The organism is Micromonospora sp. ZG13 (assembly GCF_059359355.1).
The window spans coordinates 1-55,787 of the sequence record NZ_JCADBQ010000016.1; the positions used below are offsets into that span (position 1 = coordinate 1).

56 protein-coding genes (1 of these 56 running past the window's edge) are annotated in these 55,787 nt (G+C 75.1%); 27 read left to right on the forward strand and 29 right to left on the reverse strand.

Annotation, left to right across the window (positions count from 1 at the left end; translation table 11 throughout):
- Positions 1–597 precede the first annotated feature (597 nt).
- The gene (locus AC5L34_RS24790) at positions 598–1,305 is read right to left on the reverse strand and encodes a hypothetical protein (RefSeq protein WP_494827158.1); all 708 of its coding nucleotides are present in this window, start codon (positions 1,303–1,305) and stop codon (positions 598–600) included.
- A 247-nt stretch (positions 1,306–1,552) separates the two neighbouring features.
- Positions 1,553–2,680, reverse strand: a complete 1,128-nt coding sequence (locus AC5L34_RS24795; RefSeq protein WP_494827160.1) for a DUF3626 domain-containing protein — start codon at positions 2,678–2,680, stop codon at positions 1,553–1,555.
- Between the two features lie 188 nt (positions 2,681–2,868).
- On the opposite strand from AC5L34_RS24795, the gene AC5L34_RS24800 reads away from it, so the two are divergent.
- Positions 2,869–3,810, forward strand: a complete 942-nt coding sequence (locus AC5L34_RS24800; protein WP_441177123.1) for an anti-sigma factor RsbA family regulatory protein — start codon at positions 2,869–2,871, stop codon at positions 3,808–3,810.
- A 75-nt stretch (positions 3,811–3,885) separates the two neighbouring features.
- Here AC5L34_RS24800 and AC5L34_RS24805 read toward each other — a convergent pair whose 3' ends face one another.
- Both AC5L34_RS24805 and AC5L34_RS24810 read right to left on the reverse strand, forming a co-directional pair.
- On the reverse strand, positions 3,886–4,515 hold the full coding sequence (locus AC5L34_RS24805) for an MBL fold metallo-hydrolase (RefSeq protein ID WP_441177124.1): 630 nt from the start codon (positions 4,513–4,515) through the stop codon (positions 3,886–3,888).
- Positions 4,515–5,600: an S-(hydroxymethyl)mycothiol dehydrogenase gene (locus AC5L34_RS24810; RefSeq protein ID WP_441177125.1), complete on the reverse strand. Its 1,086-nt coding sequence runs from the start codon at positions 5,598–5,600 to the stop codon at positions 4,515–4,517. Before AC5L34_RS24810 ends, AC5L34_RS24805 begins: the two co-directional genes overlap by 1 nt.
- Positions 5,601–5,786: 186 nt before the next feature.
- Between AC5L34_RS24810 and AC5L34_RS24815 the strand changes: the two genes are divergently transcribed.
- Positions 5,787–6,206 (forward strand): hypothetical protein, encoded by a 420-nt coding sequence (locus AC5L34_RS24815; protein WP_441177126.1) that lies wholly within the window; start codon positions 5,787–5,789, stop codon positions 6,204–6,206.
- A 94-nt stretch (positions 6,207–6,300) separates the two neighbouring features.
- On the opposite strand, the gene AC5L34_RS24820 is transcribed toward AC5L34_RS24815, so the two are convergent.
- The 6 genes from AC5L34_RS24820 to AC5L34_RS24845 form a co-directional block, all read right to left on the reverse strand.
- On the reverse strand, positions 6,301–7,596 hold the full coding sequence (locus AC5L34_RS24820) for an MFS transporter (RefSeq protein ID WP_494827162.1): 1,296 nt from the start codon (positions 7,594–7,596) through the stop codon (positions 6,301–6,303).
- On the reverse strand, positions 7,593–8,255 hold the full coding sequence (locus AC5L34_RS24825; protein WP_101409955.1) for a GntR family transcriptional regulator: 663 nt from the start codon (positions 8,253–8,255) through the stop codon (positions 7,593–7,595). Before AC5L34_RS24825 ends, AC5L34_RS24820 begins: the two co-directional genes overlap by 4 nt.
- A 69-nt stretch (positions 8,256–8,324) precedes the next feature.
- Entirely contained in the window at positions 8,325–9,431 is a 1,107-nt protein-coding gene (locus AC5L34_RS24830; protein ID WP_441177128.1) for a CapA family protein, read from the reverse strand.
- 30 nt (positions 9,432–9,461) lie between these two features.
- The gene (locus AC5L34_RS24835) at positions 9,462–10,325 is read right to left on the reverse strand and encodes an alpha/beta fold hydrolase (protein WP_441177129.1); all 864 of its coding nucleotides are present in this window, start codon (positions 10,323–10,325) and stop codon (positions 9,462–9,464) included.
- A complete protein-coding gene (locus AC5L34_RS24840) occupies positions 10,322–11,248 on the reverse strand; it encodes an SDR family NAD(P)-dependent oxidoreductase (protein ID WP_494827165.1) in 927 nt (308 codons plus the stop codon). Before AC5L34_RS24840 ends, AC5L34_RS24835 begins: the two co-directional genes overlap by 4 nt.
- A complete protein-coding gene (locus AC5L34_RS24845) occupies positions 11,241–12,725 on the reverse strand; it encodes a flavin-containing monooxygenase (protein WP_494827167.1) in 1,485 nt (494 codons plus the stop codon). The genes AC5L34_RS24840 and AC5L34_RS24845 overlap by 8 nt, the downstream gene beginning before the upstream one ends.
- A gap of 112 nt (positions 12,726–12,837) precedes the next feature.
- Between AC5L34_RS24845 and AC5L34_RS24850 the strand changes: the two genes are divergently transcribed.
- From AC5L34_RS24850 to AC5L34_RS24860, 3 genes are all read left to right on the forward strand, one after another.
- A complete protein-coding gene (locus tag AC5L34_RS24850) occupies positions 12,838–13,500 on the forward strand; it encodes a TetR/AcrR family transcriptional regulator (protein ID WP_441177132.1) in 663 nt (220 codons plus the stop codon).
- Positions 13,501–13,603: 103 nt separating this feature from the next.
- A complete protein-coding gene (locus AC5L34_RS24855; RefSeq protein WP_494827168.1) occupies positions 13,604–14,275 on the forward strand; it encodes a biliverdin-producing heme oxygenase in 672 nt (223 codons plus the stop codon).
- Complete coding sequence (locus AC5L34_RS24860) at positions 14,272–14,577, forward strand: DUF2470 domain-containing protein (protein WP_441177134.1); 306 nt, start codon at positions 14,272–14,274, stop codon at positions 14,575–14,577. Before AC5L34_RS24855 ends, AC5L34_RS24860 begins: the two co-directional genes overlap by 4 nt.
- Before the next feature lie 26 nt (positions 14,578–14,603).
- Here AC5L34_RS24860 and AC5L34_RS24865 read toward each other — a convergent pair whose 3' ends face one another.
- Together AC5L34_RS24865 and AC5L34_RS24870 are read right to left on the reverse strand one after the other, a co-directional pair.
- Positions 14,604–15,065, reverse strand: coding sequence for a hypothetical protein (locus AC5L34_RS24865; protein WP_494827170.1), 462 nt, complete (start codon positions 15,063–15,065; stop codon positions 14,604–14,606).
- The gene (locus tag AC5L34_RS24870; RefSeq protein WP_441177136.1) at positions 15,065–15,544 is read right to left on the reverse strand and encodes a hypothetical protein; all 480 of its coding nucleotides are present in this window, start codon (positions 15,542–15,544) and stop codon (positions 15,065–15,067) included. The genes AC5L34_RS24865 and AC5L34_RS24870 overlap by 1 nt, the downstream gene beginning before the upstream one ends.
- 44 nt (positions 15,545–15,588) lie before the next feature.
- Here AC5L34_RS24870 and AC5L34_RS24875 point away from each other — a divergent pair, with 44 nt between their 5' ends.
- The 5 genes from AC5L34_RS24875 to AC5L34_RS24895 all read left to right on the forward strand — a co-directional run bounded on the left by AC5L34_RS24875 (position 15,589) and on the right by AC5L34_RS24895 (position 22,708).
- Positions 15,589–16,602: a helix-turn-helix transcriptional regulator gene (locus tag AC5L34_RS24875; RefSeq protein ID WP_494827172.1), complete on the forward strand. Its 1,014-nt coding sequence runs from the start codon at positions 15,589–15,591 to the stop codon at positions 16,600–16,602.
- 94 nt (positions 16,603–16,696) lie between these two features.
- A complete protein-coding gene (locus AC5L34_RS24880; RefSeq protein WP_494827174.1) occupies positions 16,697–17,305 on the forward strand; it encodes an ATP-binding cassette domain-containing protein in 609 nt (202 codons plus the stop codon).
- The gene (locus tag AC5L34_RS24885; RefSeq protein ID WP_441177139.1) at positions 17,302–18,600 is read left to right on the forward strand and encodes an extracellular solute-binding protein; all 1,299 of its coding nucleotides are present in this window, start codon (positions 17,302–17,304) and stop codon (positions 18,598–18,600) included. Before AC5L34_RS24880 ends, AC5L34_RS24885 begins: the two co-directional genes overlap by 4 nt.
- Complete coding sequence (locus AC5L34_RS24890) at positions 18,597–20,360, forward strand: ABC transporter permease (RefSeq protein ID WP_441177140.1); 1,764 nt, start codon at positions 18,597–18,599, stop codon at positions 20,358–20,360. Before AC5L34_RS24885 ends, AC5L34_RS24890 begins: the two co-directional genes overlap by 4 nt.
- Positions 20,357–22,708 (forward strand): hypothetical protein, encoded by a 2,352-nt coding sequence (locus tag AC5L34_RS24895; protein WP_494827176.1) that lies wholly within the window; start codon positions 20,357–20,359, stop codon positions 22,706–22,708. The genes AC5L34_RS24890 and AC5L34_RS24895 overlap by 4 nt, the downstream gene beginning before the upstream one ends.
- Before the next feature lie 36 nt (positions 22,709–22,744).
- Here AC5L34_RS24895 and AC5L34_RS24900 read toward each other — a convergent pair whose 3' ends face one another.
- Positions 22,745–23,776, reverse strand: coding sequence for an extracellular catalytic domain type 2 short-chain-length polyhydroxyalkanoate depolymerase (locus tag AC5L34_RS24900; protein WP_494827177.1), 1,032 nt, complete (start codon positions 23,774–23,776; stop codon positions 22,745–22,747).
- 155 nt (positions 23,777–23,931) lie between these two features.
- Positions 23,932–24,243, reverse strand: a complete 312-nt coding sequence (locus tag AC5L34_RS24905) for a hypothetical protein (protein WP_441177143.1) — start codon at positions 24,241–24,243, stop codon at positions 23,932–23,934.
- Between the two features lie 117 nt (positions 24,244–24,360).
- Between AC5L34_RS24905 and AC5L34_RS24910 the strand changes: the two genes are divergently transcribed.
- Positions 24,361–24,723 carry an ArsR/SmtB family transcription factor gene (locus AC5L34_RS24910; RefSeq protein WP_441177144.1) on the forward strand — a complete coding sequence of 121 codons (363 nt, stop codon included), beginning with the start codon at positions 24,361–24,363 and terminating at the stop codon, positions 24,721–24,723.
- Complete coding sequence (locus AC5L34_RS24915) at positions 24,720–25,205, forward strand: SRPBCC family protein (RefSeq protein WP_441177145.1); 486 nt, start codon at positions 24,720–24,722, stop codon at positions 25,203–25,205. Before AC5L34_RS24910 ends, AC5L34_RS24915 begins: the two co-directional genes overlap by 4 nt.
- Positions 25,206–25,231: 26 nt before the next feature.
- Here the strand turns inward: AC5L34_RS24915 and ygiD are convergent, their stop codons facing one another.
- The 3 genes from ygiD to AC5L34_RS24930 all read right to left on the reverse strand — a co-directional run bounded on the left by ygiD (position 25,232) and on the right by AC5L34_RS24930 (position 27,099).
- Complete coding sequence (gene ygiD, locus AC5L34_RS24920; protein WP_441177146.1) at positions 25,232–26,101, reverse strand: 4,5-DOPA-extradiol-dioxygenase; 870 nt, start codon at positions 26,099–26,101, stop codon at positions 25,232–25,234.
- A gap of 100 nt (positions 26,102–26,201) precedes the next feature.
- Positions 26,202–26,420, reverse strand: a complete 219-nt coding sequence (locus AC5L34_RS24925) for a hypothetical protein (RefSeq protein WP_089000245.1) — start codon at positions 26,418–26,420, stop codon at positions 26,202–26,204.
- 76 nt (positions 26,421–26,496) lie between these two features.
- A complete protein-coding gene (locus AC5L34_RS24930; RefSeq protein ID WP_441177147.1) occupies positions 26,497–27,099 on the reverse strand; it encodes an MBL fold metallo-hydrolase in 603 nt (200 codons plus the stop codon).
- A gap of 139 nt (positions 27,100–27,238) precedes the next feature.
- Between AC5L34_RS24930 and AC5L34_RS24935 the strand changes: the two genes are divergently transcribed.
- Together AC5L34_RS24935 and AC5L34_RS24940 are read left to right on the forward strand one after the other, a co-directional pair.
- Positions 27,239–28,840 carry an LLM class flavin-dependent oxidoreductase gene (locus tag AC5L34_RS24935; RefSeq protein WP_494827181.1) on the forward strand — a complete coding sequence of 534 codons (1,602 nt, stop codon included), beginning with the start codon at positions 27,239–27,241 and terminating at the stop codon, positions 28,838–28,840.
- Between the two features lie 33 nt (positions 28,841–28,873).
- Positions 28,874–29,305, forward strand: a complete 432-nt coding sequence (locus tag AC5L34_RS24940; protein WP_494827183.1) for an archease — start codon at positions 28,874–28,876, stop codon at positions 29,303–29,305.
- 33 nt (positions 29,306–29,338) lie between these two features.
- Here AC5L34_RS24940 and AC5L34_RS24945 read toward each other — a convergent pair whose 3' ends face one another.
- The 7 genes from AC5L34_RS24945 to AC5L34_RS24975 all read right to left on the reverse strand — a co-directional run bounded on the left by AC5L34_RS24945 (position 29,339) and on the right by AC5L34_RS24975 (position 38,447).
- On the reverse strand, positions 29,339–30,757 hold the full coding sequence (locus tag AC5L34_RS24945; RefSeq protein ID WP_494827185.1) for an RtcB family protein: 1,419 nt from the start codon (positions 30,755–30,757) through the stop codon (positions 29,339–29,341).
- 28 nt (positions 30,758–30,785) lie between these two features.
- Positions 30,786–31,400, reverse strand: a complete 615-nt coding sequence (locus AC5L34_RS24950; protein ID WP_441177151.1) for a GNAT family N-acetyltransferase — start codon at positions 31,398–31,400, stop codon at positions 30,786–30,788.
- 91 nt (positions 31,401–31,491) lie between these two features.
- A complete protein-coding gene (locus AC5L34_RS24955) occupies positions 31,492–32,361 on the reverse strand; it encodes a carbohydrate ABC transporter permease (RefSeq protein WP_441177237.1) in 870 nt (289 codons plus the stop codon).
- 38 nt (positions 32,362–32,399) lie between these two features.
- Positions 32,400–33,440 carry an ABC transporter ATP-binding protein gene (locus AC5L34_RS24960; RefSeq protein ID WP_494827186.1) on the reverse strand — a complete coding sequence of 347 codons (1,041 nt, stop codon included), beginning with the start codon at positions 33,438–33,440 and terminating at the stop codon, positions 32,400–32,402.
- Positions 33,437–34,771 carry an ABC transporter substrate-binding protein gene (locus tag AC5L34_RS24965; RefSeq protein WP_441177153.1) on the reverse strand — a complete coding sequence of 445 codons (1,335 nt, stop codon included), beginning with the start codon at positions 34,769–34,771 and terminating at the stop codon, positions 33,437–33,439. The genes AC5L34_RS24960 and AC5L34_RS24965 overlap by 4 nt, the downstream gene beginning before the upstream one ends.
- Before the next feature lie 2 nt (positions 34,772–34,773).
- Positions 34,774–35,628 (reverse strand): carbohydrate ABC transporter permease, encoded by an 855-nt coding sequence (locus tag AC5L34_RS24970; protein WP_441177238.1) that lies wholly within the window; start codon positions 35,626–35,628, stop codon positions 34,774–34,776.
- A 26-nt stretch (positions 35,629–35,654) separates the two neighbouring features.
- Positions 35,655–38,447, reverse strand: a complete 2,793-nt coding sequence (locus AC5L34_RS24975) for an exo-alpha-sialidase (protein WP_494827189.1) — start codon at positions 38,445–38,447, stop codon at positions 35,655–35,657.
- 172 nt (positions 38,448–38,619) lie between these two features.
- On the opposite strand from AC5L34_RS24975, the gene AC5L34_RS24980 reads away from it, so the two are divergent.
- The 4 genes from AC5L34_RS24980 to AC5L34_RS24995 all read left to right on the forward strand — a co-directional run bounded on the left by AC5L34_RS24980 (position 38,620) and on the right by AC5L34_RS24995 (position 41,265).
- Positions 38,620–39,432 (forward strand): SDR family oxidoreductase, encoded by an 813-nt coding sequence (locus AC5L34_RS24980; RefSeq protein ID WP_441177155.1) that lies wholly within the window; start codon positions 38,620–38,622, stop codon positions 39,430–39,432.
- A 170-nt stretch (positions 39,433–39,602) separates the two neighbouring features.
- On the forward strand, positions 39,603–40,472 hold the full coding sequence (locus tag AC5L34_RS24985) for a pentapeptide repeat-containing protein (RefSeq protein WP_494827190.1): 870 nt from the start codon (positions 39,603–39,605) through the stop codon (positions 40,470–40,472).
- A 213-nt stretch (positions 40,473–40,685) separates the two neighbouring features.
- Entirely contained in the window at positions 40,686–40,922 is a 237-nt protein-coding gene (locus AC5L34_RS24990) for a preprotein translocase YidC (RefSeq protein WP_441177157.1), read from the forward strand.
- 112 nt (positions 40,923–41,034) lie between these two features.
- The gene (locus AC5L34_RS24995) at positions 41,035–41,265 is read left to right on the forward strand and encodes a hypothetical protein (protein ID WP_441177158.1); all 231 of its coding nucleotides are present in this window, start codon (positions 41,035–41,037) and stop codon (positions 41,263–41,265) included.
- Between the two features lie 24 nt (positions 41,266–41,289).
- Here the strand turns inward: AC5L34_RS24995 and rnhA are convergent, their stop codons facing one another.
- Complete coding sequence (gene rnhA / locus AC5L34_RS25000) at positions 41,290–41,769, reverse strand: ribonuclease HI (protein ID WP_494827191.1); 480 nt, start codon at positions 41,767–41,769, stop codon at positions 41,290–41,292.
- Positions 41,770–41,877: 108 nt separating this feature from the next.
- On the opposite strand from rnhA, the gene AC5L34_RS25005 reads away from it, so the two are divergent.
- Positions 41,878–42,981 (forward strand): serine hydrolase domain-containing protein, encoded by a 1,104-nt coding sequence (locus AC5L34_RS25005; protein ID WP_441177159.1) that lies wholly within the window; start codon positions 41,878–41,880, stop codon positions 42,979–42,981.
- Positions 42,982–42,993: 12 nt separating this feature from the next.
- Here the strand turns inward: AC5L34_RS25005 and AC5L34_RS25010 are convergent, their stop codons facing one another.
- Entirely contained in the window at positions 42,994–44,244 is a 1,251-nt protein-coding gene (locus tag AC5L34_RS25010; RefSeq protein WP_494827192.1) for a lycopene cyclase family protein, read from the reverse strand.
- A gap of 169 nt (positions 44,245–44,413) precedes the next feature.
- On the opposite strand from AC5L34_RS25010, the gene AC5L34_RS25015 reads away from it, so the two are divergent.
- Both AC5L34_RS25015 and AC5L34_RS25020 read left to right on the forward strand, forming a co-directional pair.
- Positions 44,414–45,523 carry a serpin family protein gene (locus AC5L34_RS25015; protein ID WP_441177161.1) on the forward strand — a complete coding sequence of 370 codons (1,110 nt, stop codon included), beginning with the start codon at positions 44,414–44,416 and terminating at the stop codon, positions 45,521–45,523.
- 45 nt (positions 45,524–45,568) lie between these two features.
- The gene (locus AC5L34_RS25020) at positions 45,569–46,384 is read left to right on the forward strand and encodes an inositol monophosphatase family protein (RefSeq protein ID WP_494827193.1); all 816 of its coding nucleotides are present in this window, start codon (positions 45,569–45,571) and stop codon (positions 46,382–46,384) included.
- Between the two features lie 4 nt (positions 46,385–46,388).
- On the opposite strand, the gene AC5L34_RS25025 is transcribed toward AC5L34_RS25020, so the two are convergent.
- Positions 46,389–46,724: a winged helix-turn-helix transcriptional regulator gene (locus AC5L34_RS25025; protein ID WP_441177163.1), complete on the reverse strand. Its 336-nt coding sequence runs from the start codon at positions 46,722–46,724 to the stop codon at positions 46,389–46,391.
- A gap of 142 nt (positions 46,725–46,866) precedes the next feature.
- Here AC5L34_RS25025 and AC5L34_RS25030 point away from each other — a divergent pair, with 142 nt between their 5' ends.
- The 6 genes from AC5L34_RS25030 to AC5L34_RS25055 all read left to right on the forward strand — a co-directional run bounded on the left by AC5L34_RS25030 (position 46,867) and on the right by AC5L34_RS25055 (position 52,404).
- Positions 46,867–47,751, forward strand: a complete 885-nt coding sequence (locus AC5L34_RS25030) for an NAD(P)-dependent oxidoreductase (RefSeq protein ID WP_441177164.1) — start codon at positions 46,867–46,869, stop codon at positions 47,749–47,751.
- Positions 47,748–48,635 (forward strand): NAD(P)-dependent oxidoreductase, encoded by an 888-nt coding sequence (locus tag AC5L34_RS25035; protein WP_494827194.1) that lies wholly within the window; start codon positions 47,748–47,750, stop codon positions 48,633–48,635. Before AC5L34_RS25030 ends, AC5L34_RS25035 begins: the two co-directional genes overlap by 4 nt.
- Before the next feature lie 109 nt (positions 48,636–48,744).
- Positions 48,745–49,584 carry an ArsR/SmtB family transcription factor gene (locus tag AC5L34_RS25040; protein ID WP_494827196.1) on the forward strand — a complete coding sequence of 280 codons (840 nt, stop codon included), beginning with the start codon at positions 48,745–48,747 and terminating at the stop codon, positions 49,582–49,584.
- A gap of 433 nt (positions 49,585–50,017) precedes the next feature.
- Positions 50,018–50,506 (forward strand): hypothetical protein, encoded by a 489-nt coding sequence (locus AC5L34_RS25045; RefSeq protein WP_210838106.1) that lies wholly within the window; start codon positions 50,018–50,020, stop codon positions 50,504–50,506.
- 109 nt (positions 50,507–50,615) lie between these two features.
- Positions 50,616–51,236 (forward strand): class F sortase, encoded by a 621-nt coding sequence (locus AC5L34_RS25050; RefSeq protein WP_441177168.1) that lies wholly within the window; start codon positions 50,616–50,618, stop codon positions 51,234–51,236.
- Positions 51,237–51,324: 88 nt separating this feature from the next.
- Positions 51,325–52,404, forward strand: coding sequence for a magnesium and cobalt transport protein CorA (locus tag AC5L34_RS25055; RefSeq protein WP_441177169.1), 1,080 nt, complete (start codon positions 51,325–51,327; stop codon positions 52,402–52,404).
- A 6-nt stretch (positions 52,405–52,410) separates the two neighbouring features.
- Here AC5L34_RS25055 and AC5L34_RS25060 read toward each other — a convergent pair whose 3' ends face one another.
- Together AC5L34_RS25060 and AC5L34_RS25065 are read right to left on the reverse strand one after the other, a co-directional pair.
- A complete protein-coding gene (locus AC5L34_RS25060; protein ID WP_441177170.1) occupies positions 52,411–54,594 on the reverse strand; it encodes a N,N-dimethylformamidase beta subunit family domain-containing protein in 2,184 nt (727 codons plus the stop codon).
- A gap of 203 nt (positions 54,595–54,797) precedes the next feature.
- Positions 54,798–55,787, reverse strand: partial view of an FAD/NAD(P)-dependent oxidoreductase gene (locus AC5L34_RS25065; protein WP_494827198.1) — the 3' portion only. The gene runs 477 nt beyond the window's last position; 990 of the gene's 1,467 nt are visible here — the last part of the coding sequence; its start codon lies beyond the right edge, outside the window; the stop codon is at positions 54,798–54,800.

The following is a 55,787-nucleotide window of genomic DNA, read 5'->3' on the forward strand; positions in this document are numbered from 1 at the left end:
CTACTCGGTCGTACGCATCATGTAACCACCCCACCCCCGCCACGATTCCGCCCCCACGATGCCCCCGACCACACCCCAAACCGAACACCCCGGACCAGACCAGCCAAGCCCACCGCACGCCTACGCCACAACCGGACACACAACGCAGCCAGGCATGATCGCGACCGACCGAGATCTTGGTAGCTTCACGCCCCTGGAGGGGCACTCTCCCACCAAGATCTCACGGGACCCAGACCCGGCCCGGACGCAGACCGGCCCCGAAACGGAGCCGCAGCGGACGGATTCGAGAGCAGGGACGCTGGCGACGGCCACCGGTGGAACACCAGGGGTGTCTCCCGGCCCCGGTGACACCCCTGGTGTTCCACCGGTGGTCCCCCGCCGGCGTGGCGGGCCCGGACCTGGAAGGCGGTCTCGTGGACGGGGCAGCTCGACAGGGCTCGCGCTGGCCACCACGACGAGACGCTGCGCCGGCTGCGGCCGGGGCGGCGGTCGCCTGGCGGGTGGTGCACATGGGCGGTGGTCCGGATGCGGGACGTCGTCGGCATGGACGCGACCGGCCGGCCCCCGGGGCGGGGACCGGCCGGTGTCACGCGATCGTCACCAGAGCTGGGACACGATGTCCGCCGCCTGCTCCTCCCACTGCGCGTACGCGAAGGGGTAGGCCGAGACCTGCACGGTCTGCGCGGCGGAGGTCAGCGGCAGGTCCTGCCAGCCGCCCACGTTCTTGAGCGCCCGGTAGAACGCCTCCGAGGCGTACTCGGGGTCGGTGATCTGCTCGGGCGAGCCCCAACCCGACGACGGGCGCTGCTGGAACAGGCCCTGCGAGTCGTGGTCGTTGTACACGCCCAGGTGGCCGAGGTTGTAGAGCTTCGACTCCTGAAGCGACGTGGCGATGCCGATGACGGCGCCCCGCTCACCCACACCGCTCTCCTTGGCCTCCTCGATGATGGCCTTGGCGTTGGCGAGCTGCGCGTCGTCGAGCGGGATGCGCGACTGGGCGCCCTGCACGCCGTGCGGGATGAGCTTCTCGCGGCTGGGCTTGTCGGCGGAGGGCTTGGTGGTCGTACCGCCCGTGGTCAGTGCCGACTCCTCGGCCGCGCCCGGCCGGCTCTTGCCGGTGGCCTGCTCGATCGCCGCCACGGCACCCTCGTGGGGCGCGGACGTGACCGGCGCGGCCACGGCCGTCGGGCCGAAGGCGAGACCACCGAGGGCGGCGACACCCACCACGGACAGAGCGATCTTGCGGTTCGAGTCCGTCGGGTCCTTCGCGATGGCCGGGAGCCATCGAGTGAAGTCGTACTTCACGATGGTTGCCCTTTCGGTCAGGCGAAGCGCTCCCTGGATGAGCACTCCTGGAGGGGAAACTTCCGTGCCGGACGGGTTTCGGCTCCGGCGGTACGGGGGACACAACCAGCCGGGCCTGTCGGTCATTCCGGATATGCGCCGGCCGCAGTCGGCTGTGACCGGGGTCACTACGCGGATCGGACGCAGGGGCAGCAACGCCCCGTCCCGATGAGCCGCAGACCGCGCGGCAGCGCGGGGGCGTTCGTTCCTAGGCGTCGCGCGGGGCGCCGAAGCGGACCAGGACGTGCCAGAGCTGCTTGAGGTGCTGGAGGGTCACGTGCGTCGGCCCACGGTCGGCCCAGCGGGACGGCTCCCTGACCACCGAGGCCGCCGCCCGGCCGATCAGGGCGGCGTCGACCAGCTCCCCCGGCCGGGCGAACTCGGCGTGCACCCGGGCGGCCAGCGGCGGGATGGCCGGGCCCCGGAAGTCGGCGTCTATCCGGTCGACGGGAAGCGCGAACCCGGCGTGCCAGAGCAGGGCGAAGCCGTGCCGTCGGGCGAGCGCGGCGAGGATCTCCCCGGCCTCGGTGCCCCGGAAGGACGGGTCGACGACCATCGCCTCCACGTCGCGGGCGAGGCTCAGCTCGCCGTGGATCTGGGCCTCGATGTAGTCGTCGAGCGCGCGCCCCGCCGCGCCGGGGGCCCACGCGGCGTCCTCCCGGCGGCGCAGCAGGGCCTGGGCCAGGCTCACCACGTCGCCCGGCACGCCGAGGCTGATCCCGGTGTCGTCGGTGGCGGCCAGCAGGGCCGCCAGCACCGGCTCGAAGACGTCGACGGTGCCCAGGTCCCGGGGGCCGAGGTGGCTGTCGCCGAAGCAGAACGTGGCCCGCGCGAGCACCTGCGGACGCAGCCGCAGGTGACAGGAGCCGAACCGGGGGCACGCGCCGTCGGGATGGTCGAGCAGGTTCAGGCCGCCGTACTTCGGCCGGTCCGCGAGGGGTACGCCGGGTGCCTGGTAGGCGCCGCCGAAGAGGGACTCCTCCCAACGGTCCCGGTCACCGCCGGGGAAGGCGGTCAGGCCGCCGTTGGAGATGCCCGTCTCGAACTGGCTGCGGTAGACGCCCTCGGCGGCGAGGGCCTCGGCGACCGTACGCCCGTCGGCGAGCAGCCGGTCGGGGTGGAAGTTGAGGGTGAGCCGCCCGTGCCGGCCGACCGCCGCGATCAACAGCTCCGGACCGTGGGTGACGCCGGAGCCGGCGAGCGCCCGGGCGATGGCGGCCAGGGCGGCAGGACGGTCACGCAGCGCCACCGCGCGGACGTACGCGAGGGCGGCGCTCTGGGCGGCGGTGAGTACCGGTGCCGCCTGCGCGGCGGCCGGTTCAGCGGTGGGTCGCACGGCGACGAATGTCTCCCATGCGTGGGCGGGGACGCACCCCCTTTTCGCTTCGGTGGCATCCTGGCCGGCACGCCCGCGTCGGCCCGATCGCGGTCTTCGGCGGAGCCCGGTGGACGCCGACGTTTCACCCGGTGGGCCGGCATCTGGACCGACGATTACAGTGGGGGGCGCCAACCGGAAGGCGACGAATGACTGGTGGTGCCGTGGTCGAGCAGGGCGCCTTCGTGCACGAGGGGTTCTTCTACGACGGTCCGCGGGCGCTGCTCGCCGGCACGGTCCCGTTCATCACCGACGGTATCGCCGCCGGGGAGCCGGTGCTGGTCGCGATGCCGGGCGCCAACCTGCGGCGGGTCCGCGCCGAGGTCGGCCCCGCCGACACCGTGCGCTGGGCGGACATGACGCAGGCCGGCCGCAACCCGGGCCGGATCATCCCGTGGGTGTTGCAGGCGTTCATCGACCAGCACGCCGGCCGGCGGGTGCGCATCATCGGCGAGCCGATCTGGGCCGGGCGCAGCGACACGGAGTACCCGGCGTGCGCCCAGCACGAGGCGCTGATCAACATGGCCTTCGCCGGCCGCGACGCGACCATCCTCTGCCCGTACGACACCGCCGGGCTCGACGCCGACGTGCTGGCCGACGCGTGCGCCACGCACCCCGTGCTCGTCGACGGCGCCGGGCGACGGCCGAGCCCGCGCTACGCCCCGGCGGAGGTGGTGGCCCGCTACAACGAGCCCCTGTCGAGCCCGACGGAACCGGTCTCGGCGCTGGCGTACGAGCTGGACACGCTCTCCGCCGTGCGCCGGTTCGTGGCCGGGCACGGGGAGGCCGCGGGGCTGGACGCGGACCGGCTGGCCGACCTTCAGATCGCGGTGACCGAGCTGGCGACCAACAGCGTCGCGCACGCCGGCGGCGCCGGTGTGCTGCGCGTGTGGCGGACGGTCGAGCACCTGGTCTGCGAGATCCACGACGACGGTTCGCTGACCGACCCGCTGGCGGGGCGGCTGACCCCGGCGGCGGACGGCATCGGCGGCCGGGGGCTGGTGATCGTGCAGGCGCTGTGCGACCTGGTGCGCGTACACACGACCGCCGCCGGCACGACCATCCGGATGCACGTGCGCCGCCCGGCGTGACCCGGCCCGGGAGGTAGGCCGCCGAGCGGTCCCGGGCAGCCCGTACGGCGACTGCCCGGGACGCCCGCCGGCCGCTCAGTGGCCGCGGGCCAGCCACTCGTCGAGGTGGGGAGCCTCCGCCGCGACGGTGGTGCTCTCCCCGTGCCCGGTGTGCACGACCGTCTCCGGTGGGAGCGTGAGCAGCCGGTCCCGGATCGAGGCGACGATGGTGCCGAAGTCGCTGTACGAGCGTCCCGTCGCCCCCGGCCCGCCGGCGAAGAGCGTGTCGCCGGTGAAGACGACGCCGAGCTGCGGCGCGTGGAAGCTGCACGCGCCGGGGCTGTGCCCGGGCGTGTGCAGCACGGTCAGCGCGGTGCCCGCCACCTCGACGGTCTGCCCGTCGCGCAGCTCCCCGCCAGGTGCCTCGTCGGGGTGCACCATGTCCCACAGCACCCGGTCGGCCGGGTGCAGCAGCACGGGCGCGCCGGTGGCCCGGGCCAGCGCCGGGGCCACCCGGACGTGGTCGTCGTGCGCGTGGGTGGCGAGGATCGCCCGCACCCGCCGGTCGCCGACGGCGGCCAGGATCGCGTCGACATCGTGCGGGGCGTCGACGACGACGCACTCGGTGTCGTCGCCGACGACCCACACGTTGTTGTCCACGTCGAAGGTCTGGCCGTCGAGGGAGAACGTGCCGGAGGTGACGGCGTGGTCGACGCGGGCGGCCATCAGAGCACCACCACCGAGCGCAGCACGTCGCCCCGGTGCATGCGGGCGAACGCCTCCTCGACCTGTTCCAGGGCGATCTCCTCGGTGACGAAGGCGTCCAGGTCGAGCCGGCCCTGAAGGTAGAGCTCGGTGAGCATGGGGAAGTCGCGGCTGGGCAGGCAGTCGCCGTACCAGCTGGACTTCAACGCGCCGCCCCGGCCGAAGACGTCGAGCAGCGGCACCTCGACGGTCATCTCCGGCGTCGGTACGCCCACCAGCACGACGGTGCCGGCGAGGTCGCGGGCGTAGAAGGCCTGCTTCCAGGTCTCGGGGCGACCGACGGCGTCGATCACGACGTCGGCGCCGAAGCCGCCGGTGGCGGCGCGGATCGCCTCGACCGGGTCGTCCTCGCGGGCGTTGACGGTGTGGGTGGCGCCGAACTTCCGGGCCCAGTCGAGCTTGCGGGGGTCGGTGTCCACGGCGACGATCGTCGTCGCGCCGGCCAGCGCCGCGCCGGCGACCGCCGCGTCCCCGACACCGCCGCAGCCGATCACGGCCACCGAGTCGCCCCGGGTGACCCCGCCGGTGTTCATGGCGGCCCCGAGACCGGCCATCACGCCGCAGCCGAGCAGACCGACGGCGGCGGGCCGGGCCGCCGGGTCGACCTTGGTGCACTGCCCGGCGTGGACCAGGGTCTTCTCGGCGAAGGCGCCGATGCCCAGCGCCGGCGTGAGCTCGGTGCCGTCGGTGAGGGTCATCTTCTGCGCCGCGTTGTGGGTGGCGAAGCAGTACCACGGGCGGCCCCGGCGGCAGGCCCGGCACTCCCCGCAGACGGCCCGCCAGTTGAGCACCACGAAGTCGCCCGGCGCGACGCCGTCGACGCCCGGCCCGACCTGCTCGACGATGCCGGCGGCCTCGTGCCCGAGCAGGAACGGGTAGTCGTCGTTGATGCCGCCCTCCCGGTAGTGCAGGTCGGTGTGGCAGACCCCGCAGGACTGGATCCGCACGATCGCCTCGCCCGGCCCCGGGTCGGGCAGCACGATCGTGGTCACCTCGACCGGCGCGCCCTTGCTGCGGGAGATGACTCCCCTGACCTCCTGGCTCACGGTTCCTCCTGCTCCACGCCGACGCGTCGCGCCGCCGTCCGTCGGTGCGCTGACGCGGCACCTCGATCACGTTCCTCGGGCGAAACTACCCCCGATCGTCGCGGACGACCCGGGGCCGCCGGGCGGTTATCCCGGGTGGCGGCGGGTAGGCGGGGGCACGGTTCGACGCTCGGACGGGAGTGCGCCATGAAGGTCAGCCATCTGCCGCTGCGGGTCAGCATCGGCGCGTTCGTCCTCAACTCGGGGCTGGGCAAGCGGTCGCTGGAGGGCGAGGCCGCGCAGGGCGTGCACGCGATGGCTGTCGGGGCCGTGCCGCAGCTCGGCAGGCTCGACCCGGACCGGTTCGCCCGGCTGCTCTCGCGGGCCGAGATCGCCCTGGGCGCCGCGCTGCTCGCGCCGTTCGTCCCGTCGGCGCTGGCCGGGCTGGGGCTGGCCGCGTTCGGCGCGGGCCTGGTGCAGCTCTACCTGCGCACGCCGGGGATGCGCGAGGCGGGCAGCCTCCGGCCCACCCAGCAGGGCATCGGCCTGGCCAAGGACGTCTGGCTGCTCGGGGCCGGCCTGACCCTGGTGCTGGACGACCTCACCCACGGCCGCCGTCGGCGCTGACGTCCCGCGCCGGCGGCGGGCGAACACGCCCGCGCCGGGTCTCGCGCCCCGCCCCGGGGGAGGGCGGTGGGCGTCACGCGGCCGGTGCGACGGGTCAGCTCGGCGTCGCGGCGGGTGTCCGTGCGGCGAGGTCGCGGCGGGCCGCGTTGCGGTAGCGCAGCACCTGGACCGCGCCGAGCGCCCAGAGGAGGTACTGCACGGCGAAGGCCCACCGGAAGGCGGCCAGGTCCGGGGTGGCCCGCTCGGCCGGGGTGGCCAGGTCGAGCACGACGCCCACGGCCAGCACCAGCACGATCGAGGCGACGAAGCCGCCGACGTTGACGACCCCGGTGGCGCTGCCGATCCGGTTGACCGGGTTGAAGCTGCGCGCGTAGTCGAACCCGATGAGCGAGGCCGGGCCGTTGACGGCGAGCACCAGCACCAGCACGACCAGCAGCCAGCCCGGCGCGCGCCCCGGCCAGGCGAGCACGACGGCCCAGACCGCGGCGGTGGCGCCGGTGATCGCGAAGACGAGCACCGAGCGGTGGAACGGGTGCCGGGCGCACAGGTGGGCGACCACCGGCCCGGTCAGCAGCATGGCGGCCGTCATCAGGGTGAGCAGCGACGCCGCCGTGGTCGGGCTGAGCCCCTGCCCCTGCACGAGGAACGGGTACCCCCAGAGCAGGGCGAACACGGCGCCGGAGAACTGGGTGACGAAGTGCGTCCAGAGCCCCAGGCGGGTGCCCGGCGCAGCCCACGCGGCGGCCAGCTCCCGGCGGACGCCGGCGAGGGTGGGTGCCGCACCGGCCGGGACCGACCCGCCCGGGGTGTCCCGGACGGCGACGACGATCATCAGCAGCACGCTCGCCCCGACCGCCGCGGCGGTCACGAAGGCGGGGGTCCAGCCCGCCGAGTGCAGCAGCGCCACCAGCGGTACGGCGCCGAGGATCGCCCCGAGCTGGCCGAGGGTGCCGGTGAGCTGGGTCATCATCGCGTAGCGCCGCCCCGGGAACCACAGCGCCACGATGCGCAGCACGCTGATGAAGGTCATCGCGTCGCCGAGCCCGATCAGCACGCGGGCGGCGATCGCCAGGGGCACGTCGGTGGCGAAGGCGAAGCAGAGCTGGCCGGCCACCATCAGGGCGCCGCCGGCGATGAGCAGCCGGCGGGACCCGAACCGGTCGAGCAGCACGCCGACCGGGACCTGCATCGCCGCGTACACGGCGAGCTGGGCGACGGAGAAGGTGGCCAGCGCCGAGGCGTTGACGTCGAAGCGGTGCGTCGCGTCGACGCCGGTGACGCCGAGCGAACTGCGGTGGAACACGGCTGCCACGTACGCGGCCACGGCGACGCCCCAGACGAGGCCGCCCGCCGACCGCCGCGAGGAGACCGGTGCGGTCAGCACCCTCACCGCAGGGTCCGCAGCACGTCCGCGGCGTTGTCGATGTGCGCGGCGACGGCGGCGAGCCACCGCCGGGGGTCGTCGGAGTCGAGCGCCGCGACCTGCTCGGCGTGCTCGGTGAGCGCCGTCTCGGCCCAGCCGGGCGAGAGCCGGAAGCTGGCCTCGCCCATCCGCAGCTGCCGGTCGCGCAGCCGCTGGTACAGCTCGGCGAGGATCTCGTTGCCGGCCGCCTCCACCACGGTCGCGTGGAAGGCCCGGTCGGCCTGCATGAGCGCGGCGAGGTCGCCGGCGGCGTGCGCGGCGCGCATCTCGGCCAGCCGGGCGGCGAGGTCGCCGCGCAGCGCCGCGCGCCGGGGCCAGACGCGCTCGGCGGCGTGCAGTTCGACCAGCCGCCGCGCCTCGATCACGTCGTTGATCTCGCGGGCGGAGACCGGGCGGATCAGCGCGCCCCGCTTCGGATAGAGCCGGACCAGTCCCTCCGCCTCCAGGCGCAGCAGCGCCTCCCGGACGGGGGTGCGGGAGACCCCGGTGGCCTCGGCGATCTCCCCCTCGCTGACCAGCGAGCCGCCCGGGTGGATCTGCTCCAGGATCTCGCGCTTGAGGTGCCGGTAGGCCCGCTCGGCGGCGGAGGGCGCGGCCGTCCGGCCCGGCGAGGAGGGATGCGTCATGTATCTATCGTGGATCCCGTCGCGCCGGCGCACCCCCGCGCCCCCGCCTGAGGTGGCGCGCGCCACCCGTCAGCGCGCTCGCAGTGCCAGCAGGCCGTCGTCGTCGACGGCGCACCCGGACACGAACGGTGGGCCGAAGCCGCCGAGCAGCCCCGCGAGCCAGCGCGCCTCGTCGGGCGCGGCCCGCGCCAGCCGCAGCCGGCGCATCCGCACCGGGGCCGCCCGCAGTCGCCGCAGCGCACCGGTGGCCGCGTCGAGGGTCGGCAGCCACAGCAGCCGCAGCCACGGCCGGTACGCCTCCCGTCCGCCGATGCCCTCGTAGTCGTCGAGAAGGTCGCCGCAGCCGTAGAGGATCAGCCGCTCGCGGTACACCTCGACGGGGCGCGGATGGTGCGACGAGTGGCCGTGCACCACGTCCACGCCGGCGTCGACGAGCCGGTGGGCGAAGTCGACGTGCGCGGGCGGCACCTCGTACCCCCAGTTGGTGCCCCAGTGCACGGAGACCAGCACCCGGTCCCCGGGCCCGGCCACGGCGGCGATCCGTGCCGCCAGCGCGTCCGCCGAGGCGACCGAGACCTCCGGCAGGTACGCCACCCCGGGCGCCCCGGCGGTGGCCGCCCAGGGCGGGGGCACCCCGCTCGACGGCGCGGCCACCGACCAGACGAGCAGCCGTCCGCCCGCGCCGAGGGGCACCCGGGCGGGTCGCCAGGCCGAGGCCGCGTCCCGGCCGGCGCCCGCCGTGGCGATGCCGGCGGCGGCGAGCGCGTCGAGGGTGTCGGTGAGCCCCACCGGGCCGAAGTCGAGGCTGTGGTTGTTGGCCAGGGCGCAGACGTCGAGCCGGGCGGCCGCGAGGCAGTCGAGGTTTCCCGGGTGCATCCGGTAGTGGATCGCCTTGGCCGGTGCGTGCTCACCCCGACCGGTCACCGCGGTCTCCAGGTTGACCACGCGCGCGTCGGGCCGCACCTCGTCGAGCAGGTCGAGCGCCTCGCCCCACGGCCAGGCCGGGGGCGCCGGACGCGGCACCGGCCCGTTGGCGGCGCGGGCCAGGTCGACGTAGGCGCGGGCGTCGCGTACCGCCGGTTCGCGCAGCTCGGGCGGGCCGGGCGCGGGCAGGATCGCGTCCACGCCCCGGCCGGTCATCACGTCGCCGCCGAGGAACAGGGTCAGCTCGGGCACCCGGCCCGCTTTCCCCGTCCCGCCGCCGGCTCACCTGCCGGCGGGATCCGCGCCGGCCTCGGCCCAGAAGTCGACGAGCAGGCGGTGGAACTCGGCCGCGCACTCGATCTGCGGCATGTGCCCGCAGTCGGCGAACAGGTGGGTGCGGGCCTTCGGCAGCCGGGACCGGGCGGCGTCGAGGTGCGTCGCCGGCAGGATCAGGTCCCGGTCGCCCCAGACGACCAGGGTGGGCACGTCGAGTCGCTGCACCTCGGCCAGCAGCTCCTCGCGCCACCGCGGGCTCACGCCCCGGAGGGTGCCGAGGTCGCGCGCCGTCTCCAGCATGACCCGGGCGGCGTACGGCTGGCGGGCGACCGCCAGGGCGTGGGCGACGCGTTCGGCGGTGGCGTGCGCCGGGTCGTGGAAGAGGGACCGCTCGGCGCGGCGGGCCGCCCAGCGGGTGGGGCGCAGCAGCAGTCGGCCCAACGGGCGCAGCGCCAGCAGCCGCAGCGCGATGGTGACCTCCCGGCCGAAGCCGGCGCTGTTGACCAGCGTCAGGCTGCCGACCCGGGCCGGCTCGGACGCCGCGAGGCGCATGGCGACCGCGCCGCCGAGGGAGTTGCCGACCACGTGCACCGGCTTCTCGACGCCGACGGCGTCGAGGTAGCGGGCGGCGAACTCGCCCAGCGCCGACAGGGTGCAGGGGCGGGCCATCGGCAACGAACCGCCGTAGCCGGGCAGGTCGACGCTGTGCACCCGGAACCGCTCGGCGAGCAGCTCGTGCAGCTCGGTGAAGTCGCGCAGGGTGCGGCCGATGCCGTGCAGCAGCAGCACCGGTGGCCCGTCGCCGTCGACGCGGTGGCACACCCGCCGGCCGTCCACGGTGACGTGCCGGCGTCCCGCCGGGGCGCTCACGCCGGCTCCCCGGCCGGGTCGGCCCCCGGGGTCGCCTCGGGCTGCCGCTGCGCCGGGGCGGGTCGCCCGGTGGTGAGCCGGCGGGTGGACTCGCCCGCGATCCGGTTCAGGCCGAAGGCGAGGACCCGCTGGTACGACACCGGCGCCGCCCGGGCCAGCAGGTCGGGCAGTTTCGCCGACCAGCCGATCAGCACCCGGCCCCGGCGGCGGTGCACGCCGCGCAGGATCACCTCGGCGGCCGTGGCGGGGTCGATGGTCAGCAGCCGCTCGAACTGCCGGCGGCCGGTCTCGAACTCCCCGGCGGGCACGCCGGCGCCCACCCGGGCGTTCTGCGCGATGCGGGTGCGGATGCCGCCCGGGTGCACGCAGGTCACCCCGATCCCCTCGCCGGCCAGTTCCTGGCGCAGCGCCTCGGTGAAGCCCCGGACGGCGAACTTGCTGGCCGAGTAGGCGGTCTGCCCCGCCGGGGCGATGATCCCGAAGAGGCTGGAGATGTTGACCAGGTGCGCGCCCGGCTCGGCCCGCAGGGTGGGCAGCAGCGCGTGGGTCAGCTGCACGACGGCCCGGAAGTTGACGTCGACGACCCAGCTGAACTCGTCCAGGCTCACCTGGTCGAAGCGCCCACCCAGCGCCACCCCGGCGTTGTTGACCAGCAGCCGTACCGCCGGGTGCCGCTGCCGGATCTCCTCCGCCACCCGGGCGGTCGCGGCGGCGTCGGCCAGGTCGACCACGTGGGCGGTGAGCTGCCGGTCGGGGTACGCGGCGCGGACCGCCGCGACGACGGCGTCGAGCCGGCCGGCGTCGCGGTCGACCAGCACCAGGTCGCTGCCCCGGCGGGCGAGCGAGTGGGCGAGGGCCTCCCCGATCCCGCTGGCGGCGCCGGTCACCACGGCCGTGCCGCCGGTGAAGACGAACCTACGCACGGACGGTCCTCCTTTGCGGTGTGCCGGCGCGGGAGAAGCGCACGCCGGGGTCGGTGAGCCGGCCGTGCCGCATCAGCAGGACGTCCCGGGGATAGTTCTGGTGCAGCCGCCAGGGCGCCCGGGTGCCCTGCTTGGGCAGGACGTCGACGCTGCGCAGCACGTAGCCGGCCGTCAGGTCGATGATCGGCTCGCGCTCCCCGTCGGGGGGCGGCAGCGGGGTGACGACCTGCTGACCGGCGCGGTCCAGGTGCCGCAGCAGCCGGCAGACGTAGGTGGCGACCAGGTCGGCCTTGAGCGTCCACGAGGCGTTGGTGTAGCCGATGGTCATCGCGAAGTTCGGGACCCCGGAGAGCATCATGCCCTTGTAGGCGACGGTGCCGGGCAGGTCCACCCGCGCGCCGTCCACGCTCAGCGTCATGCCACCGAGGGCCAGCAGGTTGAGCCCGGTGGCGGTGACCACGACGTCCGCGGCCAGTTCCTCGCCGGAGGCGAGGCGGACGCCCCGCTCGGTGAACGTCTCGATGGTGTCCGTGACGACCGAAGCGCGCCCCCGCGCCAGTGCCGTGAACAGGTCGCCGTCGGGCACCACGCACAGCCGCTGGTCCCACGGGTCGTAGCGGGGCGAGAAGTGCCGGTCGACGTCGTAGCCGGCCGGCAGCCGGCCCCGGGCGGCGCGCAGCAGCAGCCGCCGGACCAGGGCGGGCGCGCGCCGGCTGAGCTGGAAGTTGGCGGTGGAGAGCAGGACGTTCTTCCACCGCACCACCGGATACGCGGCCTTCGCCGGCAGCCAGCGCCGCAGCGCGTCGGCGAGCACGTCGCGCGAGGGCAGCGCCAGGACGTACGTGGGTGAGCGCTGGAGCATCGTGACGTGGGCGGCCCGTTCGGCCATCGCCGGCACCAGGGTCACGGCGGTGGCGCCGCTGCCGATCACCACCACCCGCTTGCCGGTGTGGTCGAGGTCGTCGGGCCAGTGCTGCGGGTGCACGATCCGCCCGGCGAAGCGCTCGGCGCCCGGCAGCGCGGGGGTGTAGCCGGCGTCGTAGCGGTAGTAGCCCGCGCAGGTGAACAGGAAGGAGCAGGTCAGCACGACCGTCTCGCCGGTGTCGTCGCGGTGGGCGTGCACCGTCCAGCGGGCGCTGGCGCTGTCCCAGTCGGCCCGCAGCACGCGGTGGCGGAAGCGGATGTGGTCGGTGACGCCGTACTCGTCGGCGGTGCGGCGGACGTAGTCGCGGATGGCGTCACCGTCGGCGATGGCCTTCGGGTCGGTCCACGGCTTGAAGGAGTAGCCGAGGGTGAACATGTCGGAGTCCGACCGGACGCCGGGATAGCGGAACAGGTCCCAGGTGCCGCCGATCGCGTCGCGGGACTCCAGCACCGCGTACGTCTTGTCGGGGCAGCGGCGGCGCAGGTGACAGGCGGCGCCGACGCCGGACAGGCCGGCCCCGACGATGAGCACGTCGACGTGGTCGGTGGCCATCTCGTCTCCCGTCCGCCGTGTGACACCGGACACTAGCCACGGCCGTCGAGGCGCGTCAACACCCTGTCGAGTTCGATCGACACCGTGTTGATCCGGTGTAGAGTCACCGGGCATGACACCCGCCCGTACGGCCGCCGGGAGCGCCACCGGGCGCGGACGGCGCGCGGCGCGCTCCGCCGGTGACGAACGGGAGTCGGCCATCCTGTCCACCGCCGAGCGGCTGCTGCGGGAGCGGGCCTTCGCCGACATCTCCATCGACGACCTGGCGCGCGGCGCGGGCATCTCCCGGCCCACCTTCTACTTCTACTTCCCGTCCAAGGACGCGGTGCTGCTCACGCTGCTGGACCGGGTAACCGAGGAGGCCGACGCCGCCGCCGGCGACGTGCTGGAGCGGCTGGCCGAGGATCCCCGGGCACGCTGGCGGGAGCTGATCCACCGCTTCCACGAGACGTTCGGCGCGCACCGGGCGGTGGTGCTGGCCTGCGCGCAGGTACGCGGCACCAACGCCGAGGTGCGCCGGCTCTGGGCCGCGGTGCTGGAGCGCTGGGCGCACGCCATCGAGACCGCGATCGAGGCCGAGCGGCGGCGCGGGGCGGCCCCCGACGGCGTACCCGCCCGCGACCTCGCCATCGCGCTCAACTCCATGAACGAGCGCGTCTGGTACGCCACGTTCGCCGGCGACGGGCCGGCGGTGGCCGAGGGCGACGTGGTCGACGTGCTGCGTGACGTCTGGCTGGCGGCGATCTACCGCGGCACCCCTCCCCCACCGGCCTGAGCCCGCCGGGACGCGAGGTCGTGCCGGACCCCGCACCCGGCTACCGTTGATCGTTCCGCCGACGGCGGCGACCGGCCCGGCCTCCCGTCACCCTGGAGGAGACATGAACGCGACCAGCACCCCGTTCTCGGCCGAACTGCGGGCCGCCAGCAAGGACGCCCACCAGGGCGCGGAGTCCCAGCGGTACGTCTCCGCACTGGTCGCGGGCGACCTGGACCGCGACGCCTACGCCGTGCTCGTGATGCAGCACCACGTGATCTACGAGGCGCTGGAGGGCGCCGCCGAGACGATGCGCCACGACCCGCTCGCCGGCCCGTTCGTCGACGACGCGCTGACCCGGCTGCCCGCCCTCGCCGCGGACCTGGAGTTCCTGCTCGGTCCCGACTGGCGCTGGCGGATCGAGCCGACCCCGGCGACGGCCTGCTACGCCGAGCGCCTCGGCGCGGTCCGCGCCGGCTCACCGGAGCGGTTCATCGCCCACCACTACACCCGCTACCTCGGCGACCTCTCCGGCGGCCTGCACATCGGACGGTCGCTCGCCCGGCACTACGGGCTGACCGGGGACGCCGGGGCGGCGTTCTACCGGTTCGACCGGATCCCGAGTCCGAAGGCGTACAAGGACGCCTACCGGGCCAGGCTGGACGACCTCCCGCTCGGCGAGGCGGGACGGGCCGCGCTGCGGGCCGAGGTGCTCGTGGCGTACCGGCACAACACCGAGGTCCTCGCCGCCCTGTCGCACCTCGCGCCGGCCACCGACGCCGAGGCGGCCGCGTGAGCGCCCCGTTCGGCGCCGACGTGGTCGCCGCCGTCTGCCGGCACATGAACGACGACCACGCCGAGGACTCGCTGCTCATCTGCCGCGCGCTCGGCGGTCACCCCGCGGCCACCCGGGCCCGGGCCACCGGGCTGGACGCCGAGGGCATGGAGTTCGCCGTCGCCGTCGACGACGTCGAGGTCCCGGTGCGGGTGCCGTTCGCCCACCGGCTGACCGAACGCGCCCAGGTCCGGCAGGAGGTGGTACGGATGTACCGCGAGGCGTGCCGGCGACTCGGGCTGCCGCCGCGCCCGGCCGGCTGAACTTCGCACCCCGCCGGTGGCACCGGTCAGCCCGTCGACGCCCGGGTGAACTCCATCACCCAGTTGGTCTCCCAGGTGCGCTCGCCGTCGGTGGAGAACGCCTGCTCCCATCGGCAGGAGGTCGCGGTGATCGCGGACCACCCGAACCGGCACCGCACCGGGCGTTGCTCGTCCACGTCGTCGGCGAAGAAGGTGCCCACGCCGTCGACGAACCGACCCACCACCGGCGGCAGCTCCAGCATCCCGCGCCGGCTGCTCATCCAGTAGATGGACCAGTTGCCCGCCGCCGGGTCGAAGATCCGCACGGTCGCGCCGGAGAAGCCTCGCGTGGGGAAGGTGATCTCGTCGAAGCTGCCGGCGCCGCCGAAGAAGCCGCGGGCCACGGAGACCCCGGGGAACTCGTCCCAGTCGTCGCCGCCGACATGCCGCTCGCGCAGGCGCCGGTTTGCCACGTTCCAGGTGCCGGCGAGGAAGTCGAAGTCGCCCATCAGCGCCCCACCGGCCCTTCGGCGTGGCTGTCGGCGAGCCAGCCGGTCAGGTCCGGACGCTGCGGCGCCAACACGTGCCGGACCCAGGCGGCCCGCTCGTGTTCCAGCACCCCCAGTTCCCAGACGCAGCCCGCCCAGGGGCGCTCAAGGTCCACGAAGCGCGTCGGGTCGTCGTCCGGGCAGCCCACGGCGGGCTGGCCGGCCGCCGCGATCCGCACCTCCACCACGTTGTCCCAGACCCAGCTGTACGCCAGCAGGTACGCCCCCGTGTCGGCGCCCCGGTGCAGCACCACCCAGCCGGCCGACGGCGTGTCGTCGCCGTCGCGCGCGGGCAGCAGGCGGGGCAGCACCGCGTACGCGGCCCGTTGCACCTCCGGGGAGATCCGGCACCCCGGCTGGTCGACGTGGTAGCGCTTGAGCTGGCGGCCGGCGACCGTCAGAGGTCCCGGCACCCGAAGTTCCTTGTCGCGAAAAGCCATGCCGGGACGGTACGGACACTCCCCTGACAACTACTGTCAGTGGAGTGCGGGCCAGTCGACTGCTCTCCCTCCTGATGCTGCTCCAGGCCCACGGGCGGATGACCGCCGCGCAGCTCGCCGAGCGGCTGGAGGTCTCCACCCGCACCGTCTACCGCGACGTCGAGTCGCTGCACGCGGCCGGCATCCCGCTCTACGGCGAGGCCGGGCACGCCGGCGGCTACCAGCTCGTCGACGGCTGGCGGACGAGGCTGACCGGGCTGACCGCGCAGGAGGCGGAGCGGCTCTTCCTCGCCGGGCTGCCCGGTCCCGCCGCCGAGCTGGGCTACGGGGCGGCGGTCGCCACGCTCCAGCTCAAGCTGCACGCCGCGCTGCCGCCCGAGCTGGCCGACCGGGCCGCCCGCGTCCAGGAACGCTTCCACCTGGACACCCCCAACTGGTACGCGGACGGCGACGCCTCACCGCACCTCGCCGAGGTGGCCGAGGCGGTCTGGCGGCAACGCCGGATCGCCGTGCGCTACCGCAGCTGGGCCGGGGAGGTCGACCCGGTGCTGGACCCCTACGGGCTGGTCCTCAAGGGAGGCCGGTGGTACACGGTCGCCGGCCGGCCCGGGCGCGACCGTCCTGCCACCTACCGGGTCAACCAGATCCTGTCCCTGACCACCCTGGACGAGGAGTTCACCCGGCCGGCCGGGTTCGACCTGCCCTCCTGGTGGCGGGAGCACGTGGTGCGCTTCCGGGCCCACCTGCACCGCGACGACGCGACGATCCGGCTCTCCCCGCAGGGCCGGGAGCGGCTCCGGGAGGTCGCCAGCGAGCTGGTGGCGACCTCCGTGGACCGGACCGCCGGGCTGCCCGACGGCGCTGGCTGGGTGACCGCCGTCATTCCGATCGAATCGCTCACCCACGCCCACGGCGACCTGCTGCGGCTCGGCGCCGACGTGGAGGTGCTGACCCCGACCGCGCTGCGCGAACGGATGGCCACCACGGCCGCCGACCTCGCCGCCCTCTACGCCCCGCGCCCTTCGGGGCACGGCGGCGGCGGGCAGGCGCCGGCCTGAGCCGGCCACGACTCCACAGCGGAGAGTCCTCCGGGGCCACCACCTGTCGCCCGGTTGTGCGACCCTGGGGGCGACTGCCCGGTCACCGGAGGTGATGGCCACGTTACGACTGTGCGCACTCGTCGCCGTGCCGGGCGCCGCCACCGTGGACCTCGACGTCCCCGCCGGCGCCACGGCCGCCCTGGTCGCGGCCCCACCCGCCGGCACCGCCGTCGCCCGGGTGGTGAGCGGGCTGGCCGCGCCGGTCGCCGGGCGGGTCCTGGTCGGCGACCGCGAGGTGACCGCCCTGCCGCCGCCGCAGCGCCGCATCGCCTACGTGCCGGCCGGCGGCGCGCTGCTGCCGCACCTGACCGTGCGGCGCAACATCGCCTACGGCCAGCGCCGCCGGGAACGGGTACGCGAGGTGGCCGACGCGTGGACGGCGACGGTGGTCGACCGCCTGGAGCTGGCCCCGACGCTGGGGCTACGTCCACACCTGCTGTCGGAGGCGCAGCGGTTCCGGGTGGCGCTCGCCCGGGCCGTGGTCTGCCTGCCCGAGGCGCTGGTGATCGACCTGCCGACCGGGCCGGCCGGGGGTGGACGGCTGACCGAGCTGCTCGGCCGGCTGACCCCACCGGACACGCCGGGGGTGGCGGTGCTGGTCTGCACGGCCGAGCCGGGCGCGCTGCCCGACGTGCCGGTCGCCGCCGAGGTGGCCGGATGACGCCGGTGGGTCGGATCGTGCCGGCGGCGCGGCTGGGCCGCCGTACGCTGCTGCGGGCCGCCGCCGGGGCCACCGCGACGGCCGTCGCGGGCTGCTCGGGCACGCCGCCGGCGGTCCAGGTCGCCGTCGTGTGGAGCGGCGGCGAGCTGGCCCGCTTCCGCGAGGTCGTGGCCGGCTACGACACCGCCGTGCAGGTGATCAGCGCCGGCAACGACATCGACGCGTTCCTGCGCGCCCGCCAACTGGCCGGCACCAGCCCCGACGTGGCGATCCTGCCCAGGTCGGGGCTGGTCGTCGAGTACGCCCGGCGCGGCTGGCTGCGCGAGCTGAGCCCGGCCCCCAGCTACGCCCTCCCGCCCGGCATGGCCGACCTGCTCTCCGCCGACGGGCGCCGCTACGGCGTCTGGGTGAAGGCGGCCCACAAGTCGCTGTTCTGGTACTTCCCGTCGATGCTCCCCGCGCCGCCGCGCACCTGGGACCAGCTCGTGACGCTCACCAAGCGGCTCGGCGCGCGGGCCCGCGCGGGCGACGGCCCGGCCCCGCTGGCCATCGGTGCGGCCGACGGCTGGGTGCTCACCGACTGGTTCGAGAACGTGCTCGCCGACGTGGCGCCGCCCGGCTACTACGAGGCGCTGGCCCGCGGCGAGGCCGACTGGCGCAGCCCGTCGGTGCACACGGCGCTGGACCGGCTGGCGGAGCTGTGGAGCGTCGACGGCGCGTTCCCCGGTGGCGGCCGCCGGGCCCTGCTCACCCAGTACGAGGAGTCGGTCATCCAGGTGGTGCACCACCGGCGGGCGACGATGCTCTTCGAGGCCGACTTCGTCGACGACGTCAGCCGCCGGTTCCGCCGGGGCCCGGAGCAGCCGGAGACCTTCCGTTTCCCCGGTTCCCGGCTGGCCGACAGCCCGCTGATCGTCGGCGGCGACGCCGCCGTGGCGTTCGCCGGCTCGGCCCGTGGGGCGGAGCTGGTGCGTTGGCTCAGCGGCGGGTCGGCGTTCGGGCCGTGGTTGCGCGCCGGCGGCTACCTCTCCCCCAACGTCACCGTGCCGCTGGCGGACTACCGCGATCCCGTCCGCCGCCGCTTCGCCGCCGAGCTGCGTACGGCCGGGGCCGTGCGCTTCGACCTCTCCGACCGGCTGCCGGGCCCGTTCACCGGCTCCGACGGGGTGGGCATCTGGCGGATCATGCAGGACTACTTCGCCGACGTCACCGACAAGGTCCCCGCGGGCCGGGCCGCCCGCCGGGCCGTCGGGCAACTGGCGGCGGCGGCCCGCTTGAGCGGGGGCGGCCGGTGAGCCGCGTACTGGGCGAGCTGGCGGTCCTCGACGACGTCGGGCCGCCCCGGCGCGGGCGGGCCTATCCGGCGGCCGGCGCCACCTCGGCGCTGCTGCTGCCCGCCCTGCTGCTGCTCGGCGGGCTGGTGGCGTGGCCGGTGCTGCGTACGCTGCACGCCAGCGTCACCACCGACGGCCGGTGGGTGGGCGCGGAGCACTTCCGCACCGCGCTGGCCGCACCCGGCACCGGCGCCGTGGTGGGACGCACGCTGCTCTGGGCGCTGCTGGTGCCGGCGGTGGTCACCGTGCTGGGCTATCTGCTCGCCGCCGCCTCGCGCCGCTCACAGGAGGGCGGGCTGGTCCGCCTCATCCTGGTGGTGCCGACCGCGCTGCCGCTGGTGGTCACCGGGGTCACCTTCCGGCTGATGTACGACCCGGACCCGGAGCGCGGGCTGGCCACGCTGGTCGCCGCGACGCTGACCGGCCGGTCCGCGGCCGACGCCCCGCAACTGCTCGGCCCCCGCCTGGTGACGGTGGCGCTGATGTCGGCGTTCGTGTGGGCGTGGGTCGGGCTGGCCGTGCTGGTGTTCCGGGCCGCCCTCGACGCGGTGCCGCCCAGCCTCGCCGACGCGGTACGCGCCTACGGCGGCAACCGCCGCGACGTGCTCTGGGACGCGCAGTGGCGGCCGCTGCTGCTGCGCACCGTGGCGGTGGTGTTCACCCTGGCGGCGCTCGGCACCGCCAGGACGTTCGACCTGATCCTGGTGATGACGCCCGGCTCGGTGCGCGACGAGGCGTCGGTGCTCGCGCTGCGGGTCTGGCAGACCTCCAACGGCGCCACCACCGGCGAGGGCGCCGCGCTCGGGGTGGTGTGGCTGGCGGCGGTGGCCGCCGGCCTGCTGGTCGCGGCGCTGTTCGTGCGGCAGGCGTGGCCGCCGCCCCGGGACCCGGTGCCCGTCGCGCCCGAGCCGGCGGCGCCGGCACCGCGCCGGACGACCCGGCTGCTGGTGGCCGGCGCGGCGGTCGCCTGGCTGGTGCCCCTCGGGGTGCTGCTCGCCACCTCGCTGCACGGCACGGTGGACGCGGCGGCCCGGGGCTGGTGGTGGAGCCCACCCAGCCTCGACTCCTATCAGGAGCTGCTCACCGGCGCCGAGCTGTGGCGCACGCTGGGCTTCACGCTGGTGCTGGCGACCGTGGTCACCGCCGTGGTGCTGGGCGTCGCGCTGCTCGCCGCGTACCCGCTGGCGTGGCTGACCGGGCCGCCCGCCCAGGCCACCGGGCTGCTGCTGATGGCCGCCAGCATCGTGCCGGTGCAGGTGATCGCCGGGCCGGTCAACGAGGTGCTCGGCGTGGTGCTCTCCTCGGGCACGGCGCGCGGCCTGGCGCTGGTGCACGTCGCGCTGGGCGTGCCGTTCGCCGTGCTGGTGCTGCGTAACGCGTTCGCGGACCTGCCCGCCGAGCAGGTGCGGGCGGCCCGGGTGGGCGGGCGGCACTGGTGGGGCACCCTGCGGCTGCTCGCCCGGCACAACCGCCCGGCGGTGGTGGCGGTCGCGGTGCTGGAGTTCGTGCAGGTGTGGAACGACCTGGTGGTGGGTCTGCTGTTCAGCGGGCCGGGCGCGCTGCCGCTGGGGCTGTTCCTCGCCGGGCAGACCCGGGGCTTCGCGGCCAACAGCGGGGCGCTCGCCGCGGGCTCGGTGATCGCCTCGATCCTGCCGGTGCTGCTGGTGGTGCTGGCCCGCCGCCAGCTGGTCGCCGGCCTGGTCGCCGGGGGCGTGCGGTGACGGGGCGCCGCCCCCGGCGGCTGAGCCTGCTGCTCGCGATCGGCGGCGTGGTCGGCGGGACGGTCAGCGCGGTGCTCGGCAACGTCACCGGCAACCTGCTCTCCGAGCTCTCCGTCGCCCAGCTCGGCTCCGCCAGCGCCGGGGTGATCGTGCTCGGCCTCGCCGCCGCGGTGATCGTGGAGTGGCGCCGCCAGCGGCAGCAGGCCGCGGCGCCGGACGACACCGAGGCGACGCCCGCCGCCGGCGCGCCCACCCTGCCGTGGCCGGCCGGGTTCACCGGGCGCGCCGGGCACGTCGACGCGATCATCGAGCTGTTGCGCAAGGAACACGCGGTCGCGGTGGTGGGCCGTCGGGCCGTCGGCACGTCGGCCTGCGCGGTCCAGGCCGCCAACCTGTGCCGGGACGACTTCCCCGACGGTCAGTACTACCTGGACCTGCGCCGGAGCGGCCGTGGGCTCGACGCCCGGCAGGTGCTGACCGCGCTGGCCCGGATCCTCGGCACCCGGCCGCCGGCGTCGGGGCGCACCGACGACCTCGCCGACGCCGCCGACGAGCTGAGCGGCCAGCTCGACGGCCGGGCGATCCTCGTGGTGCTGGACAACGTGGACGACCCGGCCCAGGTGCGGCCGCTGCTGCCGCCGACCGCACGCACGTGCCGCCTGCTGCTGGCCGGCACGGGGGCGCTGGACGCGCTGGACGGGGTGGTGGCGCACGGGCTCGCCGAACCGGACGCCGACGACGCCGTCGAGCTGTTCGCGGCCGCCGGCGCCACCGCGCCCGTCGCCCGGCCGCACCGCCCGGACCCGCGCACCGACCCGGCGGTACGCGCCCTCGTCGAACTCTGCGGACGCCAGCCCCGCACGGTCGCGGAGCTGGGTCGGCGTACGGCCCAGCACGGGTGGCGGCACGGCGACGTGCTCGACGCGCTGCGCCGCGCCGTCGACACTCCCCCGCACCAGCACGTCGCCGCCTCCCCGGCGACCCTGCTGGTGACCGCGCGGGACACCGCGTACCACGCGCTGGGCGGCGAGGCCCGGCGGTTGTGGCGACTGATGTCGCTCAGCCCGGTGCCGCTGGACCGGCCGACGCTCGCGGCGCTCGCCGGTCGCCGCCCGGACCGGGTGGCCGCCCTGCTGCACGAGCTGGCCACCGGCGGGTTCGTCACCGGCGCGCCCGGTGACCGCTACGAGGTGCGCCCGCTGCTGGCCCCGTACGCCCGGATGCACCTGCGGCACGCGGAGCCGGCGCGGCGGCGGGTCGCCGCGCAGGCGCGACTCACCCGGCACCTGGCGCGGCGGGCCGAGCGGCACGCGGCGAGCCTCGCGGTGGTCGGCCCGCCGGACCGGGAGCCGACGCTGGCGCTGGACGACGACCCGTACGGCTGGTTCGACCTGCACCAGGAGCTGCTGCTGGCCGTGGTGCGGGTGCCGGCGGGCGCCGCGGAGACCCTGCCGCGGCGGGTGCGCCGGTGGTGGTTCCGGTTGGCGGTGGCGCTGTGCGGGTGGCTCGCCCACGCCGGTCGGCTCGACGAGTGGGCGCAGGTGTGCCGCACGGTGCTCGCCACGCCCACGGCCGACGACCGGCCGGAGATCGCCGGGTGGGCGCACAACGAGCTGGGGGTGCTGCGCCGCCGCCGGCACGACCCGCAGGGGGCGGCGACGGCGCTCAGCCTCGCGGTGGCGGAGCGGGGCCGGCGGGGCACCGCGCAGGCGCGGATGAACCTGGGCCTGGTGCTGCTGGACCTGGGGCAGCTCGACGACGCGGTGGAGCACCTGGAGCTGTCGCGACGGCACCGCTCGGCGGCGGACCGGTCCGGGCACGCCCTGACCGACCTGGGCCTGGGCGCCGCCCGGCTGGCCCGCGGGGAGCTGGAGGTCGCGCACCACCACCTGGTCCGCGCGGCGAACGCCTTCCGCGCGCTCGGTGACGCCCGGGGCTACGCGGCGGCGCTGACCAACCTGGTGCTGGTGCACGCCGGGCTCGGCGAGCACCTCGACGCGACCCAGTCGTGGCGCGCGGCGCTGCGCGAGTACGACACGGTGGTCGACCCCACGAACCGGGCCGCCGCGCTGCTCAACGCGGGTGCCGCGCTGCTGGCCGCCACGCCGGCGCAGGCCCGGCAGGCGTACGGGATGCTGGCCGAGAGCCTGCGGCTGCGCGAGGGGCGGCCGACGGCCGGGCTGGGGCGGACGCTGCTGCACCTGGGCGACGCGGCGGCGGCCCTCGGCGACGCCGGGGAGGCCCGGCGGCACTGGGCGGACGCGGCGGGCGTGTGCGAGGAGGCGGGGGACGTCGAGGGTCAGGCCGCGGCCGACGCCCGCCTGGTGGGCAGCGACGCACCGGCCTGAGCGGGGCCCGCGCCGGGGCCCCGCCCGGGCGGCGGCTCAGCCGTCCAGCCGGCGCACCATGTTCATGATGGTCTCAACCTGGGCGCCGCCCTTGATCGGGTAGTTCGTCGCGCCCAGGTAGCCCCACCAGTCCCAGCAGCCGTTCGGGTTCGTGGCGATGGCGCGCGCCTGGGGGTAGAGCACGATCAGCTGGTTGGTGTCGGCGTACTGGTTGAGGTTCGCCCGGTCCACGAAGGCGGTGCCGACCGCGCCGTGGCCCTGGAGGCAGCCGTGGAGTGCGACGAGCAGCCGGCAGGACTGCCCGGCGGCGCAGGACGCCGGCACGTAGGCGAACCCGTCGGCGGCCATGCTCAGGCCGTCGGCCCAGCCGTTGACCGCGTACGTGTGCTGGCTGAACCGGATCAGGCTGCCGCCCAGCGGGCCGGTGTTCGGCGCCCGTACGCTGCCGAGCAGTTTGCGCAGCAGGGCGCTCTGCGGGTCGGTGCCGCAGTCGGCGAGGAACGGCGACGCCGTGGTGGCGCACCCCAGGGTCCCGTACGGGGTGACCCAGGCGTGGCCGGCCGGGGTGCCGCTGTCGTACTGCACGCTGGCACCGAAGTGCTGGTAGTACCGGACCAGGTCGTCGGTGACGGACTTCTGGACCACGGTGTCGTTGGTGCCGTGCAAGACGTACACGGGATCGCCGGACAGGTTGCCCACGGGGTCGACCCAGCCGTAGGAGGCCCACGTCCGGGTGTACGCCTGTAGGGCCGACACGTTCGTGGGGTACACGTTGTCGCCGCAGCCGTCGAGCGCCTGGGCGACGTTGTTCTGCGCGCAGTAGTACGGTCCCGCGGCGAAGACCGCCGCGCCCCGGATCCGCGACGAGTAGGCGACGTGGAGCTGGGTGGCCATGTAGCCACCGGAGGAGACGCCGGCGACGTAGACGCCGGAGACGTTGTAGGGGCGCAGCGTGCCGGCGACCGGGGCCTTGGTGGCGGGGGCGGCGGCCTGGGCGGGGGCGGTGGCGGTGAGGACGAGCAGCAGGGCGGTGACGAGGGCGGCGGTGGCCCTCAGCGGTGTGGTCATGGCGCTCTCCTGTCCGGGAGCGGGGCGGTGGTGCCGGCGTGCGCAGACGCTAACGTGACGCCGGGCACAGTGGACATGAGTGCCGCCGACACCTCGGGCGTCGCCGGTGTGTCCGGGACCGACACAGCGACGCCCCGCGACCGGCCCGGTCGGCCCTACTCGGCGCGCCAGACGGCCTCGCGGGGCGGGCCGGGCTCGGCCCAGCACAGCCCGCCGCGGGCCGCCACGCCGGGCAGCCCCTCGACCATCCGGCTGATGTCCACCACGGACGCCAGCGACACCACGATGTCGTTGCGCAGGTCCGCCACCGCCGTCTCGAGGTCTTCCTCCTCGGCGGGCCAGTCGATGACGGCGGCCCGCAGGTCGGCCACCGCGTACTCGGTGAGCACCTGCGGGTCGGTCACGGCCACGGTGAGCCGGCAGTACACGTTGAGGGTGAGCGGTTCCGGGGTGCCGGCGTCGGTCATGGCATCAGCATGGCCCACGCGCGGCCGTTGAGGAACGCCGCCGGCCGGTCGGAGGCCGCCGCCGGCGACTTCACTCAGGCCTTGACCTGAGTGAACGGCGCGGTAATACTTAGGCTCATGCCTAAGCAATTGGGCGGCGGGGACGGCAGCGACGACGTGGCCCTGGACGGCGTGTTCCACGCGTTGTCGGACCCCACCCGCCGCCGGGTCGTCGAGCGGCTCGGTCGGGGTCCCGCCACGACCAGCGAGCTCGCCCGTCCGTTCGACATGGCACTGCCCTCGTTCACCCAGCACCTGGGCGTCCTGGAGCGCTCCGGCCTGGTGACGTCGGAGAAGAAGGGGCGGGTGCGCACCTACCGGCTCGCCCCCGAGTCGCTCGCCCACGTCGACAGCTGGCTCGCGGGCCAGCGCGCGATGTGGTCCCGACGCCTCGACCAACTCGACTCGATTCTGTACGACCTGAAGGAGCAGCAGACATGACCGCCTACCCGCACGTGGACCCGGATCTCGACCTCGTCCTGACGCGCACCGTCGACGTCGCGCCCGAGCTGGTCTGGAAGGCCTGGACGACGCCCGAGCTGCTCGTGAAGTGGTTCGCCCCCCGGCCCTGGTCGACCTCCGCCTGCGAGATCGACCTTCGGCCCGGCGGCAGGTTCCACACCGTGATGCGCTCGCCCGAGGGCGAGGAGTACCCGAGCACCGGTTGCATCCTCGTCGTCGAGGAGGGCTCGACGCTGGCCTTCACCTCGGGGCTGGGCCCCGGCTTCCGTCCCCAGGTCGGCGGCGACGGCTTCCCGTTCACCGCGATCATCCGGATCGAGGGCACCGGCGGCGGCACGACGTACACCGCCACGGCGATCCACGCCGACGCCTCGGCGAGGAAGTCGCACGAGGAGATGGGCTTCATCGAGGGCTGGAGCGCCGCGCTGGACCAGCTGGTCGAGGTCGTCAAGGCCCGCTGACCGCGGCGACGCCCCCGGGGCTGCCCTCAGATGTTGGCCGACTCGGGCGGCACGTCGGTCGGCAGGGCCGGCGCGCCGGCCAGCGGGGCGTCGGTGCGGCAGGACAACCCCAGCGTGTAGGCGGTCATCGACAGCGACCCGTACGCGTACCCGTCCACCAGCACCTGCGCGCCGTTGCCGGCCGCGCCGGCGAGGCCGGCCAGGTAGAGCAGCGGGATGAAGTGGTCCGGCGTCGGCACGGCGCGGCCGAAGTCGCGGTGGGCGTCCAGCGCGGCCACCTCGGTCGGCCCGCCGAGCATCACGTCCTTCGCCGCCTCGTCGAACCGCCGCGCCCAGTCGAAGCCCTCGTCGAGCATGCGCGGATCCACCCCCCGCAGGTTGTGCACCACGTTGCCGCTGGCCACGACGAGCACCCCGCGCTCGCGCAGCGGGGCGAGCCTCGCGCCCAGGTCCAGATGGTGGTCCAGGCCCTTGAACGCGTTGATGCTGAGCTGCACGACCGGGACGTCGGCGTCGGGAAACGCGTGGGTGAGCACCGACCAGGTGCCGTGGTCGATCCCCCACGAGTCGACGTCCGCCCCGACCCAGGTGGGATGGACGACGTCGGCGACCTCCTCGGCCAGCTCCGGCAGGCCGGGCGCGGGGTAGGCGACGTCGAACAACTCCTGCGGGAAGCCGTAGAAGTCGTGGATCGTCCTCGGCCGGGGCATCGCGGTGACGGCGGTGGCGCCGATGTACCAGTGCGCCGACACCACCAGGATCGCCCGGGGTCGCGAAACCGCCCGCCCGAAGGCGCGCCACGCCTGCGTGTAGCGGTTGAGCTCCAGCGCGTTCATCGGACTGCCGTGACCGATGAACGCGGCCGGCATCACCACCGGAACGGTCCCGCCGCTCATGCTGCTCCCCCCGCCGTGGTCACCCTAACCAACGTCGGGGGGAGCAGCCGGCCAACGCCGACCGTGACCGGCCGTCACCGCCCGGTGCCGGCGGTCGCCGTCAGTCGGACACCTCGCGCCAGGCGGGATGGTTGCCGCGCCACGCGCCGGCCAGAATGACCGCCGACGTCCGACCGGGGCATTCCTGCACCCGGGAGCGGCCGGATTCGCCGCCGATCCGTACCTGTACGTCCCATCGCTGCCCGTCGGTACGGATGTACACGTCCCGACGCCCACGCTGCGACGTGTCGCCGTTCCACCAGTGTTCTTCGACCCTCACCCCGCGACCGTATAGCAGTTCGCCCGTGGACGACACGGCCGGTGTCGGTGAAGATCACCCCTGGGTGGGTCACCGGTCAGGCGGACTCCCCCGCCGCCAGGTGGCGGTAGCCGGGCACGGTCTCGGCGAACCAGCCGTTCACGCTGCTCAGGCCGCGCTCGTTGAGCTGCGCGTCGTGGATCGGGAACACCCGATCGGCCCCCACGGCGGTGGCGAAGTCGATCGCCTCGGTGAGCTTCAGCCAGGACGCCTGGGCCGGGACCAGCAGCGTCTCGACCGGCCGGTCCGGCCGGTGCAGGGAGTCGCCCGGGTGGTAGACGGCGTCGCCGACCAGGTAGCCCAGGTTGACGCAGTCGGGCTGCCCGCCGTGGATGGCGGCGTGCCGACCGCCGAGCGCGGTCACGGCGAGGCCGGCGGCGGTGAACCGCTGGCCGGCGGCGACCCTGGTCACGGGCAGCGGCGCCAGGTCGGGCAGCACGGCGTCCGCCGGCACGAAGACCGGCACGCCGAGGCCCGCCAACCGGAGCACGTCGACGTGGTCGGTGTGCTCGTGGGTGACCAGCACGGCGTCCGCGCCGGCCAGGGCGCGCGGCTCGCTCCAGGTGCCGGGGTCGATGACCAGCACGCCGCCGTCGTGCTCCAGCCGGACACAGGAGTGGGTGAACTTCGTGATCCGCATCCGCCGACCGTACGCCCGGAGGCCCGCGGCGGTGGCCCCGCGACTCCGCCGGACGGCTCGGGACCACCCCCGCCCGCGGCGTCGCCGGGCAGGCGCCGGTGGCCGCGTGAGAGGCTGCGGAGCGGAAGGGAGTGCCGACATGAGCGACTACGGTCACCCGCTGGCCTTCGGGGCGTTCCTGACGCCCGGCAACGCCGAGCCGGGGCGGGTGGTGGGCCTCGCCATGCTGGCCGAGCAGGTCGGGTTCGACCTGGTCACCTTCCAGGACCACCCCTACCAGCCCGCGTTCCTCGACACGTGGACGCTGATGAGCTTCGTGGCGGCCCGGACCGGCACGGTGCGGCTGGCCGCCAACGTCACCAACCTGCCGCTGCGCCCACCGGCCGTCCTCGCCCGCGCCGTGGCGAGCCTCGACCTGCTCAGCGGCGGCCGGGTGGAGCTCGGTCTGGGCGCCGGCGCGTTCTGGGAGGCCATCGAGGCGATGGGCGGGCGCCGGCTCTCGCCCGGGCAGGGCGTACGGGCCCTGGCCGAGGCGATCGACGTCATCCGCCAGGTCTGGGACGTCGAGGCGCGCGGCGGCGTACGCGTCGACGGCGAGTTCCACCGCGTGGTCGGTGCGAAGCGGGGCCCTGCGCCCGCCCACGACGTGGGCATCTGGCTGGGCGCGTACAAGCCGCGGATGCTGGCGTTGACCGGGCGACGGGCCGACGGGTGGCTGCCGTCGCTGGCCTACCTGCAACCCGGCGACCTCGGCAGGGGCAACACGATCATCGACGACGCCGCCCGGGAGGTCGGCCGGGAACCGGCCGACGTGCGCCGCCTGCTCAACGTCACCGGCCGCTTCGCTCCCGTCGGCCGGGGACCGCTGCACGGGCCCACCGAGCAGTGGGCGGAGGAGCTGGCCGACCTCGCGCTCAGCGACGGGGTCAGCACCTTCATCCTGGGCAGCGACGACCCCGAGGACCTGCGGCGCTTCGCCGCCGAGGTCGCCCCGGCCGTACGCGAACTCGTGGCCGGCGAGCGCGCGGGCGGCACCGCTGCCGCCGTGACCCCGGCGACGCCCGGGACCGTCGAGGCGCGGGCGGCACCCGGGGGCGCCGGGGCGCAGCCGCCGGACGCCGCGCGCCCGCCCGCCGGCGCGGCACCCCTCGCCGTCGTCCCCACGCCCGACGACGGCGTGCGCCGCAGCGCGATCCGGGTCTGGGACGAGGCCACGCGCCCCACCGGCCCCGCGCCCGACCCGGCGCGCACCTACAGCCCGCACGACCAGGCCGGCGCCCAGCACCTCATCGACGTGCACGACGGGCTGCGCGCCGAGCTGACCCGGCTGTACGACCTCGTCGAGCAGGTGGGCGCCGGGCTGGTCGACGCGGGCACGGCCCGTTCGCACATCAACACCATGACCATCCGGCAGAACAAGTGGACGCTGGGCACCTACTGCGAGTCGTACTGCCGGGTGGTCACCACCCACCACACGCTGGAGGACCGGGGCATCTTCCCGCACCTGCGCCACGGCGACGACCGCCTCGCCCCCGTGCTGGACCGGCTGGAGCAGGAGCACCACGCCATCCACGACGTGCTGGAACGCGTCGACCGGGCGCTGGTCGCGTTCGTCTCCGTCGCCGACGGGATGGCGGAGCTGCGCGCGGCGGTCGACCTGCTCAGCGACACCCTGCTGTCCCACCTCGCCTACGAGGAACGCGAACTCGTCGAGCCGATCGCCCGGCTCGGCCTGAACTGACCCCCCGTCGTACGCGTGCCGGAGGATCGGGGCATGCCGCGAGCATCCAGGCGGGGACACCGCCGCCTGCCGCACACCGCCGACGTCCGCATCGAGGCGTGGGCGCCGACCCGACAGGAGTGCGTCGCCGAGGCGGTCGCCGCGCTGGTCGACACGTTCGTCGATCCCGGCGGGGCACGACCGGGCGCGCGGCGGGAGTTCCACGCGCCGGCCGGCGACGACGACGCGGACCTGCTGGTGGGCGTACTCGACGAGGTGATCTTCCGGATGGAGACGGCGGGTGAGCTGCCGCTGCACACCGACGTGGCCGACGACGGCGCCGGCGGCCTGCGGGTGCGCTGGCGCACGGCGGACACCGACGCCGTCGAGCTGGTCGGCGCGGTACCGAAGGCCGTCTCCCTGCACGGGCTGCGCTTCGGCCCCGACGGCGCGGGCTGGTCCTGCGCGGTGACGCTGGACGTGTGAGCCCCACGCCCGGCCCCACCCCGCGTCGCCCGCTCAGCCCTTCACCACGCCGAGCGGGACCAGCCGGGCCACCTTGCGGCACAGCCCGGCGCCCTCGGCGGCGGCCACCACCGCCGAGACGTCCTTGTACGCCGTCGGCATCTCCTCGGCCAGGCCGCGCCGCGACGCACCGCGCACCGCGATGTCCTGCGCCTCCAACTGGGCACGCGGGTCCAGCCCACGCTCCGAGCGCACGGCCTGCCTGCGGCTCTGCACCCGGCCGGCCCCGTGGCAGGTGGACGCGAAGGCAGGCGACCCCGGCACGCCGGTGAGCACGTACGAGCCGGTGCCCATGGAGCCGGGGATCAGCACCGGCTGGCCCACGCCCCGCAGGTCGTCGGGCAGCTCGTCGTGCCCGGGCGGCAGCGCCCGCGTGGCGCCCTTGCGGTGCACGCACAGCGCGCGCGGCGCGCCGTCGACGTCGTGCGTCTCGATCTTCGCGAGGTTGTGCGAGATGTCGTAGACCAGGTCGAGACGGCTGCCGGTGACCCGGGCGAAGACCCTGCGGGCGGCGTCGGCCAGCAGTTGCCGGTTGGCCCGGGCGTAGTTGGCGGCGGCGGCCATCGCGCCCAGGTAGGCGCGGCCCTCCGCGGAGGAGACCGGGGCGCAGGCGAGCTGGCGGTCCGGCACGTGGATGCCGTGGCGGGCCATCACCTTCTCCATCTTCCGCACGTAGTCGGTGCAGATCTGGTGGCCCAGCCCCCGGGACCCGCAGTGGATCATCACGCAGACCTGGCCGGGGCGCAGCCCGAAGGCGGTCGCCACGGCGTCGTCGTACACCTCGTCGACGGCCTGCACCTCGAGGAAATGGTTGCCGGAACCGAGGCTGCCGACCTGGCCCGCGCCGCGCTCGATCGCCCGCTCGCTCACCCGCGCCGGATCGGCGTCGCCGACGGCCCCGGCGTCCTCGCAGCGCTCCAGGTCCCGCTGCACGCCGAAGCCGCGCTCGACGGCGTAGCGGGAGCCGCCGCGCAGCACCGCGTCGAGTTCCGCGCGGTTGGACAGGTGCCACACCGCGCCCCTGCCCATGCCGCGCGGGGTCGCCTCGCCCAGCCCGTCCATCAGCGCGTCGAGGCGGGGCCGCAACCCGTCGCGGTCGGTGTCGGCGGCGAGCAGCCGCACGCCGCAGGAGATGTCGAAGCCCACCCCGCCGGGCGAGACCACTCCGCCGCGCGCGACGTCGGTGGCGGCCACGCCGCCGATCGGGAACCCGTAGCCCCAGTGCACGTCGGGCATGGCGTACGAGGCGTCGACGATGCCGGGCAGCGTGGCGACGTTCGCGACCTGCTCCAACGACCTGTCCTCCCCGGCGTCGGGCAGCAGCGACCGGGACGCGAACACCACCCCCGGCACCCGCATCGGGTCGCGCCGGTCGATCCGGAAGCGGTACGGCGACTCCTCCAGCAGCTCCATCCCCGGCGGCTACCCGGGCCGGCGGTCCCTACACCCGCTCGCCGGCCGCCGGCCGCCGCATCGCCCAGACGTCGGGCCCGCCGTCGGGCACCCGCGCCTGGCCGGTGACGGCGAAACCGAGCCGCCGGTAGAAGCGCACGTTCGGCTCCGACGAGGTCTCCAGCACCGCCGGCAGGCCGGCCCGGTCGGCCTCGGCCAGGCCGGGCGCCAGCACCCGGGCGCCCAACCCCCGGCCCTGGTCGGCACGGCGCACGCCGACGGTGGCGAGCAGCGACGCCGGCTCGGCCGACCGCAGCGCGGCGCAGGCCTCGTCGGCGGCGTGCAGCGCCGGCTGCCGGTCGCCGGCCAGCTCGGCGTTGCGGGCCGCGACGGCGGCCCAGACCTCGTCCGGCACCGGCCGGTCCGGGGGCAGCCAGACCGCCACCGCCGCCAGCCGGCCGGCGGGGTCCACCGCCGCCCAGACGTCACCGTAGGGCAGCCCGACGGCGGCGACGGTGCCGGCGAACATCGCCGCCAGCCGCTCCCGGTGCCGGTCGGCCGCCACCGTCCAGGCCATCCAGGGGTACCCGTCGAAGGCGTCGGCCAGCACGTCGGCCGCCTCGGCGGTCGACTCCGGCCCGATCCGGCGTACCTCGAACTCCATGTCGTCCTCCTCGCGCGCCGCCACCCGCGTCGGCGCAGTGCGCGATCATGCCACGACACCCGGGGCCGGCGCCCGCGGTTATCGGGGGTGCTCAGAGCCGGTAGAACGCCCGGTAGCGGCGGATCAGCCGCCACTGCACCAGCACCGCCGCCACGGTCAGCAGGATCATCACCAGGGTCGCGGCGGCCGCGTAGCCGTAGCGCAGGTACTCGAAGCCGGTGCGGTAGACGAACAGCGACAGGTAGGTGGTGGCGTACGGGGGCGGGCCGCCGTCGGTCACCACGAACGCCGGCACGAAGGAGAAGTGCAGGCTCTGGATGGCGTCGCGCACCGCCAGCAGCGCCAGCGCGGGCGCCATCAGCGGCAGCGTCACGCGGCGGAACACGTCCCAGCCGGTGGCGTCCTCGATCGCCGCCATCTCGTAGACGTCGCGGGGCAGCGCGCGGCGGGCGGCCAGCAGCACCACGAAGGTCTCGCCGATGGTGAACAGGCTCATTCCGATGATCGCCGTCCGGGCGTCGGTGGGGTCGGTGAGCCACTGCGGCGGGGTGCGCCCCAGCGCCGTCAGGCCGTTCTCCCCGCCCGTGCGCAGCAGCTGGTTGATCGGGCCGTAGAGGGGGTTGAGCAGCCAGAGCCAGAGCAGCCCGTAGGCGATCTCCGGCACCGCGGTCGGCAGCACGGCCGCGGTGCGGGCGCTGCCGACGCCGAGCGCCCGGCGGTGCAGCAGCAGCGCCAGGCCGAGGGCGAGCAGCATCCGCAGCGGTACGGCCACCAGCGCGAAGACCAGCGAGTTGGTCAGCGACACCCGGAACACCGGGTCGTCGGCCAGCGCCGCGAGATTGTCCAGCCCCACCCAGCGGGGCGGGCGCAGCAGGTCGTACTCGGTGAACGCCAGCCCCAGGGTGACGGCGGCGGGCAGCAGCACCAGGCCCACCAGCCCCACCAGGTACGGCGTGAGCATCAGCGCCAGCTGCCGGCGCGAGCGACGGTCGGGGCTTGTCACGGGGCGTACCGGCGCCCGGAGCCGGCGTGGAAGACGTGCGCGTCGGCCCAGCGCACCCCGACGCGTACCGGCGCGCCGCGCTCGGGGCGGCGGGCGGCGGGCACCCGGGCGACCACGGGGTGCCCGCCGGCGAGGGTCAGGTACGCGTAGGCGTCCTCGCCGACCACCTCGACCCGCTCGACGGTGGCGTCCGTGCCCTCGGCGGCGTCGAGGACGACCGCCTCGGGACGAAAGCCGATCTCCATACCGTCGTGGTCGGCACCCGGGGCCGCGGCGCCGTCGGGGCGCAGCGGACCGTCGGCCGGGAGCAGGTTCATCGCCGGGGATCCGACGAAGCGGGCCACGAAGGTGGTGGCCGGGGTGCGCCAGATCTCGTCGGGGGTGCCGACCTGCTCGATGCGCCCGTCGCGCAGCACGGCGATCCGGTCGGCCAGCACCAGCGCCTCGGTCTGGTCGTGGGTGACGTGCACCATCGTCGCGCCCAGCCGGTCGTGCAGGGCCCGCAGTTCGGCGCGCATCTGCACCCGCAGCGCCTGGTCGAGGTTGGACAGCGGCTCGTCGAGCAGGAACACGTCCGGCTCGCGCACCAGCGCCCGGGCCAGTGCCACCCGCTGCCGTTCGCCGCCGGAGAGCTGCGCGGGCCGCCGGTCCAGCAGCCCGGCGCAGCCGACCGTCTCGGCCGCCGCGCGGGCCCGCTCGCGGGCCGCCGCGCGGGGCGTGTCACGCACCTCCAGGCCGAACGCGATGTTCTCGGCGACGCTCAGGTGCGGAAAGAGCGCGTACGACTGGAACACCATCGACACGTTGCGCCGGCCCGGGCGCTCGGCGGTGACGTCGCGGCCGGCGATGCGGACGCGGCCGGCGGTGACCGGCTCCAGGCCGGCGACGACCCGCAGCACGGTCGACTTGCCGGCGCCCGACGGGCCGAGCACCACCAGCAGTTCGCCCCGGGCGACGGCCAGGTCCACCTCGTGCAGCACGGTCGCGCCCCGGTAGGCGGCCGAGACCCCGGCCAGGGCGAGGCCAGGGTCGCTCATCCGTGCTCCCCGCGGGCGAAGATCGGGCGGGTCTGCCGGTCGAGTTCGCGGATCACGTCGTCGAGCCGGTCGCCCCGGTGCATGGCGTTCTCCAGGATGCCGTAGGTGACGTCCTCGATCTCTGGCCAGGTGGAGACGGTCGGCAGCGCCCGGACGGTGGGGATGGCGTCGAGGAAGACCTTCGCGCTGCGTGGCGGCTGGGCGGGGCCGAGGAACGCCGGGGACTGCGACACCCCGATGTGCGACGGGACGGTACGGCCGGTGGCCGCGACGATCCGCTGCCCCTCCTCGGCGATGGCGAATTCCAGGAACCGCCACGCGGCGTCCTTGTGCTTCGCGCCCCGCGTCATGCAGTACGCGTCGGAGTGCAGCACGCCGACCTGCTCCTTGTAGACGGGCAGCGGGGCGACGTCCCACTCGAAGCCGGTGATCGAGCGGAACGTGGTGGTGGAGCGGCGGGAACTCATCAGCATGGCGAGCCGGCCGTTGGCGAAGCGCGACTCGTCGTCCTCGGCCTCCACCTCCTCGTCGGTGGGCACCACCCCGTACGCCAGCCGCAGGTCGACGAGGTTCCTCAGCGCCTCCCGGGCTGCCGGGCCGTCCAGGGTGAGCCGGGTCGGCCTCGCCGGATCGTCGACGATCTCGCCGCCGCCGGACCAGACGAACGGGGCGAGCCGGATGATCGACGGCTCGACGCCGAGGCCGTGCACGGCCGGGCGCAGCGCCGCGCCCTCGCTCTCGGTGGCCTTGACCACCACGCCGCGGGAGTCGCGGGTCATCGCGGTCGCGGTGGCGACCAGGTCGTTCCAGGTCCAGCCGGCCCTCGGCTCGGGCACGCCGTACTTCGTGAACAGGGTGCGGTTGTAGTAGACGGCCAGGCTGGAGACGTTCTGCGGCAGGCAGAGCTGCCGGTCCTGCCAGCGGAAGGCGTTCCAGGCCACCGGGTAGTAGTCGGCCGGGTCGACGGCCTCGGAGGCGGCCAGCCGGTCGTCCAGCGGCTCGATGACGTCCTTGGCGGCGAACTGGCCGTAGAAGCGGTAGTTCATCAGGAACAGATCCGGCGGGGCGCCGCCGGCCACCGACGTGGCCAGCCGGGCCAGCAGGTCCTTGCGGTCGCTGGCCTCGACGAGCTGCACGTCGGCGCCGGGGCGGGCCTTCTCGTACGCCTCGACGAGGGTGCGGTAGGCGGCGAGTTCCTCGGGGGCGCCGAAGACCAGCAGCCGCACCGGAGCATCGGCGGACGACCCGGCGCCGGAGCCGCAGCCGGTGGCGGCCAGCACGGCGGTGAGCAGCAGCGCGAGCAGCGCCTTCGGTCGCGTCGTCGGTCGCATCGTCAGTCCCGTCCCGTCGGGTCGTCGTGGTGGAGGAAGCGCCGCTGGGCGAGCACGAAGACGGCCAGCGCCGGCACCGTGGCCAGCACCGCGCCGGCCAGGAACACCGGGAAGTTCGTCGGGTCCAGCACCGACAGGGAGCGCAGCGCCAGCGGCAGGGTGAACAGGTCGCGGTCGTAGACGTAGACCAGCGGGTCGAGGAAGTTCGACCAGGTGAGCACGAAGGTCAGCGCGGTGAGGCCGGCGGTGACCGGGCGCACCAGCGGCAGGGCCACCCGCCACCAGGTGCGCAGCGGCGAGAGGTCCGCCACCAGGCAGGCGTCGTAGAGGTCGCTCGGCAGCGCCCGGAACGCCAGGTGGTAGACCAGGACGTAGAGCGGCGAGGTGCCCAGCAGCGCCGGGGCGATCAGCGGCACCAGGGTGTCGGTCAGGCCGAGCGCCCGGAAGATCGCGAAGCGGGGCACGAGCAGCGCCGTGGCCGGCACCATCAGCGCGACCAGGGAGGCCGCCACGACCACGCCGGTGGCGCGCGGGGCGATCCGGGTCAGCGCGAAGCCCGCCAGGGAGGCGACGAGCACGCTCAGCGGCACGGCGACGACCGCGACCAGGACCGAGTTGAGCGAGGCGCGCAGCAGCCCGCCCAGCTCGACGGCCTGCTGGTAGCCGGTGGTGGAGACCGGCTCCGGTACGAGCTGCGGGGTGGGCGGCGGCGGCAGGCCCGGCTCGGTGAGCGAACCGGAGACCAGCAGCAGCAGCGGCGGGACGAAGACGAGCAGGACGAAGGCCGCGCCCAGGGTGCGCCAGGCGCGGCCGGCCGCCGCGGGCAGCGGTGAGGGGCCGCGCGCGCGGCCCCTCACCGTGTCGTTGCCGATGGTCACCTGCCTCAGAGCGTGAGCTGCCAGGCGCCGAGGCCGTGCGAGGCGGCGTAGAGCACCCGCTTGCCCGGCACGATGGTCAGCCCGGCGACCTCCACGTTCGGCATGCCCCGGGCCGCCTTCACCCAGGTCGTGCCGCCCTTGGCCAGCCGGAGCACGCCGAAGTCGGTGGCCGCGTAGAGGGTACCCGTGACGTCGTCGCGGACCAGGTCGGTGATCGGCTGGTCGCCGAAGTCGTACGACCGGTCGGTCCAGGTCGCGCCCGCGCCCGCCAGCCGCACCTCGAACGCGTGCCCCAGGGTGGCCGGGGTGTTCGAGTTGAACCCGCTGTAGGAGACCCACGCCCGCGCCGGGTCGGCCGGGTCGACGTGGACGCTCGTGACGAAGCGGTTCGGCGTGGCGGCGGTGTCGATGCGCGTCCAGGTGACCGCCGACGCCGGCTCGGCGTCGACGTTGCGGGACACGAACACCCGGCCGGTGCTGGTGGCCGCGTACGCCGTGGACGAGTCGGAGGCGACGCGCTCGACGACCGAGACGGCGCCGCCGGCCCGGTCGCCCCACGCGGCGTCGGTCAGGTTGACCGTGCCCAGCGGCGCGAAGTCGCCGCACTGCGCCTCGAAGGTGCCGGTCCAGGTGTTGCAGATCCGGTTGGCCTCGGCCATGCTCCGGTCGCCCAGCCCGAACGTCTTCGTCCGGTAGACGGTGCGCGAGGTGCCGGCGAACATCGTGCCGCTCACCTTCGGGTCGCTGATCACCGGGGCGTAGAACAGGGTGCCCGGCTGCCCGAAGATCGGGTCCGAGATCGAGATCCAGCTGCCGACGTCGCCGCCCGCGAAGTTCACCTCGGGCGAGGCGTCGTAGAAGGTGTGGAAACGGAACTCCGGCCTGCCGACGTCGAAACCGGACGCGCCGCCGTCACCGATCATCGTGTTGACCCAGCGCCGGCGCTCGCCCTTGTTCTCCCAGGTGCCGTTGTCCTGGGTGCCGCCCTGCAGCAGCCGGTGGTCGTGCGGGCTGGCCGAGAGGCTGATGAACTGCAGCGTGTTCATGCCCTTGTTGATGCCGTCCAGCTTCGACGGGATCTTCGACAGCATCTGCTTGCAGCGGTCCTTCTGCGCCTGCGTGGTCAGGTTGCGGTCCGGGTTGTCGCACCAGGCCGACCGGTCCACGAACTGGCCGCTGGAGCGCATCACGCCGCCGTCGTTGGCCTCGAAGAACTGGTACGGGTTGCGCGGGTTGGTGACCAGGGCGTGCTGGTCGGGGTGCAGGCCGTTGGGGTGCACCTCGTCGGTGCCGTCGAAGGTCATGTCGGTGCCGCTGACGCCGGCGTCGGTGGAGAGCACCACGGCCCGCTTGTGGGCGACGGTCTCGCCGTAGACGTACGAGCCGCCCGTGTAGACGATGTCGGGGTGCCCGGCCGGGGTGTGCACGAACACGTCGTACCAGCACTGGCCGGTGCACTGGTTGTAGGTGGCGTAGCCCGGGTCGGCCGGGTTGGCGCTGGTCAGGTCGGCGAACGCGGGGGCGTCGCCGGCCACGTCGTCGCTGCGGAACAGCCGCGAGTACGGGTTGCCGAGGTTGCCCTCGTAGACGTACATGCGGGTCTTGCCGTTCGGCAGGGCGGTCACGTCGATCGCGGCCCGGGTCTGGAAGACCGCCGGGTTCAGCGACGGCTTGATCTGCGTCCAGGTGGCGCCGGCGTCCGCGGAGCGCCAGACCCCCCGGGCGTACGAGGAGGCGTAGACGGTGTTCGCGTCGCGCGGGTCGAGCTTGACGTAGCGCACGCCGCGCGGCGAGCAGGCGGCCGTGTTGTTGTATTCCGCGGCGCTGCCCGTGCACTGGGTGGCGTCGGCCGAGCCGTTGTGGATGAACTTCCAGTTCGCGCCGCCGTCGGTGGACTTGTAGAGGCCCCACTTCTCGGCGTCGGGCACGGGCCGGGTGACGCCCGTGCAGCAGGAGCTGGACATGCCGCGCAGGGCGGTGGTGGTGGCGACGTAGAGCGTCTTCGGGTCGCCCGGCTTGACGGTGATCTCGCCGATGCCCTTGCCGGCGAGGGCGTCCTTGCCCAGCGGTCCCTTCCAGGTGACGCCGCCGTTCGTCGACTTGTAGAGCCCGACGCCGGCGACGCAGCCGGAGGCGCAGGTGTTGGCCTCACCGGTGCCGACGTAGATGGTCAGCCCCGTCTTGTCGTTGCGGTCGATCTTGACCGAGCCGGCCGCGTTGATACCCAGCGGCCCGCCCAGGTAGAACCACTTGGGCTCGGCCGCGAGGATGTTCAGGGTGCCCCAGACGCCGCCGCCGGCCGGCGTGACGTACGCCCGGCAGAGCAGGGCGTTGCAGTCCGGGGAGATGTCGATGGAGGTGACCCGGCCGCCCGCGACGTACGCGTTCGGCACGTAGTTGGAGGCGTTGCGGAACTCGGTGAACGGGTAGAGGGCCTCGCTCGGGCCGATGTTCGTCCAGCCGCGGGTGCCGCCGGCGCGCCGCTCGGCGGCGGCGTACGCCGACTTGGAGCGGTCGACCTGGGCGATGCTGATCGTGTTGGCCGGGTACGCGCGCTCCAGGAACTCCTGCTGCGCGGCGTTGCCGGGCCCGTCCGGCGACATGCCGTCGCTGCCCGGCACGGCTTGGCGCAGCCGTTCCATGTGGGCGCCGAGCGCCCCCGGCATCTCCCCGTCGCCGGCCGCGGCGACGGGGGTCGGCACCTCGGCGCCGGCGAAGTGGATTCCGATGAGACCGGTCGATGCCACCAGGGCACCGACCGCCAGTCCTGCGAGCAGATGGCGACGTCTGCGCTTCACGAGGTCCCTCCGGCAGATGAAAGGCGCCACCACAGTGCGGCCCTCCGGATTGGCGACCGTCGCTGGCAGCGTCCACGGTGGAGAATGTCAGAGCGCATCGACGCAGACAATCCCCTGCATGGACGGGGATCGACGCATGGTTGCATTCGCATGGAACGGGTAGTGCGCCGACATGCCATCGCGTTACGAGAACTACCCGAGGATCGCCATCGTCACGGGCGCCGATTCCGGCATCGGCCGGGCCTGCGCCGTCGCCCTCGCCGGGGCCGGCTTCGACGTCGGCGTCACCTGGCACCGCGACGCCGGGGGCGCCGAGCGGACCGCCGCCGAGGTACGCGCCGCCGGCCGGCGCTGCGAGGTCGCCCACCTGGACCTGACCCGGCTGCCGGGGGCCGACGCGGTCGTCGACGAGCTGGCCGACCGCCTCGGCGGCCTTGGCGTACTCGTCAACAACGCCGGCACCGGGGCGTCCACACCGTTCGTCGACACCGGCTGGGAGCAGTGGCGCGAGGTGCTCTCCGTCGACCTAGACGGGCCGTTCCTGTGCGGGCAGCGGGCCGCCCGGCGGATGCGCGCCGCGGGCCTGGGCGGCCGGATCGTCAACATCACCAGCGTGCACGAGCACGCGCCCCGGGTCGGCTCGGCCGCGTACTGCGCCGCGAAGGGCGGGCTCGGCCTGCTGACCAGGGTGATGGCGCAGGAACTGGCGGCGGACGGCATCACCGTCAACGCGGTCGCCCCGGGTGAGATCGCCACCCCGATGACCGGCCAGGAGGACGTGGACCCGTTCACGCAGGAACGCCCCGGGGTGCCCGTCGGGCGCCCGGGGGACGCGCGGGAGGTGGCCGCCGTGGTCGCGCTGCTCTCCTCGCCCGCCGCCGCGTACGTCACGGGCGCGTCCTGGCCGGTCGACGGCGGAATGCTGATGATGGGCCCGCAGGCCAACGCGCTGGAATCGCACGACTGGCGTTCGGTGGAGGGCTGAGCGCAGGCGTGGCCCCCGCCGGCAGCGCAGCCGGTGCGCTGCGGCTCCCCCGCGCCCGGGCGTGGGCCGCGCACCCTGCGGCCCGGTGGTCTCGCGGGGGCGGGACAATGGGTGCCTCCGCCCGCGAGGCCGCCGGCGGAAAGCCCCCGAACGGCAGGAGAACGGTCAGCGTGTCGGAGACCCCCGAGGCGGCGTCGGTGGCGGACGGGCTGCGCGCCGACTGCGCCCGGTGCTTCGGGCTCTGCTGCGTCGCACCGGCCTTCTCCGCGTCCGCCGACTTCGCCATCGACAAGCCCGCCGGCCAGCCCTGCCCGAACCTGCGGGCCGACTCGCGCTGCGGCATCCACGCCGACCTGCGCGACCGGGGCTTTCCCGGCTGCACCGTCTTCGACTGCTTCGGCGCCGGGCAACGGGTGGCCCAGACCACCTTCGCTGGCCGGGACTGGCGCGACGCGCCGCAGACCGCGCCGCTCATGTTCGACACGTTCGCGGTGATGCGGCCGCTGCACGAACTGCTCTGGTACCTGACCGAGGCCCTCGCGACGCGCCCACCGCAGCCGCTGCGCGGCGAGTTGTCCGTCGCGCTCGGCGAGACCGAGCGGCTGGCCCGGGAGCCCGCCGAGACGCTGGTGGCGCTCGACGTGAACGCGTACCGGGGGCGGGTCAACCCGCTGCTGTCGCGCGCCGGGGACGCGGCGCGGAGCCGGGGTGGCCGGCCGGGCGCGGACCGGCGGGGCGCCCAACTGTTCGGCGTCGACCTGCGCCGGGCCGACCTGCGCCGGGCGAACCTGCGCGGGGCCCTGCTGATCGGCGCCGACCTACGCGGCGTCGACCTCGGCCTGGCCGACCTCACCGGCGCCGACCTGCGCGGGGCCGACCTGCGCGGCGCGGACCTCTCGGGGGCCCTGTTCCTGCATCAGGCGCAACTCGACGCGGCCCGGGGCGACGGACACACCGCCCTGCCGCCCGGCCGTACCCGCCCCCACCAATGGTCACCCCTGTCGCTGACCCCCCGCCGTTCCCGCCCGTCACCTTCTTGACGCGGCTCGGAACTCCCCGGTCGCCCCGCCCCTTGGTCGGTTGGCGGTCGGGCTTCTCGACACGCCGGCGAACGAGTAGCTCGTCTGCCAACGAGCGAGTGTGCGCCCCCGCCTGCAACGCGGACCCGTCGTCTCGGGGCGGGTGGGTTTCGGGTGGGGGGTTGGGGGTAGGCGGGGGCTCGACGGAGCGGTGGACGGGACGGGGAGGCAGCGGTGGGGTATCGGGCGCGCGACGGTGAACTGCCGGTCGACCCGGCGCACGCCGAGGACGAGGCCGGCCAGGCCCGGCTGGTCCAGGTCGAGGCGGACACCGACGTCCCGGCGCCGGCCGATACGACGCAGAAGCCCGACCTGGTCACCGAGGACGACGGCTCCGGCATGGCGGGCGGCGCGTCGGGCAGTTCCAGCGGCGGCTCCACCATGCCGGGCCACCCGGACGCGCCACGCTGACCAACCACGGGGCGGAACACCACGACGCCGAGCGGCAGTCGGGCGCTTGTGCAGCCGGCAGGCCCGGGAAGGACTCGCGTTTGGCGGCAGGCCACGGGGGCAGGAGTGCGGCATGACCGAACAGAAGCGTTTCGACCAGGCCGCCACCGACGAGCCGGACGGCGCGACCGCCATGCAGGCGTCGCTGCGACCACCGGGCGAGTCCCTGCACACCACCGACGACACCGGCGACGACTTCGCCGACCTGCCGGCCGAGGACCGACGCCCGGCCAGGGAGGTCAGCCGCGCGGGCTACGACGTGGACGCCGTCTCCGGCACCGTCGACCCGAGCCGTACCGAGTGATCTGACCGCCGCCCGCCGGACCGGTCAGCGTCCGGCGGGCACCGCCGACGCGCGGGCCTCGGTCATGCCCCGGTTGGCCAGCGCGTCGGCGCGCTCGTTCTCCGGGTGACCGTTGTGCCCCTTCACCCACAACCAGGTGACCTCGTGGCGGGCGCAGGCGGCCTCCAGCCGCTGCCACAGGTCGGCGTTCTTGACCGGATGCTTCGCGGCCGTACGCCACCCGTTGCGCTTCCACGACGCCAGCCAGCTCGTGATGCCGTTGCGCACGTACGTGCTGTCGGTGTGCAGCTCCACGGTGACGGAGCGGGTCAGGCTCTCCAGGGCCTGGATGGCCGCCATCAGCTCCATCCGGTTATTGGTGGTGGGGGTCGCCTCGCCCCCGCACAGCTCCCGTTCGTGCGCGCCGTAGCGCAGCACCACGCCCCACCCGCCGGGGCCTGGGTTGCCGCTGCACGCGCCGTCGGTCCAGATCTGCACGACCCTGCCGGCCGTCTCGTCCACCATGGCGGCAACCTACCGAATCGGCGTCGCCGGCACCGCTGTCGGGGGCGCGGCGTGGCCGGCGGAAAATGGGTGTGATCCGCCACCCGGCCGCTGGCAGGATGGCCTCCCGTGACGGGGAGCTGGGACGGCCTGCGGGCCGAGGTACGCGCGCGGATCGACGAGCTGGTGGCCGCCGGCCGGGAGGACGGCGTGCAGGTGGCCGCGTACCTGCACGGCACGCAGGTGGTGGACGAGGTGGCGGGCGTGGCCGACCGCGCCACGGGCCGCCCGCTGACCTCCGGCACGCCGATCTGGAGCGCGTCGACCGGCAAGGGGCTCACCGCGACCGTGGTGCACGTGCTCGCCGAGCGGGGCGTGCTCGACTACGACCTGCGCATCGCCGAGGTGTGGCCGGAGTTCGCCCGCCACGGCAAGGGCGGCGTCACCCTGCGGCACGTGCTGACCCACACGGCGGGCGTGCCCGCGTTGCCGTCCGACGTCACCGTCGCCGACGCCGGCGACTGGGACCGGATGTGCGGGATCGTCGCCGACAGCGTGCCGCTGCGGGCTCCGGGCGACGTGCTCGCGTACCACGCCTGGACCTTCGGCTGGCTGATCGGCGAGGTGGTCCGGCGGGTGACCGGCCGGCGGATCTCGCGGGTGCTCGCCGAGGACGTCGCCGGGCCGCTCGGCGTACCCGGCGAGTTGTTCCTCGGGGTGCCCGCGGCCGATCTGAACCGGCTGGCCCCGGTCGCCGACCGCAACCTGTCGGCGACGCTGGACTGGGCCGCCGCCAACCTGCCGAACTTCGACCGGGTCGCCCCGCCCGGTCTCCGGCCGGACGCCTCCGTCGGCAGCCGACCCGAGTTCCTCCGCGCCGACGTCCCGGCCACCGGCACGATGTCCGCCCGGGCCGTGGCCCGGATGTTCGCCGCGCTGATCGGCGAGGTCGACGGCGTACGCCTGATCTCGCCCGCGCGGCTGCGGGAGGTCGGTGCCGTGGCGGTGCGCGGCACGGAGTGGGTCTTCGGCCAGGAGGCGAGCTTCGGCCTGGGATACGCGGTCGAGCCGGACGGGGCGTTCGGCTGCGCGGGCAGCGGCGGCAGCCTCGCGTACGCCTATCCGGAGCTCGGCCTGACCGTGGCCGCGACGAAGACGCTGCTCAGCGCGGGCGACGGCGACCCGATGGAGGAGCTGCGCGTCCTCGTCCGCGACGCCGTCCGCGCCGGCTGAGGCGGCGGGCGCTCAGCCGTCGGCGTCGGCCCGGCCCCCGACCACCGGTGGCGGGGCCGTCCACGTCGCGGAGCGGCGGGCCGGATCGACGCGGTCGCGCAGCCGGGCCGCGGCGTCGCCGACCGCGGCGGCGACCATCGGCACCAGCCGGGTGGAACTCATCAGCGCCACCTCCTCCGCCGGGCTGGTGGCGCCGTCGAGGAACCGCAGCACCCGCTCGGCGGGATTGCGCTCGAAGAGCCGACCGAAGAAGTCCGGCCCGCCGACGCCGCCGGCGTCCAGCGCCCGCAGCGCGACCGCGTCCATCCAGCGGTGCCGACGGGGGTACGCGGGGCCGGGCACCGGCGGGCGGCCGGCGGCGAGGGCACGGGCGACCTGCTCGGCCTGGCGGTGCATGGCGGAGAAGGTGAAGCCGGTGGACGGTCGGGTGGCGCCACCGGCCGTGCCGAGACGGACCACCCGGGGTGAGGGCCGGGCCTCGAACGGGCCGTCGGTCATCGGGATCACCCCGTTCTCCACCTCGCGGACGGTGAGCCCGGTCGGGTCGAGGCCGAGCAGGTCCCGGTAGCCCGCCAGGGCCGCGTCGTAGCCCGCGTCGGTGAGCAGGTCGGGGCCGAACTCGGTGTACTCCACCAGGGCGTACCGGTCGCTGACCGGCAGGACGTAGCCGAACGACACGCCCCGGGCGGGCTGCGGGGTGCGGAAGTCCATCAGGACGGCCCGTGCCGGGTCGAAGACCGGCGCGTCGGATTCCAGCCACCAGCCACGGAAGTGCTGGAGCCAGTTGGTGCGCCCGGGTCGCCGGGGCGGCCGGGGCCGGGAGTCCAGCACCCAGGACGCACGGACGGTCGGGCCGGCCCCGCCCGTACGCACCAGCACGCGATCGCCGTCGTCGTGCAGGGCGTCGACGGGTGCCACGATCCGCCGTACCCCGAGCCGCCGCTCGGCCTCGGCGGCCCGGTCGTAGACGGGGCCCGAGCGCAGCATGGCGTACCGCAGGGGGGCGAGGTCGAGGACGCGGCGGCCGGCGGGCGTCGCCACCTCGACCTGGGGCCAGCTCGCGGCCAGCAGCGGGTCCAGGTCGCTGCCGGGCCGGTCCCAGAACGCCCAGGTCCGGTCCTGGCCGCGCCGGTGGACCGGGTCGACGACGGCGACCCGCAGGTCACGCACGCCGTGCCGGTCCAGGGCCGCGAGGACCAGCGACGCGGCGCCGCCGCCACCGACCAGCGCCAGGTCGACGTCCAGCGGTGCGCAGGTGTTCACGCCGCCCACGCTGCCACACCGCCCGGGCCGTCCCCCCACCGACCGGCCCGGCCGCCCTCCGGCCCTCCGGCCGGGCGGCGGGCGGCGGGCGGCGGGCGGCGGGCGGCGGTAGGGTGCCAGCGGTCGCCGCCGGGCGACGGTCACCTCGCCCCCGGAGGACGCCGCCCCCATGAGCACCGACGCCACCAACGCGCTCACCGCCCGCTGGACGTCCGCCCTCGACGGCGGCCAGACGGTCGTCTCCGGCGCCGGCGTCTACCCGCTGCTGGCGCTGCTCGCCCGTTACGCCGCCGGCCCGGCCCGCGACGAGCTGCTCGCGGTCGCGCCGGACCCGGCCCGCGTCGACCTGGACCGCTCCCCCACCACCCGGCTGGCCCTCGCCGCCTGGGCACGGCGGGACCTGGCGCTGACCGACCGGTGGCTGCGCGAGGTGCCGGCGGCCATGCGCGGAGAGCTGACCGGCGACCCGACGCACGACCAGGCCGCCCTCGACGAGTGGGCAGCCACGCACACCGACGGCCTGATCCGCCGGATGCCGGTGCGGGTCACCCCGGCCACGGCGATGGTCCTGGCCAGCGCCCTGTCGCTGCGGACCGGGTGGGCCGAGCCGTTCCGCGACGCCTGGCGCCAGCCGGCCACCGGGCCGTGGCGCGGGCGCCGGCTGGCCGGGCTGAGCCGGATCGGCCACGACCTCGACGCGCTACGGGCCGTCGACACCGCCGCCGGCCCGGTGAGCCTGCTGACCGTACGCGGCGCCGAGGACGTCGACGTGGTGCTCGCCCTGGGCACGCCGGGGCGCGGGGCGGCGCAGGTGCTGCCGGCCGCGATCGGCGCGATCGGCGCACCGTCCGCGCTGCCCGTCGCCGCCGGCCCCGGCGTCGACGAGCAGGTCGTGGACGCGTACGACGACCGGCCCGAGCTGCTCGTCTCCACCGTGGGCTTCACCGTCCGCGCCGACCACGACCTGCTGGCGCGGGCCGCGCTGTTCGGTCTCGCCACCGCCGTCGGCGACGGCGACCACTTCCCCGGCATCGCCCGCCCGCTGGCCGTGTCGCAGGCGCGGCAGAGCGTGACGGCGACGTTCGGCGCGACGGGGTTCCGCGCGGCCGCGGTGACCGCCGTCTCCACGCGGGCGGGCTCGGCGCCCCGGCCGGTCACCGCGCGCAAGCGACGGGTACGCCTCGACATCGACCGCCCCTTCGGCTTCCTCGCCGTGCACCGGCCCTCCGGGCTGGTGCTGCTCGCCGGCTGGGTGACCGATCCCGACGGACCCGCCTGAGGTCGGGGCGTGCCGCCGGGCCCGGCCTGGTCTACCGTGCCCTGCATGGTGCTCACCGACCCGGAGCTCGCCGTCGTCGCGGCGCAGGCGGGTGCCGAGGTGGTACGCGACCGGTTCGGCGGCCCGCTGCGGCGGTTCGACAAGTCGCCCGGTGACTTCGCCACGGCCGCCGACCTGGAGTCGGAACGGGCCGTCCTCGACATCCTGCGCGGGGCCCGGCCCGGCGACGCCGTACTGGGTGAGGAGACCGGGCACACCGGCTCCCGCTCGGCCGGGCGCACGTGGCTGGTCGACCCCCTCTGCGGCACGCTGAACTACGCGGCGCGCACCCCGCTGGTCGCGGTGAACGTGGCGCTGCGCACCGAGGCCGGGATCACCGCGGCGGCCGTCGCCGATCCGTTCGCCGGGGAGGTGTTCTGGCATGGGAACGGCCGGGCACAAGTCCGTCGCGACGGCGTCGACGAACCCCTCACGCCGTCGGCCCTCTCGCGGCTGGTGGACGTCAACCTCGACCCGCCGTTCCCGAACGCCCCCGGGTTCCGGGCGACCGGTCTGCTCGCGGACGCGGAGTTCGCCGCGCGGTTCGGGCCCAGGGTGCTCTCCACCACGCTGGCCGTCGCGTGGGTCGCCGCCGGCCGGCGGGCCGCCTACGTCACCGACGGGGACGTACGCGACAGTGTGCACTTCGCCGCCGGCATCGCCCTGTGCCAGGCGGCCGGGTGCGTGGTGACCGGGCTGCGGGGTCAGCCCCTGCACACTGGGTCGGGGGGTGGGCTGCTCGTGGCGGCGGACGCGGAGACGCACGCCGCCCTGCTGGCCGTCGTCGAACGGCAGTTCCACACGACGACCGCCCTGCCCTGACCGGTCAGTCCCGGGGGATGGCCTCGATGGTCGCCATGTGCCGCTCGCCCCAGTCGCCGAGCGGCATCAGCGCCTCGTTGAGGGACCGGCCGAAGTCGGTCAACGAATACTCCACCTTCGGCGGGACCTGCCGGTAGACCTCGCGGTGCACGAGGCCGTACGCCTCCATCTCGCGCAGTTGCTGGATCAGCATCTTCTCGCTGATCCCGGTGATCCCCCGGCGCACCTCGGCGAAGCGGCGGGGGCCGTGATCCAGCTCCCACAGGATCAGCGCCTTCCACTTGCCGCCCACGACGTCGATCGCGGCGTCGAGCCCGCACGTGTAGGTCCGCTTCTTCACGTCGCCCCGCTCTCACTTACCAAAAGGTAAGTACCTGAGGAAATAGTCGGTACTTGATGCTTCGCGCGTACGGAAACAGGATGGGACCGGCCCGGCGGCACGCGCAAGGGCCGGGCCACCCCATCCACGAAGGAGTAGTTCCGTGACCGACCGCGACCTGTCCCCGGTGACCGTGCTGGGCCTCGGGCCGATGGGCCAGGCCCTCGCCGGCGCGCTGCTGGCCGCCGGCCACCGGACCACCGTCTGGAACCGCACGGCCGCCCGGGCCGATCCCCTCGTTGCACGTGGCGCGCGGCGGGCGCCGACCGTGGCGGAGGCGGTCCGGGCGAGCCCACTGGTACTCGCCTGCGTCATCGACTACGCCGCCGTCCGCGCCGTCGTCGAGCCCGCGGTCGAAGCCCTCGCCGGGCGCACGCTGGTGAACCTGACCGCCGACACCCCGCAGCGGGCCCGGGCGATGGCCGCCTGGGCCGCCACGCAGGGCGTCGACTACCTCGACGGCGCGATCATGACCCCGGCCCCCACCATCGGCGGGGCCGAGGCGCTGGTGCTCTACAGCGGGCCCGAACGGGTCTGGCACGCCCACCGGGACACCCTGCTGAGCCTGGGCGGCTCGGCCGACTGGCTGGGCCCGGACCCGGCTCGTGCGGCCGCCCACGACGTGGCGCTGCTCGACGTCTTCTGGACCGCGATGAGCGGCATCGCGCACGCCTTCGCCCTGGCCCGGGCGGAGGGGATCACGGCGACCGAGCTCGCGCCGTACGCCAAGGGAATCTCGGGCCTGCTGCCCGACCTCGTCGACGACCTGGCCGGGCGGATCGACGTCGGGAACCACACCGCCGACGTCTCCACCATCGCCTCCGCCGCCGCCACCATGGCGCACATCGTCGAGGCGGCCGAGGGGCACGGCATCGACACCGGCACGCTACGGGCGGCCAACGCCGTCGCCGCCCGTGCGGTGGACGCCGGGCACGGTGACGACGACTTCTCCCGGCTGGTCCGGGTGTACGCGGAGACGGGCGCGTGAGCGCCCCACGCCGCCGCCCCGTCTCCGTGCTCGGGCTCGGCGCGATGGGGAGGGCCCTGACCGGTGCGCTGCTCGCCGCCGGCCACCCCACGACCGTGTGGAACCGGTCGCCGGAGCGCTCCGCCGCGCTGGCCGGGGCGGGAGCGGGCGTGGCCGGCTCCGCCGCCGAGGCGGCCGCCGCGGGCGAACTGGTCGTGGTGTGCCTCCTCGACGACGACGTCACTCGTCGGGTGCTCGAGCAGGCGGCGCCGGCCCTGGCCGGCCGGACGGTGGTGAACCTGACCAACGGCACTCCGGCGCAGGCCCGCCGGCTCGCGGAATGGGTGACCGCACGGGGCGCGAGGTACGTCGACGGCGGCATCATGGCCGTTCCGTTCATGATCGGCAAGCCCGGCGCGTTCGTGCTCTACAGCGGCGCGGAGGACGCCTTCCTCGACTGGCGGGACACCCTCGCGGCGTTCGGCGACGTCCACTGGCTCGGCACCGACCCCGGTCGGGCGGCCCTGCACGACCTGGCCCTGCTCGCCGCCATGTACGGGATGTTCGGTGGATTCCTGCACGCCACGGCGATGATCCGCGCGGCCGGCGCGCCGGCGGACCAGTTCGCGCCGATGGCGACCGGGTGGCTGACCGCCATGCTCGGGGAGCTGCCCGCCATGGCGGCGGCCGTCGACTCGGGCACCCACGACGCCGACGGGTCCTCGCTGCGGATGCAGGCCGCCAGCTTCGGCAACCTGCTGGCAGCCTGCCGGGACATGGGGGTCGACGCCGGGCTGATGCGACCGGTACGTGACCTGCTGGACGAGGCGGTCGCCCGGGGCCACGGCGAGGAGGGCATCTCCGCGCTGGTGGGGCTGCTGCACGACGTCGACCGCCCGGCCTGACCGCTCCTGCCGCCTTCGACGGGTGAAGGCGGCGACACGCTGGACATGCAGCCGTCCGGTTGCCTAACCTGACAGGCAGCCGGATGGCTGCATGTGCGAGGTGAGCAGGGTGGACGACGTGTTCCGGGCGCTGGCCGACGCGAGTCGGCGCCGACTCCTCGACGACCTCAACCGGCGCAACGGGCAGAGCCTGCGCGAGCTGTGCACCGGGCTCGACATGACCCGGCAGTCGGTCAGCAAGCACCTGGCGGTGCTGGCGGCGGCCAACCTGGTGACCACCGTGCGACGCGGCCGGGAGAAGCTGCACTACCTCAACCCCGTCCCGATCAACGCCGTCGCCGAACGATGGATCGACCGCTACGACCGCGAGCGGGTGCGCGCACTCGCCGACCTACGGACAGCTCTGGAGCGTGAGCCGATGGACAGTCCCACCTTCGTCTACACCACCTACGTCAACACCACCCCGGAGAAGCTCTGGGCCGCGCTGACCGAACCGGCGTTCACCCGCCGCTACTGGGGCGGCGTCGCGCTGCGCTCGGACTGGCGGGTCGGCTCCCCCGTGCTGTGGCAGGACGAGCCGGGCGGCGAGTTCCGCGACCTCGGCCAACGCGTCCTGGTCGCCGAGCCGTTCCGCCGGCTCTCCTACAGCTGGCACGGCTTCCAGCCGGAGCACGCCGCGCACTTCGGCTGGTCCGACGAGGAGCTGGCGGCCCGGCTCGGCGAGCGGAGGTCCCGGGTCACCTTCGACATCGCCCCGTACGGCGGGTTCGTCAAGCTGACCGTCACCCACGAGGACTTCTCCCCGGGCAGCGAGATGTACCGGGCGGTCAGCGGCCAGCTCGACGGCAGCGGCGGCTGGCCGGAGCTCCTGGCCAGCCTCAAGTCGCTGCTGGAGACCGGGGAGCCGCTGCCCGAGCCGCGCCCCGAGAGCGCCACCGCACAGGGCTGACCCACCCCTGCCCCGGCACGCGGGCCGGCACCGCCGCACCCGCTGTCTGGCGACCGGCACCGGCGGCGCGTCCCGCCCGGAGCACGGACGCGTCCGCCCGGAGCAAACCGGCCAGGACCGGGCCAACGCGGCGGGCCGGACGCGTACGGCCCGCCGCGGGGCACGATTCCCGAGACGGGCCGAGACGGCCCAGCCCCGACAGCACGACCCCCGGTGACATCGGCACGGCCAACCCTCGCGGGTGGGCCGTGCCGGCATTTCCGCTGCTCCCTCCGCCTCCCGGGTGGACACGTGACGGCAACGAAGATTTCTCATTTTCACCGGATGGGGGCCCCAACCCTCCTAGGGTTGGTCACACCGGTGCTAGTCACGGAGTTGGCCACCCGAACGACGTCCCACGCAGTCAGCGGACGAAAAGTGAGGGAAGACGCGTATGAAGGCAAAGACAGTTCTCGTATCGGCGGCGCTCGGCGTGGGTCTCGGCACGCTCCTGCTCCCCGGCGCGGCGCTGGCCGACACCGTCGTGTCACCGGCCACCACGCCGGTCGGCGGGACGGTCGTGCTCACCGCGACGACCTGCAACCCGAAGTCCGGCGACGCGATCTTCCGCGTCACCGGCCCCGACCGCGACCAGAACGTCCGGTCCACCACGGCGGCGGCCGGGGGCGGGCTGAGCGCCGAACTCTTCACCGCCGGCTTCACCCTGGGCACCTACACGGTGGCCGCCACCTGCGGCGACGGCAGCGCGGCCGGCAGCGCCACGTTCACCGTCACCCCGATCGGCGGGGCCCAGGCCGGCGGGCGCGGCGGCACGGACGGGACCGGCGCGTTGGCGGCCGGCGGCGCCCTGCTCGGCTCCGCCGCGGGCGGCGCCCTGATCCTGGCCCGCCGCCGACGCCACATGGCGGCGGCCACGCTCTGACCGGCGGCCCCGCGCCGTCCATCCTGGAACCGTCCATCCCTGCAACGGGTGCCCGCACCGGTCACGCACCGGAGCGGGCACCCGGGCGAACGCGTACGGAGGTGGGATCGTGTCCTGGCGCAGGCCCGGCTGGGCGGTCACGGTCATCGTCCTGCTCGCCACGACGGGGCTCGGACTGATCGCCACCGGGGTGGCGACGATCCCGCCCCGCCCGCCCCGGCCGGAGGCCGCCGACGCCCCCACCCGGGCCCGCTCCGCGCCTGCGGTGCCGCCGCTGCACCGGGCCGAGCCGGTGGACGTGCGGATCCCGGCCATCGACGTGCGGGCGCGGATCGTCCCGGTGGGCGCCGACGCCGAGGGACGCCTGGAGGTGCCGCCGCTGGACCGGCCCGCCCTGGCCGGCTGGTACCGCCACGGCGTCAGCCCCGGCGAGAGCGGCAACGCCGTGATCGTCGGGCACGTCGACTCCGCCGCCGGCCCGGCCGTCTTCTTCGACCTCGGCCGGCTGCGGGCCGGCGACACCGTACGGGTCACCCGCGCCGACGCCAGCGTCGCCACGTTCGCCGTCGACGGCGTCGGGTCGTACCCGAAGGACCGCTTCCCCACCGACCTGGTCTACGGGCCCAGCGACGCCACCGGCCTGCGGCTGATCACCTGCGGCGGCCGGTTCGACCGGGACACCGGCAGCTACGTCGACAACGTCGTCGTGTTCGCCACCCGGGTGCCGTGACCCCGGAACCACCCGAGGCGAGTACGGTGTCCGCGCGGTTGCCGGCGCGGCGGAGGGCGGACGGGTGGTTCTGCGGGTGGGAGAACGGGTGAGACTGTCTGCCGTGTTCGACCGGCTGCTCGGCCGGCGGGTACCCGGGCAGCGCGAGCCCGAGCCCCGACGCGCCAATCCCGACGCCGTGGTCGACTGTGCGGTCTACGTGGACGGGCGGCGCGAGCCCGGCCGCCCGCACTACGCCGACGCGTACGCCCGCAGCCGTCGCGCCCGGGACGGGTTCGTCTGGCTGGGCCTGCACGAGCCGGATCCGACGGTGATGGCGGCGGTCGGGCGCACCTTCGGGCTCGACGACCTGACCGTCGAGCAGGCCCTCGCCGACGGCCACCGCCCCACGGTGCGCCGCGACGGCGACGTGACCCTGCTGGTGCTGCGCACCGCCGGTTACGTCGAGCACGCCGAGCTGACCGACACCTCCGAGGTGATCGACACTGGCGACGTGATGGTGCTGCTCGGCGACCGTTTCGCCATCACCGTGCGGCACGGCGCCGCGGGCGCGCTCACCTGCGTCCGCGCCGACGTCGAGCAGCGCCAAGCGGTGCTCGCGCAGGGCCCGTGGGCCGTCGCGTACGCCGTCTGCGACCGGATGGTCGACCTCTACCTGGAAGTCGCCGGGCACGTCGAGCGGGACCTGGAACGCATCGAGGAAGCGGTGTTCGCCCGCGACCGCTCGGCCGACATCCAGCACATCTACCAGCTCAAGCGCGAGGTGGTCGAGTTCAAGCGGGCGGTGCAGCCCCTACAGGCGCCGCTACGCTCGCTGCTCGACCAGCGCCCCGACAACCCACCGCGTGCCCTGCACCGGTGGTTCGTCGACGTGGACGCCCGGCTGACCCGGGCGGTGGAACGGGTCGCCGCATACGACGACCTGCTCAACTCGATCCTGCAGTCCCGGTTGGCGCAGCTCGCGGTGGACCAGAACAACGACATGCGCAAGATCGCGGCGTGGGCCGCCATCGCCGCCACCCAGACCGGCATCGCCGGGATCTACGGCATGAACTTCGCCGTCATGCCGGAGCTGCAATGGCGCTACGGCTACCCCGCCGCGCTCGGCCTGATGGCGCTGGCCGCGTTCACCCTGCACCGCCTCTTCCGCCGCTCGGGCTGGCTCTGAGCGCGGTCACTCCATCGTCGACGGCTCCGGGATGGCGGGTGCGGGGGTGGTGCGCGGCATCGGGACCTCGGTGGCCCGGACCGCCGGGGCCGAGGCCAGCATCCGGTCGAAGACGTTGCGCAACAGCGTCGACATCGCCGGATCGTCGGCCAGGGCGCCGACGAACGAGACCGAGGACGCGCTGAAGACCAGCGCGCCGCCGGGCCGCTCCAGGAAGACCATCGTCGCGCCGCCGCCCCCCGGATTCTCGCCCCGGGCGATGACCTGCGCCGGGGACGCCTCGCCGGCCAGCCCGCGCAGCCCGTCGGTCTCCCAACCGCTGGCGGCGCCGTTGTAGCCCGTGCGGCCGAACCTGCTGCCGGCCACCAGGCCGGTGCCGGCCAGCAGCGGATGCTCGCGCAGCACCTGGTACGGGGCGTACGTGCCGGCGTCGGTGTAGTTGGTGCCGAGCAGCTGCGAGGCGGGCAGGCCCAGCTCCGTGTAGATGTCCCGCCTGCCGTCGGAGCGACGGTAGGTCACCACCGTACGGGCGGAGTCGACCTGCACCCGCTCGTACATGCCGTTGCCGCCCGGGTAGATGACCCGGCCGCCGCCGGCCTGGAAGTTGACCAGGCGCTGGCGCATCGTGTCGGACCAGTACTCGGGATGGCTGCCCAGCACGAGCACCCGGTACCTGGTCAGCCAGCCGTTGGAGCCGTGCAGGTCGGCGTCCTCGTAGACGTCGAAGGCGAGCCCCTGGCGGGACATCCAGCGGGTCAGCAGGAGGTCCGAGAAGAGGGTGTGGTCCCGGATGCCGGGGTCGTCGACGTTCAGCTCCGTCGACGGCCGGCGTACGGACAGGGGTCGCCGGCCGGTCCAGTCCGGGCAGTACTGGTTGTGCCCGCCCCAGCTGTTGTAGGCGTTGTAGGTGAAGGTCGGCAGCAACACCGCGATCGGGTTGGTGGGGCGGGTCGGCCGCACGAGGAAGGGCACGTACCGGCGCAGCCCGTCGGGGCCCTCCAGGCGGGCGGCGTAGAGGCCGGGCTGCCAGTCGGCGGGGACCGCGAACCGCAACCGGTCCGACCAGCCGCAACCGACCCGGAGGAACCCCACCGGCAGCGGCTGCACGCCACCGGTCACGGGCAGCGGCTGCGAGACGACCACGGGATCGCCGGGACTGGGTGCCAACCGTACGATCGACGCGGTGAGCGACGGGAACCCGGTCGACACCGCGATCCGCGCCACCTCGCCCTGCGCCACGCTCGGCGTGTTGGCGTAGCCCTGGAGGCCGGCCTGGGTCTGCACCGTCCAGCCGGAGCCGACCCTCTTCCCGGTGCCGCTGTTCATCCAGGCGGCCCGCCGGTCGGGGCCGGCGGTGGTGTGGTTCGTCAACCGGTACTGCGTGAGCACGCCCGTCTGCCGGACGCTGGCCGCGTTCGGCGGGATCGCGTACAGCGATCCCTGGCCGGTGAACCACACCCCGTCGTTGAGGAAGAAGTTGCGGAACCCGGAGCCGATGCGCAGGCCCGAGCCCGCCGCCCAGGTGCCGCCGCCGAGGTGCCGGTGCCAGCGGAGGTCGCCGTAGTGGTAGGCGTAGAGGACGCCGGAGGTGTCGGCCTGCAACACGGCGCCGACGAAGCCGCCGCCGATCCGCGCCCCCTGGACGGTCCACGCCTTGCCGACCAGGTCGTACTGGTGCAGGAACAGCTCGCCTTCTGCGTTCTGCCCGTAGAACGCGCCGTGGAACCCGCACAGTCGGGGGTAGCGCTCGAATCCGGCGCCGATCCGCCCGCCGCTGATCCAGGTGCCGGCGCCGGTCGTCGAGTTGGTCAGCCGGTAGCGGTAGTGGTGCATGGTGCCGTCGCCGCGTACGGCGTAGAGCGAGCCGTCGAGGCCGCCGAAGACCGCCCGGAACTGGTGCCAGCCGGAGCCGATCCGGCGGCCCGACCCGCTCGCCCACCGGAACGCGCCGGTCTGCCAGCCCGTGTGCCGGTACCAGTACAACGCGCCGTCGGCCTGGATCGCGAAGATGACGCCGTACCCGCCGCCCACCAGGCGGACGAACCGTTGCTGCGGGTCGTACCGGGGCACGGCCGCCGACGCGCCGGGTGGGCCCGCCAGCAGCAGCGGCGGCACGGAGGCGGCGATGACGGCGCCGTGGCGCAGCAGTCGTCGGCGCGGCATGCCGTGCGGGTGCGGCGTGTTCCCCATGGCCACCTTCTTCGGCGAGGCGGATGTGCTGGGCAACCTACGCACGCGCGGGCGTCGAGGTGGTCCCGTGGAGCGTCCCCGGCGGAGAAATCGGATGATCCGCGAGTACGTCCGCCCGGCCGGCCCGCCCCGCCCCACCGATCCAGTGATTGACATTCACGAATGCACTGCCGCCCATGGGCGCGGGCCGGCGGGTCGGCGGGTCAGTCCGTACCGGGCGGCGCCTCGCCGACCGCGAGGGCGCGCAGCGGTACGGGCTTGACCGGCGCCTGCGCGGTGAACGCCCCGACCTCCTCCGGCCCGCGACCGGTGAGCGTGGAGATGAGCTGACACAGGCCCGGCTGGCAGGACCGGCCCTGGCACAGACCCATCCCCGCGCGGGTCACCAGCTTCACCGCGTTCGCGGTGCCCAGGTGCGGGTTGGCCCGCAGCGCGCGGCGCACGTCCCCGACGCGTACCTCCTCGCAGCGGCAGAGCACGGTGTCGTCGGTGACGAGGCCGCCCAGGGCCGCCCGGTCCGGCGCGAACCGGTCGAGCACCTGGGTGACGAAGCGGTGCCGGCGGCGCAGTTCCCGGCGCACCGGGCGGGCCAGCGCGGCGGACCGACGCTCGTCGAGCAGCCCCAGGTCGCGCAGCACGCCGAGGGCGGCCAGCCGGCCCTCGACCGCCGCCTGCTCGGCGCCCGCGACGCCGGTCAGCTCGCCGGCCACCGCGATCCGCGGCACCGAGGTACGCAGCCACTCGTCGTGCCGGACCACCCAGCCGCCCCCGGGCGGGTCCCAGGCCACCGCGCACCCGGCCTGCCGGGCCAGCTCGACGGAGGGCACGAAGCCGTAGCCCAGGGCCAGCACGTCGCAGGGCACGTCCCGGTCCGTGCCGGGTGCCGGCTGCCCGCTCGGGTCGACCTCGGCGAGGGTCACCCCGCTCAGGTCCGGGTCGCCGTGGGCACGGCGCACGACCGTGCCGAACCGGACCGGCACCCCCGCCCGCCGCAGCACGCGCAGCGCGTCGACGCCCTCGGCGATCTTGCCGCCGGCACCCGCCAGCGCGGCCAGCCCGGCCGGCCCGGGCAACAGGTCGCGGCGGCGCTGGACCAGCGCGACCTCGACCACCCGGGCGCCGGCGCGCACCAGTTGGGCGGCGACCACCAGCAACAGCGGGTGGCCGCCGGCCAGCACGAACCGCCCGCCCGG

Coding starts and splice junctions, on each gene's coding strand:
- AC5L34_RS24800 (WP_441177123.1), top strand. CDS start 2,869: ATGACTGGTGGTGCCGTGGTCGAGCAGGGCGCCTTCGTGCACGAGGGG.
- AC5L34_RS24805 (WP_441177124.1), bottom strand. CDS start 4,515: ATGGCCGCCCGCGTCGACCACGCCGTCACCTCCGGCACGTTCTCCCTC.
- AC5L34_RS24815 (WP_441177126.1), top strand. CDS start 5,787: ATGAAGGTCAGCCATCTGCCGCTGCGGGTCAGCATCGGCGCGTTCGTC.
- AC5L34_RS24825 (WP_101409955.1), bottom strand. CDS start 8,255: ATGACGCATCCCTCCTCGCCGGGCCGGACGGCCGCGCCCTCCGCCGCC.
- AC5L34_RS24845 (WP_494827167.1), bottom strand. CDS start 12,725: ATGGCCACCGACCACGTCGACGTGCTCATCGTCGGGGCCGGCCTGTCC.
- AC5L34_RS24850 (WP_441177132.1), top strand. CDS start 12,838: ATGACACCCGCCCGTACGGCCGCCGGGAGCGCCACCGGGCGCGGACGG.
- AC5L34_RS24855 (WP_494827168.1), top strand. CDS start 13,604: ATGAACGCGACCAGCACCCCGTTCTCGGCCGAACTGCGGGCCGCCAGC.
- AC5L34_RS24865 (WP_494827170.1), bottom strand. CDS start 15,065: ATGGGCGACTTCGACTTCCTCGCCGGCACCTGGAACGTGGCAAACCGG.
- AC5L34_RS24870 (WP_441177136.1), bottom strand. CDS start 15,544: ATGGCTTTTCGCGACAAGGAACTTCGGGTGCCGGGACCTCTGACGGTC.
- AC5L34_RS24880 (WP_494827174.1), top strand. CDS start 16,697: ATGGCCACGTTACGACTGTGCGCACTCGTCGCCGTGCCGGGCGCCGCC.
- AC5L34_RS24885 (WP_441177139.1), top strand. CDS start 17,302: ATGACGCCGGTGGGTCGGATCGTGCCGGCGGCGCGGCTGGGCCGCCGT.
- AC5L34_RS24900 (WP_494827177.1), bottom strand. CDS start 23,776: ATGACCACACCGCTGAGGGCCACCGCCGCCCTCGTCACCGCCCTGCTG.
- AC5L34_RS24905 (WP_441177143.1), bottom strand. CDS start 24,243: ATGACCGACGCCGGCACCCCGGAACCGCTCACCCTCAACGTGTACTGC.
- AC5L34_RS24910 (WP_441177144.1), top strand. CDS start 24,361: ATGCCTAAGCAATTGGGCGGCGGGGACGGCAGCGACGACGTGGCCCTG.
- AC5L34_RS24915 (WP_441177145.1), top strand. CDS start 24,720: ATGACCGCCTACCCGCACGTGGACCCGGATCTCGACCTCGTCCTGACG.
- ygiD (WP_441177146.1), bottom strand. CDS start 26,101: ATGAGCGGCGGGACCGTTCCGGTGGTGATGCCGGCCGCGTTCATCGGT.
- AC5L34_RS24930 (WP_441177147.1), bottom strand. CDS start 27,099: ATGCGGATCACGAAGTTCACCCACTCCTGTGTCCGGCTGGAGCACGAC.
- AC5L34_RS24935 (WP_494827181.1), top strand. CDS start 27,239: ATGAGCGACTACGGTCACCCGCTGGCCTTCGGGGCGTTCCTGACGCCC.
- AC5L34_RS24940 (WP_494827183.1), top strand. CDS start 28,874: ATGCCGCGAGCATCCAGGCGGGGACACCGCCGCCTGCCGCACACCGCC.
- AC5L34_RS24945 (WP_494827185.1), bottom strand. CDS start 30,757: ATGGAGCTGCTGGAGGAGTCGCCGTACCGCTTCCGGATCGACCGGCGC.
- AC5L34_RS24950 (WP_441177151.1), bottom strand. CDS start 31,400: ATGGAGTTCGAGGTACGCCGGATCGGGCCGGAGTCGACCGCCGAGGCG.
- AC5L34_RS24955 (WP_441177237.1), bottom strand. CDS start 32,361: ATGCTCACGCCGTACCTGGTGGGGCTGGTGGGCCTGGTGCTGCTGCCC.
- AC5L34_RS24960 (WP_494827186.1), bottom strand. CDS start 33,440: ATGAGCGACCCTGGCCTCGCCCTGGCCGGGGTCTCGGCCGCCTACCGG.
- AC5L34_RS24965 (WP_441177153.1), bottom strand. CDS start 34,771: ATGCGACCGACGACGCGACCGAAGGCGCTGCTCGCGCTGCTGCTCACC.
- AC5L34_RS24980 (WP_441177155.1), top strand. CDS start 38,620: ATGCCATCGCGTTACGAGAACTACCCGAGGATCGCCATCGTCACGGGC.
- AC5L34_RS24995 (WP_441177158.1), top strand. CDS start 41,035: ATGACCGAACAGAAGCGTTTCGACCAGGCCGCCACCGACGAGCCGGAC.
- rnhA (WP_494827191.1), bottom strand. CDS start 41,769: ATGGTGGACGAGACGGCCGGCAGGGTCGTGCAGATCTGGACCGACGGC.
- AC5L34_RS25015 (WP_441177161.1), top strand. CDS start 44,414: ATGAGCACCGACGCCACCAACGCGCTCACCGCCCGCTGGACGTCCGCC.
- AC5L34_RS25020 (WP_494827193.1), top strand. CDS start 45,569: ATGGTGCTCACCGACCCGGAGCTCGCCGTCGTCGCGGCGCAGGCGGGT.
- AC5L34_RS25045 (WP_210838106.1), top strand. CDS start 50,018: ATGAAGGCAAAGACAGTTCTCGTATCGGCGGCGCTCGGCGTGGGTCTC.
- AC5L34_RS25060 (WP_441177170.1), bottom strand. CDS start 54,594: ATGGGGAACACGCCGCACCCGCACGGCATGCCGCGCCGACGACTGCTG.